Annotated in this window: 46 protein-coding genes (1 of these 46 running past the window's edge); 24 read left to right on the forward strand and 22 right to left on the reverse strand. The window is 61.0% G+C overall.

The annotated features are described in order from the left end of the window. Positions 1-827 precede the first annotated feature (827 nt). The 4 genes from BLP65_RS04800 to BLP65_RS04820 all read right to left on the reverse strand — a co-directional run bounded on the left by BLP65_RS04800 (position 828) and on the right by BLP65_RS04820 (position 7,510). The gene (locus BLP65_RS04800) at positions 828-3,773 is read right to left on the reverse strand and encodes a valine--tRNA ligase (protein ID WP_092993293.1); all 2,946 of its coding nucleotides are present in this window, start codon (positions 3,771-3,773) and stop codon (positions 828-830) included. 1,097 nt (positions 3,774-4,870) lie between these two features. Further along, on the reverse strand, positions 4,871-5,464 hold the full coding sequence (locus tag BLP65_RS04810) for a hypothetical protein (protein ID WP_092993299.1): 594 nt from the start codon (positions 5,462-5,464) through the stop codon (positions 4,871-4,873). Continuing rightward, entirely contained in the window at positions 5,461-5,889 is a 429-nt protein-coding gene (locus BLP65_RS04815) for a DNA polymerase III subunit chi (protein ID WP_092993302.1), read from the reverse strand. The genes BLP65_RS04810 and BLP65_RS04815 overlap by 4 nt, the downstream gene beginning before the upstream one ends. 124 nt (positions 5,890-6,013) lie before the next feature. Further along, complete coding sequence (locus BLP65_RS04820) at positions 6,014-7,510, reverse strand: leucyl aminopeptidase (protein WP_092993305.1); 1,497 nt, start codon at positions 7,508-7,510, stop codon at positions 6,014-6,016. A gap of 233 nt (positions 7,511-7,743) precedes the next feature. Between BLP65_RS04820 and lptF the strand changes: the two genes are divergently transcribed. Then, on the forward strand, positions 7,744-8,838 hold the full coding sequence (lptF, locus tag BLP65_RS04825; RefSeq protein WP_175452444.1) for an LPS export ABC transporter permease LptF: 1,095 nt from the start codon (positions 7,744-7,746) through the stop codon (positions 8,836-8,838). Continuing rightward, a complete protein-coding gene (lptG, locus tag BLP65_RS04830) occupies positions 8,835-9,899 on the forward strand; it encodes an LPS export ABC transporter permease LptG (protein ID WP_175452445.1) in 1,065 nt (354 codons plus the stop codon). Before lptF ends, lptG begins: the two co-directional genes overlap by 4 nt. Positions 9,900-10,037: 138 nt before the next feature. Here lptG and BLP65_RS04835 read toward each other — a convergent pair whose 3' ends face one another. Next, on the reverse strand, positions 10,038-10,469 hold the full coding sequence (locus tag BLP65_RS04835) for an RDD family protein (RefSeq protein ID WP_092993314.1): 432 nt from the start codon (positions 10,467-10,469) through the stop codon (positions 10,038-10,040). 195 nt (positions 10,470-10,664) lie between these two features. Here BLP65_RS04835 and purL point away from each other — a divergent pair, with 195 nt between their 5' ends. Next, positions 10,665-14,567 carry a phosphoribosylformylglycinamidine synthase gene (gene purL / locus BLP65_RS04840; protein ID WP_092993317.1) on the forward strand — a complete coding sequence of 1,301 codons (3,903 nt, stop codon included), beginning with the start codon at positions 10,665-10,667 and terminating at the stop codon, positions 14,565-14,567. Positions 14,568-14,778: 211 nt separating this feature from the next. Here the strand turns inward: purL and BLP65_RS04845 are convergent, their stop codons facing one another. Continuing rightward, entirely contained in the window at positions 14,779-15,198 is a 420-nt protein-coding gene (locus tag BLP65_RS04845) for a hypothetical protein (protein WP_092993320.1), read from the reverse strand. 85 nt (positions 15,199-15,283) lie between these two features. Between BLP65_RS04845 and BLP65_RS04850 the strand changes: the two genes are divergently transcribed. From BLP65_RS04850 to BLP65_RS04870, 5 genes are all read left to right on the forward strand, one after another. After that, positions 15,284-15,673 carry a DUF488 domain-containing protein gene (locus tag BLP65_RS04850; RefSeq protein WP_092993322.1) on the forward strand — a complete coding sequence of 130 codons (390 nt, stop codon included), beginning with the start codon at positions 15,284-15,286 and terminating at the stop codon, positions 15,671-15,673. Further along, on the forward strand, positions 15,657-16,451 hold the full coding sequence (locus BLP65_RS04855) for an inositol monophosphatase family protein (protein WP_092993325.1): 795 nt from the start codon (positions 15,657-15,659) through the stop codon (positions 16,449-16,451). Before BLP65_RS04850 ends, BLP65_RS04855 begins: the two co-directional genes overlap by 17 nt. A gap of 383 nt (positions 16,452-16,834) precedes the next feature. After that, on the forward strand, positions 16,835-17,917 hold the full coding sequence (arsB, locus tag BLP65_RS04860) for an ACR3 family arsenite efflux transporter (protein WP_092993328.1): 1,083 nt from the start codon (positions 16,835-16,837) through the stop codon (positions 17,915-17,917). Then, positions 17,914-18,225: a CC/Se motif family (seleno)protein gene (locus BLP65_RS04865; RefSeq protein ID WP_092993331.1), complete on the forward strand. Its 312-nt coding sequence runs from the start codon at positions 17,914-17,916 to the stop codon at positions 18,223-18,225. The genes arsB and BLP65_RS04865 overlap by 4 nt, the downstream gene beginning before the upstream one ends. After that, a complete protein-coding gene (locus tag BLP65_RS04870; protein ID WP_092993334.1) occupies positions 18,218-19,024 on the forward strand; it encodes a universal stress protein in 807 nt (268 codons plus the stop codon). Before BLP65_RS04865 ends, BLP65_RS04870 begins: the two co-directional genes overlap by 8 nt. A 217-nt stretch (positions 19,025-19,241) precedes the next feature. Here the strand turns inward: BLP65_RS04870 and BLP65_RS04875 are convergent, their stop codons facing one another. Genes BLP65_RS04875 through BLP65_RS04885 form a run of 3 tightly spaced genes read right to left on the reverse strand, consistent with a single transcriptional unit; the run spans position 19,242 to position 22,859 of the window. Beyond that, positions 19,242-20,564 carry a sigma-54-dependent transcriptional regulator gene (locus BLP65_RS04875; RefSeq protein ID WP_092993337.1) on the reverse strand — a complete coding sequence of 441 codons (1,323 nt, stop codon included), beginning with the start codon at positions 20,562-20,564 and terminating at the stop codon, positions 19,242-19,244. Continuing rightward, positions 20,561-22,000: a sensor histidine kinase gene (locus BLP65_RS04880; RefSeq protein WP_092993339.1), complete on the reverse strand. Its 1,440-nt coding sequence runs from the start codon at positions 21,998-22,000 to the stop codon at positions 20,561-20,563. The genes BLP65_RS04875 and BLP65_RS04880 overlap by 4 nt, the downstream gene beginning before the upstream one ends. Continuing rightward, positions 21,990-22,859, reverse strand: coding sequence for a substrate-binding domain-containing protein (locus BLP65_RS04885; RefSeq protein ID WP_092993342.1), 870 nt, complete (start codon positions 22,857-22,859; stop codon positions 21,990-21,992). Before BLP65_RS04885 ends, BLP65_RS04880 begins: the two co-directional genes overlap by 11 nt. A 483-nt stretch (positions 22,860-23,342) precedes the next feature. On the opposite strand from BLP65_RS04885, the gene dsrO reads away from it, so the two are divergent. The 10 genes from dsrO (at position 23,343) to BLP65_RS04935 (ending at position 32,389) form a co-directional block, all read left to right on the forward strand. Continuing rightward, a complete protein-coding gene (dsrO, locus tag BLP65_RS04890; RefSeq protein ID WP_092993345.1) occupies positions 23,343-24,053 on the forward strand; it encodes a sulfate reduction electron transfer complex DsrMKJOP subunit DsrO in 711 nt (236 codons plus the stop codon). Positions 24,054-24,065: 12 nt separating this feature from the next. Further along, positions 24,066-24,923, forward strand: a complete 858-nt coding sequence (gene nrfD, locus BLP65_RS04895; RefSeq protein WP_092993348.1) for an NrfD/PsrC family molybdoenzyme membrane anchor subunit — start codon at positions 24,066-24,068, stop codon at positions 24,921-24,923. A 28-nt stretch (positions 24,924-24,951) separates the two neighbouring features. Beyond that, on the forward strand, positions 24,952-27,585 hold the full coding sequence (locus tag BLP65_RS04900; RefSeq protein WP_092993350.1) for a molybdopterin-dependent oxidoreductase: 2,634 nt from the start codon (positions 24,952-24,954) through the stop codon (positions 27,583-27,585). 52 nt (positions 27,586-27,637) lie between these two features. Beyond that, positions 27,638-28,357 carry a TorD/DmsD family molecular chaperone gene (locus BLP65_RS04905; protein ID WP_092993353.1) on the forward strand — a complete coding sequence of 240 codons (720 nt, stop codon included), beginning with the start codon at positions 27,638-27,640 and terminating at the stop codon, positions 28,355-28,357. Further along, the gene (locus tag BLP65_RS04910) at positions 28,354-28,752 is read left to right on the forward strand and encodes a DUF309 domain-containing protein (RefSeq protein ID WP_092993355.1); all 399 of its coding nucleotides are present in this window, start codon (positions 28,354-28,356) and stop codon (positions 28,750-28,752) included. Before BLP65_RS04905 ends, BLP65_RS04910 begins: the two co-directional genes overlap by 4 nt. Then, positions 28,752-29,447: a hypothetical protein gene (locus tag BLP65_RS04915; protein ID WP_092993358.1), complete on the forward strand. Its 696-nt coding sequence runs from the start codon at positions 28,752-28,754 to the stop codon at positions 29,445-29,447. Before BLP65_RS04910 ends, BLP65_RS04915 begins: the two co-directional genes overlap by 1 nt. Beyond that, positions 29,435-29,878, forward strand: coding sequence for a hypothetical protein (locus BLP65_RS04920; RefSeq protein ID WP_175452446.1), 444 nt, complete (start codon positions 29,435-29,437; stop codon positions 29,876-29,878). Before BLP65_RS04915 ends, BLP65_RS04920 begins: the two co-directional genes overlap by 13 nt. A gap of 5 nt (positions 29,879-29,883) precedes the next feature. Then, positions 29,884-30,957, forward strand: a complete 1,074-nt coding sequence (locus tag BLP65_RS04925) for an NADH-quinone oxidoreductase subunit I (RefSeq protein ID WP_092993364.1) — start codon at positions 29,884-29,886, stop codon at positions 30,955-30,957. A 9-nt stretch (positions 30,958-30,966) separates the two neighbouring features. Next, on the forward strand, positions 30,967-31,368 hold the full coding sequence (locus BLP65_RS04930) for a hypothetical protein (protein WP_092993367.1): 402 nt from the start codon (positions 30,967-30,969) through the stop codon (positions 31,366-31,368). 85 nt (positions 31,369-31,453) lie between these two features. Beyond that, positions 31,454-32,389 (forward strand): glucosaminidase domain-containing protein, encoded by a 936-nt coding sequence (locus tag BLP65_RS04935; RefSeq protein ID WP_175452447.1) that lies wholly within the window; start codon positions 31,454-31,456, stop codon positions 32,387-32,389. Here the strand turns inward: BLP65_RS04935 and BLP65_RS04940 are convergent. Together BLP65_RS04940 and glgP are read right to left on the reverse strand one after the other, a co-directional pair. Then, positions 32,340-33,413 (reverse strand): polysaccharide deacetylase family protein, encoded by a 1,074-nt coding sequence (locus BLP65_RS04940; RefSeq protein WP_092993371.1) that lies wholly within the window; start codon positions 33,411-33,413, stop codon positions 32,340-32,342. The two genes, BLP65_RS04935 and BLP65_RS04940, sit on opposite strands and share 50 nt — an antisense overlap. 123 nt (positions 33,414-33,536) lie before the next feature. Then, entirely contained in the window at positions 33,537-36,089 is a 2,553-nt protein-coding gene (gene glgP / locus BLP65_RS04945) for an alpha-glucan family phosphorylase (RefSeq protein WP_092993374.1), read from the reverse strand. A gap of 262 nt (positions 36,090-36,351) precedes the next feature. On the opposite strand from glgP, the gene BLP65_RS04950 reads away from it, so the two are divergent. The 3 genes from BLP65_RS04950 to BLP65_RS04960 all read left to right on the forward strand — a co-directional run bounded on the left by BLP65_RS04950 (position 36,352) and on the right by BLP65_RS04960 (position 41,600). Further along, the gene (locus BLP65_RS04950) at positions 36,352-38,667 is read left to right on the forward strand and encodes a Tex family protein (RefSeq protein WP_092993377.1); all 2,316 of its coding nucleotides are present in this window, start codon (positions 36,352-36,354) and stop codon (positions 38,665-38,667) included. Between the two features lie 276 nt (positions 38,668-38,943). Beyond that, on the forward strand, positions 38,944-40,104 hold the full coding sequence (gene dinB, locus BLP65_RS04955; RefSeq protein WP_092993380.1) for a DNA polymerase IV: 1,161 nt from the start codon (positions 38,944-38,946) through the stop codon (positions 40,102-40,104). Between the two features lie 128 nt (positions 40,105-40,232). Next, complete coding sequence (locus BLP65_RS04960) at positions 40,233-41,600, forward strand: HDOD domain-containing protein (RefSeq protein ID WP_092993383.1); 1,368 nt, start codon at positions 40,233-40,235, stop codon at positions 41,598-41,600. Positions 41,601-41,783: 183 nt separating this feature from the next. On the opposite strand, the gene BLP65_RS04965 is transcribed toward BLP65_RS04960, so the two are convergent. The 5 genes from BLP65_RS04965 to BLP65_RS04985 all read right to left on the reverse strand — a co-directional run bounded on the left by BLP65_RS04965 (position 41,784) and on the right by BLP65_RS04985 (position 45,260). Next, complete coding sequence (locus tag BLP65_RS04965) at positions 41,784-42,524, reverse strand: pentapeptide repeat-containing protein (RefSeq protein WP_092993386.1); 741 nt, start codon at positions 42,522-42,524, stop codon at positions 41,784-41,786. 49 nt (positions 42,525-42,573) lie between these two features. After that, positions 42,574-43,044: a DUF6231 family protein gene (locus tag BLP65_RS04970; RefSeq protein WP_092993389.1), complete on the reverse strand. Its 471-nt coding sequence runs from the start codon at positions 43,042-43,044 to the stop codon at positions 42,574-42,576. A 95-nt stretch (positions 43,045-43,139) separates the two neighbouring features. Next, positions 43,140-44,375, reverse strand: a complete 1,236-nt coding sequence (locus tag BLP65_RS04975) for a DUF1015 domain-containing protein (protein ID WP_092993392.1) — start codon at positions 44,373-44,375, stop codon at positions 43,140-43,142. Between the two features lie 114 nt (positions 44,376-44,489). Further along, complete coding sequence (locus BLP65_RS04980) at positions 44,490-45,050, reverse strand: Rieske (2Fe-2S) protein (protein WP_092993395.1); 561 nt, start codon at positions 45,048-45,050, stop codon at positions 44,490-44,492. 6 nt (positions 45,051-45,056) lie between these two features. Next, positions 45,057-45,260 (reverse strand): hypothetical protein, encoded by a 204-nt coding sequence (locus BLP65_RS04985; protein ID WP_092993398.1) that lies wholly within the window; start codon positions 45,258-45,260, stop codon positions 45,057-45,059. 191 nt (positions 45,261-45,451) lie between these two features. Here BLP65_RS04985 and soxB point away from each other — a divergent pair, with 191 nt between their 5' ends. Further along, positions 45,452-47,245 carry a thiosulfohydrolase SoxB gene (gene soxB, locus BLP65_RS04990; RefSeq protein ID WP_092993401.1) on the forward strand — a complete coding sequence of 598 codons (1,794 nt, stop codon included), beginning with the start codon at positions 45,452-45,454 and terminating at the stop codon, positions 47,243-47,245. Between the two features lie 47 nt (positions 47,246-47,292). Here soxB and BLP65_RS04995 read toward each other — a convergent pair whose 3' ends face one another. After that, on the reverse strand, positions 47,293-48,579 hold the full coding sequence (locus tag BLP65_RS04995) for an MgtC/SapB family protein (RefSeq protein WP_245688238.1): 1,287 nt from the start codon (positions 48,577-48,579) through the stop codon (positions 47,293-47,295). 195 nt (positions 48,580-48,774) lie between these two features. On the opposite strand from BLP65_RS04995, the gene BLP65_RS05000 reads away from it, so the two are divergent. Continuing rightward, positions 48,775-49,068, forward strand: a complete 294-nt coding sequence (locus tag BLP65_RS05000) for a high-potential iron-sulfur protein (protein WP_092993407.1) — start codon at positions 48,775-48,777, stop codon at positions 49,066-49,068. A 77-nt stretch (positions 49,069-49,145) separates the two neighbouring features. Here the strand turns inward: BLP65_RS05000 and BLP65_RS05005 are convergent, their stop codons facing one another. The 5 genes from BLP65_RS05005 to ettA all read right to left on the reverse strand — a co-directional run bounded on the left by BLP65_RS05005 (position 49,146) and on the right by ettA (position 57,072). After that, a complete protein-coding gene (locus BLP65_RS05005; protein ID WP_245688239.1) occupies positions 49,146-50,099 on the reverse strand; it encodes a YbgA family protein in 954 nt (317 codons plus the stop codon). Positions 50,100-50,252: 153 nt separating this feature from the next. Further along, complete coding sequence (locus BLP65_RS05010; RefSeq protein WP_092993413.1) at positions 50,253-51,017, reverse strand: hypothetical protein; 765 nt, start codon at positions 51,015-51,017, stop codon at positions 50,253-50,255. Beyond that, positions 51,004-53,445 (reverse strand): Lon protease family protein, encoded by a 2,442-nt coding sequence (locus BLP65_RS05015; RefSeq protein WP_092993416.1) that lies wholly within the window; start codon positions 53,443-53,445, stop codon positions 51,004-51,006. Before BLP65_RS05015 ends, BLP65_RS05010 begins: the two co-directional genes overlap by 14 nt. 284 nt (positions 53,446-53,729) lie before the next feature. Continuing rightward, the gene (locus BLP65_RS05020) at positions 53,730-55,082 is read right to left on the reverse strand and encodes a TrpB-like pyridoxal phosphate-dependent enzyme (protein ID WP_092993419.1); all 1,353 of its coding nucleotides are present in this window, start codon (positions 55,080-55,082) and stop codon (positions 53,730-53,732) included. 322 nt (positions 55,083-55,404) lie between these two features. Beyond that, positions 55,405-57,072 (reverse strand): energy-dependent translational throttle protein EttA, encoded by a 1,668-nt coding sequence (ettA, locus tag BLP65_RS05025; protein WP_092993422.1) that lies wholly within the window; start codon positions 57,070-57,072, stop codon positions 55,405-55,407. Between the two features lie 195 nt (positions 57,073-57,267). Here ettA and BLP65_RS05030 point away from each other — a divergent pair, with 195 nt between their 5' ends. After that, on the forward strand, positions 57,268-57,671 hold the 5' end (the start) of the coding sequence (locus BLP65_RS05030) for a PAS domain S-box protein (RefSeq protein WP_092993426.1). 1,459 nt of this gene lie beyond the right edge of the window; only the first 404 of its 1,863 coding nucleotides appear in the window; the start codon lies at positions 57,268-57,270; its stop codon lies beyond the right edge, outside the window.

Genomic DNA, 57,671 nt, shown 5'->3' on the forward strand with positions numbered 1-57,671 from the left:
CTTCTCGTGTGCTTCTTTCTTGTGAACCGCCTAGTGCGGACCCGCATGCTAGGTGGTGTGGGGAGGGCGGGCTAAATACCCGCCCTTACCCGATTAAGAGCCGAAATACGCACGGGCTTTCTGGTTGATGAATAGGTAAGCGATAATTGCGCACGAAGTTATGACACCGAATACGGCTGGCAGTAACTGTTGCCAAATTACGTATGGGGCGACCAGGACGGAAACCATTAACCCTGCATAGAGCTGCCGTGAATACCTCCAGCGCTTTAGAAACAACCCGCCAGCAACCGGCATAGCCAAGCCTATAAATGCCGTCGGCAAACCCAACCCCCTCGTCCAAAGGTCGGATGACTCCATGACCTCACCTTCGAAAGTTATTGGTACGCCAGGAATTACAACCGCCAGAAAAATGAAGATGCAAGCCAAAGCATGGACGGTTAGAAACTTCAGAAACGGTGGCATGTCCTTAAATGCTTGATACATGGCGGAGCTCTTAACAGTTGATTAGGCCGAATCGGCCTTTTCCGTAATATGTGGATTCTTCATAACACTGCGTCTCTGGCCCGGGAGTCAAGGCCAACCTTCCGTTTTTCCGGCAAGAAATCGGATAAAACCGAATTCCATAGACGGTGTTAGAAAGATTCCGTGTTTCTGATGCTATACGGAAACAGCTGAAAGTCCTTTAAGTCTGCCGAACTTGACCCACAATGTCTGTAGGCAAATTCCTACAAGGAATATTGACCATCAGGCAAAGAAAAAGGCGCCCGAAGGCGCCTTCCGCTTGATGACTTTCCTCTCATCCGGGACTCGGGAGGGGGGGAGCAGGTTCAAATCCGCCGAATCTTCTCCAACTGCTCCTCAAGGCTCCTGAGTGAGTTTTCCATGTCGGCCACTTTGTCCTTCTCCTTTTGGACCACGGCTTCGGGGGCCTTGGCGACGAAGCTCTCGTTCTCCAGTTTCTTTTTGCCGCGCTCCATGTCCTTGCCGAGCTTGTCGATCTCCTTGGTGAGGCGGGCCAGTTCCGCATCCTTGTCGATGAGTCCGGCCATGGGGACCAGGAGCTTCATGTTGCCGACCAGGGCGGTGGCGGCCTCGGGGGCCTCTTCGCCCTTGGCCAGCCATGTGACGGATTCGGTGCGTGCGAGGCGTTCGACAAAAGCGCTGTTGCGCTCCATACAGGCCTGGTCCTCGTCACTGTAGCCGTCAAGAATGATCGGTAGTGCCTTGCCCGGGGCGATATTCATGCCGGAACGGATTTTGCGCACACCGATGATGAAGTCCATGACCCAGTGCATTTCCGCTTCGGCATCGGGATCGATATCCCCTTCGTCGAGTTCCGGGAAGGGCTGGCGCATCAAAGTAGCCACGACTGACTGATCCCCCTCAGTCGCTCCCGGCATCCTGCCTCCCGCGACACTAGCACTTCCCTGTGCGTCGCCCACAGCCCCTCTCCCTGAGGGAGAGGGGAGCTTCCCGGCGAGCGGGGCGGCCCGCTGCCAGATCTCTTCGGTGATGAACGGCATGATGGGGTGGGCGAGGCGTAGGAGTGCCTCGAGCACTTGGACCAGGGTTTGGCGGGTGCCGCGTTTTGCGGCTTCGCTGGCCTCGCCGGTGAGAACCGGCTTGGAGAGTTCCAGATACCAGTCGCAGTATTCGTCCCAGGTGAACTCGTAAATCGCCTGGGCTGCGCGATCGAGGCGATAGGTGGCGACGGACTCGTTCACCTCTTTGACCGCCTTCTGGAAACGCGAGCGGATCCAGCGATCGGCGAGGGAGTATTCGATTGGGGCGGTGTTTCCGTCGCCGTTGGTTTTCTGGAATCGCGCCGAGGGCGGCCCTCCTACCCCGCAGTCTTCACCTTCGGTGTTCATGAGTACGTAGCGTGCCGCGTTCCACAGCTTGTTGCAGAAGTTGCGGTAACCCTCGATACGGCCCAGATCGAAGTTGATGTCGCGGCCGGTGGAGGCCAGGGCCGCGAAAGTGAAGCGCAGGGCGTCGGTGCCATAGGCGGGAATGCCATCGGCAAACTCCTTGCGGGTGGCCTTTTCGATCTTCTTCGCCATCTCCGGCTGCATAAGGCCGGCGGTGCGCTTCTGCACCAGTGACTCGAGTTCGATGCCGTCGATAAGGTCGATGGGGTCGAGCACATTGCCCTTGGACTTGGACATCTTCTGGCCGTGGGAATCACGCACCAGGCCGTGGATGTAGACCTCGTGAAAGGGCACGTCATCCATGAACTTCTGGCCCATCATGATCATGCGGGCCACCCAGAAGAAGATGATGTCGAAGCCGGTAACCAGCACCGAGGTCGGGTAGAACGTCTTCAGTTCGGGGGTCTTTTCGGGCCAGCCCAGGGTGGAGAAGGGCCAGAGGGCGGAGGAGAACCAGGTGTCGAGCACGTCCTCGTCCTGTGTGAGCTTCACGTCGAAGCCGAGATTGTGCTTGTCGCGCACCTCCGCCTCGCTGCGGCCGACGTAGACGTTGCCCGTCTCGTCGTACCAGGCGGGGATGCGGTGCCCCCACCAGATCTGGCGGCTGATGCACCAGTCCTGGATGTTCTCCAGCCAGTGGTAGTAGGTGTTGTCCCAGTTGCCCGGGACGAATTTGATCTTGCCCGAGCGTACCGCATCGATGGCCGGGTCGGTGATCGCGGTCTTGCCGCCGGTACGGCCGTCCTCCTGCTTGTCTCGGGTCAGATCCACGAACCACTGGTCGGTGAGGTAGGGCTCGATGACGGTGCCGGAGCGATCGCCGCGGGGGACCATCAGCTTGTGGTCGTCGATCTTCTCCAGCAACTCCATTTCCTTGAGGTCGTGGATGATCTCGTCACGCGCCTCGTAGCGGTCTTTGCCGCGGTACTTTTCCGGTGCGTTGTCGTTGATCCGCGCGTCCACCGTGAGGACGTTGATCATCGGCAGATTGTGCCGCTGACCCATTGCGTAGTCGTTGAAGTCGTGGGCGGGGGTGATCTTCACGCAGCCGGTACCGAACTCCGGGTCGACGTAGTCGTCGGCGATGATGGGGATCTCGCGGCCGACCAGGGGCAGGGTGATCGTCTTGCCGATCAAGTGCTGGTAGCGCTCGTCCTCTGGATGCACTGCCACGGCGGTGTCACCGAGCATGGTCTCGGGGCGGGTGGTGGCGACCACCAGATGGCCGGAGCCGTCGGAGAGGGGGTAGCGCATGTGCCAGAGATAGCCCTGCTCCTCGCCGGAGACCACCTCCAGGTCGGAGACCGCGGTATGTAGTACCGGGTCCCAGTTGACCAGACGTTTTCCGCGGTAGATGAGCCCCTCTTCATGGAGGCGGACAAAAACCTCCTTAACCGCAGCAGAGAGGCCCTCATCCATGGTGAAACGTTCGCGCGACCAGTCCAGGGAGGCGCCCATACGGCGCAGCTGGCGGGTGATATGGCCGCCGGATTGCTTCTTCCACTCCCACACGCGCTCGATGAAATCTTCACGGCCCAGGTCGTGCCGCGACTTGCCCTCGGCGGCGAGTTGCCGCTCGACCACCATCTGGGTGGCAATCCCCGCATGGTCCGAACCCGCCTGCCAGAGGGTGTTGTTGCCCTTCATGCGGTGAAACCGGGTCAGTGCATCCATGATGGTGTCCTGGAAGGCGTGTCCCATGTGCAGCGTACCCGTCACGTTGGGGGGCGGGATCATGATGCAGTAGGGGCTGCCCTCGCCCGAGGGGGCAAAGTGGCCATTGTCTTCCCAGAACTGGTACCAGCGCTGTTCGATAGCGTGCGGGTCGTAGGCTTTTTCCATGGCGTGCGTCGAATTTGGCTCTTTTTTTAGAAAAACGCGACCGGACTTACAGGCGGGCCGGCCGGGGAAATTGAAGCGAATTATACCCGATGAGGGGCGGAGTTTGGTCACTGTGCCCCGACCCGCGGGGCCGGCGAGCGACATCAGTATGCGCTGCCCCGTCTAAAAGGCTGGAGAATCGGCCGGCGGCCCGTGTTCGTAAAGGTTCGGGTTCCTGTAAAACAGAGGAGTTATCGGTCCGATTGGAAAAGGCAGCAAATTCGCTTTCCGCACGGTAGGAGGCGCGCCCCCCGCGGCGATTTTCGTCATGGATGGCATCGCGCCGAGGGCGGCCCTCCTACCCTCGGGGGGGGATATATTCCCGGTAGGAGGCGCGCCCTCGCGGCGATTTTTATCATGGATGGCATCGCGCCGAGGGCGGCCCTCCTACCCTCGGGGTGGGGATATATTCCCGGTAGGAGACGCGCCCTCGCGGCGATTTTTATCATGGATGGCATCGCGCCGGGGGCGGCCCTCCTACCCTTCGGGGTGGGGTATATTCCCGGTAGGAGGCGCGCCCTCGCGGCGATTTTCATTGAATCTGTCGCGCCGGGGGCGGCCCTCCTACCCTTCGGGGTGGGGATATATTCCCGGTAGGAGGCGCGCCCTCGCGGCGATTTTCAGTGAATCTGTCGCGCCGGGGGCGGCCCTCCTACCCTTCGGGTGGGGTATATTCCCGGTAGGAGACGCGCCCTCGCGGCGATTTTCATTGAATCTGTCGCGCCGAGGGCGGCCCTCCTACCTTTCGGGGTGGGATATATCCCGGTAGGAGGCGCGCCCCCGCGGCGATTTTCGTCATGGATGGCATCGCGCCGAGGCGGCCCTCCTACCGGTAAAGGCCCGGGCTTGCGCGTGCGACCTCGGCGTTTGCGATGGGTTACGGCGCGCGTCGTGGGCACGGGCACTCGGAACGGGCGGTGCCTGGCGCCCTTTAACCCATCCTACGGAGATCGGAGGATCCGGCTCCAGGTTGTCCGATCTTTTTCTCCCCGTGCGCCCCGTGTTCCCCGTGGTTCACGTCACAGAGCTGGCCCCATGAAGGAGGGGGTCGACATTGGTTACCGAGTCGGCGGTTCCAGCCCGGTGTGGCGCTCCAACTCACCGAGCAGCTCCTGTTTTAAAATCTCGCGCATATCGCTCAGGCGACGCTCGACCAGGAGATCGACAATGGCCTCCAGCTCTTTCCAGGAGGTGGCGCCCAGGGCATCTGGCGCCTCCAGGCGGATATCCTCCACCGAGACCGTCTCCTCCAGCACCGGGATCTCCATTCCGTCGTGTCCGGCAAGCCCCTGTGGTACAGGGACTTCGGCGTCGTCTCGCTCCTCTTCCACCACCTCTTCGAGGGTGGGGATCGATTCGTCTGCATCGGTTGAGCCCGTGCCCGGGACTTCCGATGTGAATGATGACGGGAAAGACGCTACTCGATCTTTCCGCTCACTGTCGGGGAGGGACTCCTGTGCCACTTCCACCAGATACTCCTCGGGGATGAAATCCTCGAACAGGTCATCCTCGTCCGACCGGTCTTCGGTTTTGCATGCGCTCATCCGCAGGTCATCGATGGCGGCGGAAAAATCGGATTCACCGGCTTCCAGTAGCCCCTTGAGCGAGTCGAGCTCGCTGATCAGCGGATTATTGCGTTTCTTCTCGCTCATAGATTATGGGCCTCGAGGGGATATCCACGGTCTCTATAAAAACGATAGCGCTCCCGGCCGGCGTTGCGGTGCGCCTCGTCGCCGCCGATGACTTCCGCCACCCGCCGGAAGCGGCTGAAGAACAGGGGCACGTCATCGGCCAGATTGATAAGGACATCGTCGTGCGGTCCCGGTTCTTCTCCGAATCCGATATGGATCGGGGTATCGATATCCGCATCGGGGACATCGAGGCGCTCGTGCGGCAGAAAACTGTCGGCACGGAAGGTCCAGAGCAGCTCATCCAGTCGCGCCACGGCTGTTTCATCCGCGACGTGAATATAGATGCTGTGGCCCTGCTCGAAGGCCTTCTCTGTCAGCCGGCAGGCGAACATTTCACGTTCGCCTGCGGATGACGCTTTTAGAATGTAGAAGTCGATGCGGGTCATCTAAGTCAGATATGAGATAGGAGATTCGAGATTCGAGGGCGTTCGCGACCTGCTGTCACTCGCATGGCCGGACACTCGATTGGGAGTATACCGCTCCTCGAATCTCGTATCTCGTCCCTCGCGCCTATTTGGCCGTACGGCTCAGGAGATACTGGACCAGCAACGGTACGGGCCGTCCGGTGGCGCCCTTGTCGGCACCGGAGTTCCAGGCGGTGCCGGCAATGTCCAGATGGGCCCACTTGTACTCCTTGGTATATCGGGAGAGGAAGCAGGCGGCGGTCACCGTGCCCGCCTCGCGGCCGCCGATGTTGGCCATATCGGCGAACGGGCTTTTCAGCTGCTCCTGGTACTCTTCCCAGAGAGGCAACTGCCAGGCGCGGTCGCCGCTATTCTGGCCGGCAGCCAGCAGCTCATCGATCAGTTCGTCGTCATTGCCCAGCAATCCGGTGGCCTGCTTGCCGAGGGCAATGACGCAGGCGCCGGTCAGGGTGGCGACATCAATTACCTGCGCCGGGTCGAATTTTTTGCTGTAGGTAAGGGCATCGCAGAGGATCAGGCGCCCTTCGGCATCGGTGTTCAGGATTTCGATGGTTTGGCCGGACATGGAGGTGACGATGTCTCCCGGCTTGTTCGCCGCCCCGTCGGGGAGGTTCTCTGAACTGGGCACCACCCCCACGACATTGATGGGCAGCTTGAGTTCGGCCAGCGCCTGCATGGTACCGAACACCCCGGCAGCGCCGCACATGTCGTATTTCATCTCATCCATTGCCGCGGCGGGTTTCAGGGAGATGCCCCCGGCGTCGAATGTCAGACCCTTGCCCACCAGCACCACGGGTTTGTCGCCCTTTTTGCCGCCCTGGTACTCCATCGTGATTAGTTTGGCAGGCTGACGACTGCCTCTGGATACGGAGAGCAGGGCACCCATGCCCAGTTTCTCCATGTCCTTCTCCTCGAGCACGGAAACCTGGAGACTCTTGTAGGTCTCACCAAGCTTTTTGGCCTGTTGGGCCAGGTAGGTCGGGGTGCAGACGTTGCCCGGCAGGTTGGCAAGGTCCTTGGCGAGGGCGACACCCAGGACTACGGCGGCGCCCCGTTTGCTGCCGACCTCTGCCGCCCTGATGGCTTCCTTCTCTTCTTCCAGGAAGTGGAATTTCTTGAGGCTGGGGACGGCGTCCTTGTCCTTCTCGCTCTTCATTTGGTCGAACAGGTAAACTGCATTACCTACCGCCTCGGTAATCTGTTGCACCTTCCAGGCCAGGTCACGGCCTTTGACCTCCAGGTCCTGCAGACAGCACAAGGCATCCTTGGCAGCTGAGGGCCGGAGGGCCGTCGAGGCCCCCTGGATCACCTTCCGGTAGGTGGCGTCATCGAGGGTGGTCTTGTCGCCGCAGCCGACCAGAAGGAGCCGTTCGGCGGCCACCCCGGCAGGGGCATGCATCCAAAGCGTCTGTCCGGGCTTGCCTTTGAGATCCCCTCCCTTGAGAAGAGCGGTTATCGCGCCATCGGTGGCCCTGTCTATCGCCTCGGCGGCGGGAGTGAGCTTCTTCTTCTCGAAGGCACCGAGGATAAGGCAGGCGGTTTTCTGGCTCTCGGGGCTGCCTTTCTTGACGCTAAAATCCATAATCGCTCCTGCTGTTTTGTTATTAGGGTGGGCGCAAGGACCATTGTTTTGCCGCGCCTATCTATAGCGTAAACTTTAGCATCCTGTCGAACTTGGGAATAATCTACTGCCTGATGAGAAGAGCGGACCAGGTTTTCTCGCTCTTTCACCCTGCGATCACCTAACTCCGACAGGACTGTCAGGCCGCCATCAATGGCACCCTTCTAACCCTTTATTGCAGCGATTGCCGAGCTTTGATTATCGAACGTTATCTGCTGCGGGAGGCCGCCTACACTTTTTTGGGCGTCGGCCTGCTATTGACGCTCATTCAGATGTCGACGGTGTTTGTGCGGATTCTGGCCGATACCGCCGAGGGGAAGTACCCGGTCGGTATCGTCATGGAGCTGTTTTTTTACCGGGGCGTCGGCAACCTGGTGTTTATTCTTCCACTCTCTTTCTTTCTCGGAATACTGCTTGCGCTCGGCCGGCTCTACAAAGATAGCGAGATGACAGCCCTGGTAGCGTGCGGCGTGGGGCCGAAGCGGGTCTATCGCGCCATAGGCGGATTGTCCGTGGCGGTAGCGATGCTGATGGGCGGTCTGGCACTGTGGTTTGCGCCCTGGGCCGAGGAGCAGGTGCATCTGGTGATCGACGAGGCCGAGGCCAGCTCTCAAATCGAGGGGCTGGAAGCGGGGCGGTTCAATAAATCCGATTCGGGGGAATACCTGATCTACATGGAGGAGATCGGAGACGAGGGGCGAAGACTGGAGAACGTCTTTGGCTATGCGCAGGATCGGGAGCAGCAACGCCCCCATCTGCTGACGTCGGAGAACGGATACCAGACTGTCCGTGGCAGGGGGGGGGATCGCTACCTGGTGTTTGTGGATGGCTATCGCTATGAAGGGGACCCCGCCGGCGATGATTTCCGGCTGATTGAATTCAGGGAGCACGGAGTCCTTGTCCGGGAGCGGCCCGTGGTCGCCTCCGAGCGGCGTCGAAGAGCAGTGTCCTCGGGAGAGCTCTGGGAATCCGAAGATCCCTCTGATATGGCCGAGCTGCAGTGGCGAATATCGGTGCCGATCAGTGCAGTCCTGTTTGGTCTGCTGGCGGTGCCGCTCGCCAGGACCTCGCCGCGGCAGGGGCGCTACGGCAAGCTGTTTTTCGCGATTGTCATCTACATCGCCTATAACAACCTGTTGACCGTCGCCCGGGCCTCCCTCAGGGAGGGGGAGTACGGTCCGGAAGTGGGATTGTGGTGGGTCCACCTCCTGGTGGTGGCGCTGGTGATCGCACTGGTCTGGTGGCAGGGGCGAATGCCGGGGCCGAAGCAGCCGGGAGTGGCGAAGTGAAGCTCCTCGACAGCTATATCGCACGCACTGTCGCCGGCCATATCGGTACCGTCATGCTGGTGCTGCTCGCCATCTACTTCTTCAGCACCTTTGTTTCGGAAATGGGGGATGTGGGCAAGGGTGATTATACGGTCCTGGACGCCCTGCTTTTCACCCTGATGCAGGTCCCGTTGTATACCTATCAGCTTTTCCCTCTGGTGGCCCTTGTCGGGACCATGCTGGGTTTGGGGTCACTCGCCAATACGAGTGAATTGACGGTCATGCGCGCGGCGGGTGTATCGATACGCCGCATCATGGTCGCGGTCATGAAAGTCGGTCTGATGATGGTGGTGGCGGTAACAGTGGTCGGCGAACTGATCGCCCCTCGCCTGGAAGTGCAGGCCCAGATGCAGCGTGCCGAGGCACTGGGTAAAGACATCAGCCTGAACACGAAAGATGGTCTTTGGGCCCGCGATGGCCGCTCATTCATCAATATTGAACGGCTGCTGGTGGATGGCCGCGCCTCCAACGTCCGCATCTACCGTTTCGATGACAACCACAGCCTGAGGGAGACGATCTTCGCCCCCCGGGGAATCTATCAAGATGACGCCTGGCAACTGGAACAGGTGGTTCGCACTCGAGTCACCCCCGAAGGGGTCGATAGCCGCCAGCTGGGGGAACTGCGCTGGGAAAGCAGCCTGGAGCCGGGCGTGATCGATGTGGTGGCGATCAAGCCCGAGAATCTCTCCGCCAGGGATCTCTGGGAATACCTGCGCTATATGCGAGAGAACGGCCTGGAAGACCGGCGCTACGACCTGGCGTTCTGGGTCCGGATCATGATCCCGTTCGCTACCGCCGGCATGGTCCTGCTTGCGGTTCCCTTCGTCTTCGGCTCCATGCGGACAGTGAGTATCGGGCAGCGCGTCATGCTCGGGGCGCTACTGGGTATCGGCTTCTATCTCTTCAATGCCATATTCAATCGTGTCGGCGTCGTCTACGACATCCCGCCATTCCTGGCGGCATCCTTGCCCACGTTCGTGGTCTACATACTGTGGGGGGTGATGATGAGGCGGATTCGGTAGGGCTGGCTAGTTGCTAGTGGCGAGTAGCGAGTGGCTAGTGATGAGGGGTCCAGGCGGGAAATAGTGCAACGTAGCCGAGGGGCCTGTGACCCGCAACTAGCTACTAACCCCTCGTCCCTCGCCACTAGCAACTAGCCACTAGCTACTTTTCGGAAGGACAATCAGTCTGGTTTGCGAGTAGCGGTCGTGCCAGGTGAGTTTTTCCGGATCCACCAGTGACCACAGGAAGCCGGCCCCCAGGGCGCCCCACGACACATAGGCGACCAGGTAGCGCAGGAGTGCCTGCCACAGGGAAATGGGTCCGCCGTCGTAACGAACGACCCGCAACCGCCAAGCGCGCATCCCCAGCGTCTGTCCTCCGTGGATCCAGAACCAGGCAAAGAAAATGAACGCAACCAGGAACAGATAGCTGGTGAAAAGCGGATTGCCGGCACGGACCGCCTCGCCTCCGGTTAGCGGCAGCACTACAGCGGAAGCGATAAAGAGCACCGCCATCAGCAACAGGCCGTCATAGAGAATGGCGGCAAGACGCCGTAGCAGGCTCGCATTGGGGAGATCGGATGGGCTCATGAGGGTCCGGTTTGGAGATGAGCGGGCGATTATAGCAATTTGTACCGCGACTCATCAGCCATGCTTCACTGAAGCCGCGAATCGGCAACCGCGGCTGGTCATCCGACCGGCACTAGCCCGCAGGCCCCGCACCCCTGTAAAATCCGCTTCTCTTTCCACTGATTGTCCCACTACCAGCGAAGAAGGCCCGTATCGATGCTGATCCTCCGCGGAAGCCCCGCCCTCTCTCCTTTTCGGCTTGAAAAGCTGCTCTCCCGGGTGCAGCAGAGCGTGCCGGCCGTGGACCACCTTTATGCCGAGTTCGTCCATTTTGTCGATCTGGAGGAGAAGCTGGACGAAACCCAACGGGGCATTCTGGACCGTATTTTGACCTATGGCCCCGCGATCCCCGGTGAGGAGCCGGAAGGGCAGTCGCTGGTGATCACCCCCCGTGCAGGCACCATCTCGGCCTGGTCCTCGAAGGCGAGCGATATCGCCCGCAATTGCGGACTCAGCCACGTGCGGCGTATCGAACGCGGAGTGGTCTACTACCTCAAGGCGGATGGCCGGGTGCTGGAGGACGATGTCCTCGCGGAGGTGGCGACGCTGCTATACGACCGCATGACCGAAAATGCATTCTACCGGCTGGAGGAGGCCGAAGGGCTGTTCCTCACTACCGAGCCGCGTCCCCTGCAGACGGTGGATATCCTCACCGGCGGAAGCGGTGCGCTGGCGAAGGCCAACCGCGACTGGGGGCTGGCGCTGGCCGAGGATGAAATCGACTATCTGGTCGAAAATTTCCGGAAACTCGGCCGCAATCCCTCCGATGCCGAGTTGATGATGTTTGCCCAGGCGAACTCCGAACACTGCCGACACAAGATCTTCAATGCCGACTGGATTATCGATGGACGGAGACAGGAACGCTCCCTGTTCAAGATGATCCGTAATACCCACGAGCAGCATCCGGCGGGGGTATTGTCGGCATACCACGACAACGCTTCGGTCATCGAGGGCTTTGAAGCGGGTCGCTTCTTTCCCGACCCCGACAGTGGACTGTATGGGGCGTGCAAGGAACCGGTCCACTTCATGATTAAGGTGGAGACCCACAATCATCCCACCGCCATTTCTCCGAGTCCGGGAGCCGCCACCGGTTCCGGCGGCGAAATCCGGGATGAGGGCGCCACCGGCCGCGGCGGCAAACCCAAGGCGGGGTTGACCGGGTTTTCCGTCTCCAATCTCCGCATCCCCGATTTCGAGCAGCCGTGGGAGAGTAATTACGGCAAGCCGAATCGCATCGTTTCGGCGCTGGAGGTGATGCTCGAGGGACCCATTGGTGCCGCCTCGTTCAACAATGAATTCGGCCGCCCGGCCATCAATGGCTACTTCCGGACCTATGAGGAGCGGGTGAACGGCCCTGCGGGCGAGGAAGTGCGCGGCTATCACAAGCCGATCATGCTCGCGGGCGGTATTGGCAACATCCGTGCCGAACACGTCGACAAGAACCGGATCCCCGCCGCTGCGCAGCTGGTGGTGCTGGGTGGTCCGGCAATGCTCATCGGCCTTGGCGGCGGCGCTGCTTCCTCCATGACCTCGGGACAGAGTGCCGAGGATCTGGACTTCGCCTCCGTACAGCGCTCCAATCCCGAGATGGAGCGTCGCTGCCAGGAGGTGATCGACCGCTGCTGGCAGCAGGGGGAGGCCAATCCCATCGTTTCGATCCACGACGTCGGTGCCGGCGGTCTCTCCAACGCCATGCCCGAACTGGTGGATGACGCCGGCAGGGGCGGTCGTTTCGAGCTGCGCACCATTCCCAACGACGACCAGGGCATGTCACCAAAGGAGATCTGGTGCAACGAGGCCCAGGAGCGTTATGTGCTGGCCGTGCAACCGGCGGACATGGAGCGGTTTGCCGCCATCTGCGAGCGGGAGCGTTGCCCCTACGCCGTGATCGGCGAGGCCAGTGAGGATCGGCAACTGACGCTGGGTGATGGTCACTTCGACAACACCCCTATCGATATGCCGATGGAGGTGCTGCTGGGCAAGCCGCCCAAAATGCTGCGTGATGTGCACCACAAGACCTTCAAAAAACCGGAATTCCATTCGGCACGGATCGATCTGAAGGAGGCTGCCTATCGCCTGCTGCGTCTGCCTGCCATTGCCGACAAGCGATTCCTGATCACTATCGGTGACCGCAGTGTCACCGGGCTGGTGGCACGTGACCAGATGGTGGGGCCGTGGCAGGAGCCGGTGGCCGACTGTGGGGTCACCGCCACCAGCTACGACGTCTACACCGGTGAGGCGATGGCCATGGGTGAGCGCACTCCGATAGCGCTTCTCGACCATGCGGCCAGCGCGCGCATGGCAGTGGGTGAGGCGCTCACCAACATCGCTGCCGCACGTATCAGGCAGACCTCGGACATCAAGCTCTCGGCCAACTGGATGGCCCCGGCGGGCCATCCGGGCGAGGATGCGGGGCTCTACGATGCCGTGCGCGCCGTGGGTATGGAGCTGTGTCCGGCACTGGGGCTGGCTATTCCTGTGGGCAAGGACTCCATGTCGATGAAAACCGTCTGGCAAGAGGGGAACGACGAGCGTTCCGTCACCGCGCCGCTCTCGCTCATCGTCACCGCCTTTGCGCCGGTGCTGGATATCCGCAAAACCCGCACCCCCGAGCTGCGTAGCGACAAGGGCGATACCGACCTCATCTTTATCGATCTGGGCAAGGGACGTAACCGTCTCGGCGGCTCCTGCCTGGCCCAGGTCTACAAGGAGCTGGGACACCACACCCCGGATCTCGATGATCCGCTTCAGTTCAAGGCCTTCTTCGATACCATCCAGGAACTTTCGGAGCGCAAGCTGCTTCTGGCCTACCATGACCGATCCGACGGCGGCCTGTTCACCACACTGGCGGAAATGGCCTTTGCCGGTCGGACCGGCATCAACATCGAGCTCGACGGACTCGGCGAAGGCGATGATGCCGCGCTGCTGTTCAGTGAGGAGCTGGGGGCCGTGATCCAGGTGCGCCACAGCGATACCGATGAAGTCTTGCAATGGTTGCGGGAGGCGGGGCTTGGCAAACAGAGCCGCGTTATCGGTGAGTTGAATGATGAAGACCGCATCGTCATCAGCCGCGACCGCATCGAGTTGCTGAACGAGCTTCGGGTAGAGCTGCAGCGGGCATGGTCGGAAACCAGCTATCGCATGCAGGCCCTGCGCGATAATCCGGAGTGTGCGCAGGAGGAGTTCGACCGCCTGCTGGACGTGAATGATCCGGGTCTCTACGTCGACCTCAACTTTGAGCCGGAAGAGGATGTGGCCAAGCCCTACATCGCCACGGGAGTGCGTCCCCGCGTGGCGGTGCTTCGTGAACAGGGCGTCAACGGTCAGGTTGAGATGGCGGCGGCGTTCAGTCGCGCCGGGTTTGACGCGGTGGACGTCCACATGAGTGATATCATTGCCGGGCGAATCGCGCTCGATGGTTTCAAGGGCGTAGTAGCCTGCGGCGGCTTCTCCTATGGAGACGTTCTTGGTGCCGGTGAAGGGTGGGCGAAGTCGATTCTTTTCAATGCGCGGGCACGGGAGCAGTTCGAGGTCTTCTTCAGTCGCAATGACAGTTTCGGTCTGGGGGTCTGCAATGGCTGCCAGATGATGTCCAACCTTCACGAACTGATCCCCGGTGCCGAGTTGTGGCCGCACTTCGTGCGCAACACCTCCGAGCAGTTCGAGGCCCGGGTGTCGATGGTGGAAGTGATGAAGTCGCCATCGCTGTTCCTGGCCGGTATGGAAGGCTCACGGATGCCTATCGCCGTGGCTCATGGCGAAGGTCGGGCGGAGTTCGCCGATGCCGATAACGGACCGGCGGCGGCTCTGCGCGAGAATGCAGTGGCGCTTCGCTATGTGGACAACTACGGTGACCCGACCGAAATCTATCCTGGCAACCCCAACGGTTCACCGCTCGGCATTACCGGACTCACCAACCGCGACGGGCGTTTCACCATCCTGATGCCACACCCCGAGCGGGTATTCAGGGCCGTTCAGCACTCCTGGCATCCCGATGAATGGGGCGCCGACGGCTCCTGGATGCGGATGTTCCGCAACGCCCGCGTCTGGGTGGGATAACAGCGTTAACCACGGGGGACACGGGGAGCACGGGGGGATTCAGGTACCGACGTGTAACCTCCGAATAACGATCACCACGGAGTGCACAGAGGTAAATCGACAATACAGCGATTAACCATCGAGATGCGGGGAATTTATGTAGCCCCGTGTACCCCGTGCTCCCCGTGGTAGCCTCTTTTTTCTCCGTGTTCTCAGTGGTAAAACTTTGCAGTCACTGATGCCGAAGCAGTTCGGCCAGCCGCATGGGGGCATCGGTGTCTTTTCCCAGTTCCCACAGCTCCATGGTCTTTGCGCCCTCTTCGAAGGCCTCGCGGCCGCGGGGTTTGAAACGGGCGTATTCAAAATCCGATAACAGGGACTCCACCTCACCTTTTGTGGCGCCCACCTCCCGCAGTTGTTCCTGCCCGACTTCAATGAAACCGAGTTCATTGAGATGGTGCTGCTTGGCGGCAAAGCGGGCTGCGCCCAGAAAATACTCCAGATAGGCATAGCGGCGGTACATATCGTCCGGAGCAGGGGTGGAGACATCGGTCCGGGAAAAGCTGGCCTCCCGGAAAATGGCCAAGTCACGACGGGCGCGGGAGCGCGGATCATTATCATCGGCTTTCAAAAGGTCGCGAATCCTTCCCATGGCTGCACCCTTTCCTTGACCTGGATACTGAGTACACTCAGCGCAAGAGGCTGGTAATTCTTGAATTTAAAAATAGTTCAATACCATGGATATCCGAACAAAACGGGTTTACGAAACACCTGCCAAGGCTGACGGACTACGCATCCTGGTCGATCGGGTATGGCCGCGAGGCGTCAAAAAGGAACAAGCCGCGGTTCAACACTGGATGAAATCGCTGGCACCCAGCAGCGACCTGCGTAAATGGTTCGGGCATGATCCGAACCGCTGGAGCGAATTTCAGGAACGCTACCGGCGTGAGCTGGACAAGACCCCGGATGCGGTCGCGGAGATCTGCCGGGCCGCCGGTGAGGGGACGATCACCCTGATCTATTCGGCACGAGATGATGTCCACAACAACGCCGTGGCGCTACGTGAGTATCTTTTGAAGCGCTGCGCACATCACAGGAGTACTGCAGGTAATGATGCCGGCCATTGAGGAATTGCAGTCGATTATCGCGGAAGCTGCACGCACGGAGCTGCTGCCGCGTTTTGGTGCGGTGGCCCGAAAAAAGGCCGATGGTAGCCTGGTCACGGAGGCTGACCTTGCCATGCAGCAGCGCCTCGCTACGGCCCTTGCAAAGCGGTGGCCGCAAATCGCGCTGTTGGGTGAGGAGATGCCTGCGGCGCAACAGCAGCAATTGCTGGATGAATCGCGCGAGGGCCTGTGGCTGCTGGACCCGCTGGATGGCACCACCAATTTCTCCATGGGATTGCCGTTTTTTTCCGTATCCCTGGCACTGTTGGTGGACGGCGAGATTGAACGTGGAGTGGTCTATGATCCGATTCGCGACGAATCCTTTTCGGCAGTGAAGGGCGAGGGTGCTGCTCTCGATGGAGCGCCGCTCCGCGATTGCGCGCCGGATTTGCCGCTGGCCAACGGCATCGGTGCCGTGGACTTCAAGCGACTCTCCTCTGAACTGGCCTGCCGCGTAGTCAGTGAGCCCCCCTTTGCCTCGCAGCGAAACTGCGGCTCGTCCGCCCTGGACTGGTGCACCCTGGCGGCCGGGCGCTACCACGTCTACCTGCATGGGCGTCAAAAACTCTGGGACTACGCCGCCGGCAGTCTGATTCTGCAGGAGGCGGGCGGCCGTGCCGCCACCCTTGAGGGGGAGGCAGTATTTACCCCGAGATTGGCGCCCCGCTCCGTGGTGGCCGGCGCCGACCGGGAGTTGTTCGAGCGCTGGTTCGCCTGGGTCGGGGATACTGCGGGCTAACCCACGGTGCCAGGCCAGCATTGTGGTAAGGGCGTAGGGGTCCATGCGGAAAATTGTGGGGCTCCCTTCGGGCCGGCTCACAAGTCTCGTCGGCTGCGTCGGCAATCGTTTGAATTGGCTACGACCAGTCCCCTCTCCTGCGCCCAGGGCAACCACATAATTTAGGGATTCGATTGCAAAACCCCTATTCGATCATCTACTGATCTCTTGCGCCACTAAAACGTTATCGATCCACCCGGTAAACGAATTTGATCTCCTCTGCAGCCTGGTAAGTTCCGGAAACGACTCGCAGCCGAATAATCCGACGAAATGGGACCTGAACTGTCGAACAACCAAAGACGTTTTCAACAGCCCGTAAGAACAAGCAAAGGTATCGCGGATAAATGACCGAACGTGCAAAAAAGGGTGAGGTCCCCGATCCCCGCGAAGGGATGGGGGTGTTCGAGCGCTACCTCTCGGTTTGGGTCGCCCTGGCGATCGTGGTCGGAGTCTCGGTGGGGCAGTGGGCACCGGCACTGCCGACGGCGCTGGCGGCGTGGGAGTACTATCAGGTCTCCATCCCGGTCGCCGTTCTCATCTGGGCGATGATCTTCCCGATGATGGTGCAGATTGATTTTGCCTCCATCCTCGGTGTGCGCCGCCAGCCGAAGGGGCTGACCATCACCACCACGGTCAACTGGCTGATCAAGCCCTTCACCATGTTTGCCATCGCCTGGTTCTTTCTGCTGGTGGTGTTCGCGCCGCTGATCCCCGAACCGTTGGCGCGGGAGTACCTGGCCGGGGCCATCCTGCTCGGGGCCGCCCCCTGCACGGCGATGGTCTTTGTCTGGAGCTATCTGACCCGGGGGGATGCGGCCTATACCCTGGTGCAGGTGGCGGTAAATGACCTCATTATGCTGTTCGCCTTCGCACCGATCGTGGTGCTGCTGCTGGGGATCTCTGACATCCAGGTGCCGTGGGATACCGTGGCGCTTTCGGTGCTGCTCTATATCGTCATACCGCTGGGCGCCGGCTACGCCACCCGTCTGCTTGTGATCCGGCGGCGGGGTAGCGAGTGGTTCGACAACGTCTTCATGAAGCGCATCGCCCCGGTGACGCCGATCGGCCTGATTCTGACCCTGGTGCTGCTGTTCGCCTTTCAGGGTGAGGTGATCCTCGATAATCCGCTGCACATCGCGCTCATCGCGGTGCCCCTGATCATCCAGACCGTCCTCATCTTCTTTATCGCCTACGGCTGGGCGAAGGCGTGGCGGGTCCCGCACAACGTGGCGGCGCCGGGGGCGATGATCGGCGCCAGCAACTTCTTCGAGCTGGCGGTCGCCGCCGCCATTGCTCTGTTCGGACTGCAATCGGGCGCCGCTCTGGCGACCGTGGTGGGTGTACTGGTGGAGGTACCGCTGATGCTGGCCCTGGTGCGTATCGCCAATCGCACCCGGCATCACTTCCTGCCGACGGGAAGTGCATGAACGACCAGCCGCAGGTGAGCATAAGTGAGTCGGCCCGCCGCTGGCTGCTGAGGCACGGCGGCGTGGTGACCGTGCGCTACTCGCCGCGCCACGGCTGTTGCGGCGGGGAGGCGGCGGTGCCGGTGGTCGAGCCACACGCGCCGGACAATCCGGAGGGGTTTACCCGCCTGGCGCTGGACGGGGTGGATTGCTATCTGGCCGCAGGGCTCGAGGTGGAGGACACGGTATCCGTGTCGCTGGAAGGGTTCTGGTACTGGCGCCGGCTTTATGTGGAGGGGATTGGTATGAGGAGTCGGAAGGATGTTTGAACATGCATTGGTGGCCATCGATTTCTCCCCGGCCTCGGAGGTATTGCAGCGTCGGCTGGAGCACCTCGCGGCGTGGGGAACCCGCCGGTTGACACTGGTATATGTGCTCAGTACCCGCTATCCGGCCGCGCCCGCCGAGACCCATCGCAGCCATTATGAGGCACGGCTGGCGGAGATGGCCGAAGCGCTCTCGGCCAAGGGATTTGCGGTTGAGTGGGACGTGCGCTCCGGCGAGCCCGGCGCCGAGTTGGTGGCGGCGGCGGAACAGTTCGGAGCTGACCTGATCCTGGCCGGTAGCCGGGGCCACAGTGTCTTCCGGGAGTTGTTTCTCGGCAGTGTCGTACTGGATGTCGCGCGGCTCACAAACCACCCGCTCTGGTTAGAACCGTTAAACGAGACAGAGAGTACGCCGCCTCCGGAGACGCTACTGCTCGCGACCGACGGTTCCGCCGGGGCTCAGGGTGCCGAAAGGGTATTTGCCGAGCTCGCCACCCGCTGCCGTCGGGCGATGGCAGTTCAGGTGGCAGCCTGTAATGAAGAGACGGGGTTGGCCATCGAAACGGCCGATGCGGAGCGGCATTTGCGGAGCCTTGCCGGCGGCGCCGGCCCGATCGAGACCCGGCTGATCTGCGGCGATCCGCCGACGGCGATCGCCCAGACCGCCCGCGAAATAGCGGCAGGACTCATACTCGTCGGCAAGCGCGGACACAATCCCATGCGGGAACTGCTACTGGGAAGCACTGCCGAGGCGGTCTGCCGCCGGGCAGGACGTGCGGTTCTGCTGGTGCCCTCGACGTAGCCGTCGAGTCCCAGGGAGCGTACGCTCGCCCGCGCTCTTTTGGGCGGATCACCGGTGACCGAAATCGGGGCTGATAAAAGGGAGTGATACGGCACAACCAGCGCTCGCGGCGCAGTATCGGATTCGATTCAACCCTACAGGTATCCACGCTTGATACGCCTTTCTCCGACCTTCGGTGGCTGCCCTCATCCTTCTGCGCATACCACACGATCCACTCTTAACCTTTTTCGATACCAAACTTCTTCATTTTTTCCCAGAGGTTCTTGCGGCTGATTCCCAGTTCGCTGGCGGTTTCGCTCATCTGGAAGCCGTGACGGCGCAGTGATTCGAGGATGATTTGGCGTTCATAGAGGGAGATGCGTTCGCGTAAATCGGGGTCATCGAGAGTAGGAGGGTTATGATCCGTCTCAGCGTCGAACGTCGCGGCGCTGATGGCTGGCTCGGCAGAGAGGACGCAGGCCCGCTCGATGCTGTGCCGAAGCTCACGCAAATTGCCGGGCCAGGGCTGCTGCAGCAGCCTCTGCTCGGCAGAGGGGAGTAGATGGCGCTCGTTTTCGGGATCAATCTCATTCAAAAAGAGGCGTGTAAACCAGAGGATATCCTCGCGTCGTTCGCGTAAGGGCGGGATCTTTATATGGACCACATTGATGCGGTAGTAGAGATCTTCGCGGAAGGTTCCTTCGCCAACCATCTGCTTGAGGTCACGATGGGTGGCGCAGACGAGCTGCAGATCGAGCGGTAGGGGCGTCTCGCCCCCGACCCGGACCACCTGGCGCTCCTGGATAACGCGCAGTAGCCGCACCTGCATATTGGGTGGCATATCGCCGATCTCATCCAGAAACAGCGTCCCGCCGTCAGCCTGTTCGAATACGCCCCGGCGGGTACGAATCGCGCCGGAAAAGGCGCCCTTTTCGTAGCCGAACAGTTCGGCCTCCATGAGTCCTTCCGGGATGGCGCCGCAATTGACGGCGATGAACGGGCTTTTCCCCGTCCTCGCGGCACAGTGGTGAAGAAAACGCGCCGCGTGCTCCTTCCCGACCCCGGACTCGCCGGTAATCAGGACCGTGGAACCATGTTCCGAGACGCGGCACAGTGTCTGTTCGAGTGAACGCATGGCGGCGGAGATCCCGAGAGTCGGCTCGTCGGTACGCTCCTCCCGTAGCGGGCGCCGACACACAGAGCGGACCTTTTCCACCAGCGTGTCGAGGTCGAAAGGTTTGGTAATATAGTCGGCTGCTCCCCGTTTGAGCAGTTCGACGGCATCGCTGATGCTGCCGAAGCCGGTAATGAATAGAGTCGGCGGGATGGTTCGTCCCTCCTGTTGAAGCTGCGTGTACAATTCGGCACCACTCATGTCCGGTAGTTGAATATCGCTGATTAGCGCGGCGTAGTCGGTATTACCGATATACGGCTGCGCCGCGTGCGCCGTTTTGTACCAGTCGCAACGGAAGCCTTCCAGTTCGAACCGATCGCAGAGCGACTCCCCCATAATGGGATCATCTTCCAGCAGGCAGAGTTTCAGTGGCGCTTCGGTATTCATGGCGGTAACGGAATGTTTGCGGTGAAACGGGTTTGTTGGTGGTCACTGGCGGCATCGATAGTGCCGCCGAGCTGATCGACAATTTGGTAACAAACCCAAAGCCCAAGGCCGTTGCCGTCGGGCCGATAGTGGACGAACGGTTCAAACAGGTGGCGCATCCGGTCACCGGAAATGGGCTGGCCTTCATTGTAAACACTCAACCGCAGCGCTCCTGCCTCAATACGGATATCGCAGCCCACATGCCCGTGTGGGGGAACCGCCTTGATAGCATTAAGCAGCAGGTTTATGAGTATTTGACGGATCAGGGTGGCCGGCAGCGGGATGGTCCCGATATCCGCGTGCCATTCGAGAGAGGCGTGCTGTCGCTGGATATCCGGTGTGATCAGGGTACGGACATCCTCGACGTCTTCAGGGCCAAAATGACGGTTGGTCGGTTTTGCCTCGACCAGTAGCGCGGAGACAGTGTCGCGGATCTGCAATAGACCCCGTTCAAGAAGTGATACCGTCTTTTCCGTCATGGGATCGAGCTGCCCGTAACGACGATAGGTATTGATGGCGTTGAGCATGCCCCCCAGCGGATTGTTGATCTCGTGACCGATGGAGGCTGTTAGTCGCCCAACGGCGGCCAGCCTTTCGGCGGCGATGACCTGTTTCTCCAGCGCCTGTTTGACCTGGAGTTCGCTCACCATCTCGCGAAAGCGGACACCCACCTGACCGATTTCGTCCTTAGACTTGTACAGGTCGCAATGCAATTGCGAGGGATTCTCCTGTCCGACCCGGCCCATACAGCCGGCCAGCTTGACGAGGGGGGCGGCCATGCGGGCTCCCCAATACCAGTTGAGTGGTACCAGGGCGCCGAGTACCAGGATGGTAACGATCCCGGCGCGACTGGCAAAACGTACGAAACGCGGCGTGAACCCCGCCCGTTCATAGCTCATGACCAAAGTGCCGAGCCGGACGTTGTCCGAGATGATTGGGGAGGCAACGTAGAGGCTATCTGTCTCTGCGATATCGATCACCTCCGTCCCCGTGGAGGGCTGGTTTTCGAGATGGCGCTGCAACTGCCCATAGGCCGTTCCTGCCGAGGAAATGGGCGTCAGCATCGGGAAAGCCTCCGGATTGGAAGCGACATAAACCTCGAAGTCGTTGCTCAGCACGACAATCGTCTCCGCGCCCAGCGACTGACGATCGGCGAGATCGGCATTGAACGGCGTACGGATGATCTCATAGCTGTTCCACACGTCGTCCTTGAGCATCGCGGGCACCAGCGTATGGGCCATCACCCGGGCCAATCCCTCGGCATTGGCCATCAGGTCCTGTTTAAGGTCGTCATAGGCGCGGAAAATCAGTGCACCGGTCACCGCGAATGAGGTGATCAGGATGAGTATCGTGCCACGTAGCGGGATCTTGTAGCGGAAGCTCAGATCATGGAACACGCGGTACCTCACCCACCTTTCGGGCCATCACGGCAATGGCGTCATACGCACCGGCTTCAGGTACCGCGAAGCCGTCAAGATTGAGCCGCTGGAGAAGCGGACTGGCATTTTGGTCCTGACTCATTCCGACCAGAACCCGCTGCATCCGTTCATTTAATGCTTTGGAAATCGCCGGGCCGCCAACGATAGGTGGAAAAGCGAAAGCACGCGAACGGGCCACTATGCGGGTACGTCCGGTAATGTCGGAATTAATCTTTGCCAGGGTGTTCCACACATAACCATCGACATAGGCCCCGTCCGCCAGTCCGGTGCTGACCGCCTCGATGGCATTGCGATGACCGGCGGTAAAAAAAGTTTTGCGAAAAAAGTGGTTCGGGTCGGCCCCGTGCTCTTTCACGGTGAAGCGCGGTACCAGAAAGCCGGAATTGGAATCGGGATCGGCATAGGCGAAAACCCCGCCTTTCAGATCGACGATGCTGCGGGTATGGAGGTCCCGGGCCGGCACGATAAAGAAGGCGCGGTAGAGAGGTTCATCCTCATAGAGGGGGGTCGCAGTAAGTGCCAGTTCATTACGGTGCTGGACGTACGGGTATCCGCAGATCCAGGCGAAATCCAATTGTCTGGACAGCAGGTTGCCGACAATTTCGCGATAGGTATCCCGCTGCACGAACAGTACCGGGCGACCGAGGCGTTCGTGAAGGTAGTCGCGCCACTCCCGGAGCAGGGATGTCTGCTCGGTCAAGAAGACCGGAGTAATGCCGATCCGAATCGGATCCTCGGTCGCTCCGACCAGCCGGGTAGCCAACAGGCCGCCTGCACTGCATAAGCCGAGAAACTGGCGTCGATTTAATCGATACATCTTTTGTTGACTCCGATCACTCAATGGATGGAGCAGAGGCCCAGTCAATCTATCGGGCTCGCTGAAGCGGCCCAACAACGTCCTTTGTGTGTAAATGCATTCGGAAGTTCATAGCTTGATCTTGCAGGAAGCGCGCCAGCGCCCATTGGGGAGTCGGGCTGTTACGGGATGGTAACAGCGATTGTTCCATCTCTTGCCCGAACTCTCGCTTCACCGCGCCAGACCAAGGTTTTTAGCGTTACCGTTCGGTAACCGAATCAGCCCCTCGTTGGAGTGTGAGTAGTTACCACTTGGTAACAGTATGCGGGTCCCGCCCTGCCGTCGTCTATCCGTTTCGCCGGAGATAGGGGTAGCCACCGAGCCTCAGAAGGTGTCGCACGGCATTTCCGGATTATCGGTCCGGTTATTGCATCTCCGTAAATGTGATCGCCCGTTCCACTCATGATTTCGGGCGATCCGACCAACAAATCTGGAGGAGAGGGGATGAGTGAAGAGCTACGCCTTTCGGCGCGGGAGACCCGAGGGAAGCCTGGTGTACGGCGCTATGCCATGGTCATCGACCTGCGCCGCTGCATCGGTTGCGATGCCTGTATGGTCGCCTGCAAGGCTGAATACGATGTTCCATTAGGTGTGTTTCGAACCTGGGTGCCCTACCGCGTCGTTGGAAAGTACCCGACGGTGAAGAAGCAGTTTCTGCCGCGCCTGTGCAATCACTGCGACGATCCCCCCTGCGTGCGCGCCTGTCCGGTCGGGGCCACCTACAAGGTCGAGGATGGCGGTTTCGTGCTGCAGAACTATGACCGCTGCATCGGCTGCAAGGCCTGTATGGCCTCCTGTCCCTACAACGCTCGTTTCATGCTTCCCGAACACCGCACGCGCACCAATATTACCAGCGTGGTCGATAAGTGCACCTTCTGTCATCACCGTGTCGTTCAAGGCCTGGTACCCGCCTGCGTACAGACCTGCGTCGGCAGGGCGCGAATATTCGGTGATATGAACGACTCAACCAGCGAAGTTTCACGTCTGGTAGCCCGTCACGCGACCCAGGTGTTGCGGCCGGAGGAGGGGACCAAACCGCACGTTTTCTATATCGGCGCCGATCGTAATCAGACCGAATATGGCCGGGCCGTCTACGATGCCCGCGAGGAGCTCGACGACGAGCGTGTCGTGTTCAATCGCAACCACACCGTTTAGGGAGGGACAACCATGCTCGACTATACCGTTTTTCACACCATCGCCTGGCCCGGTCCCTACGCCTGGTATTTCTTCGTGATTGGTATCTCGGTGGCGCTGTTTTTCTTCTCGGCGCTCTCCTGGTATCGCGAGGAATTCCGGCCCCTGAGGCACTCGGCCTTCTATCTCTCCTTCGGGCTGCTGGTGCTCGGTGGGCTGCTGCTCATCGGCGACCTCTCGCAGCCGATGCGCTTTCTCAATATGGTGAATCCGGCCTATCTGAATTTCGATTCGCCACTCGCATGGGGAAGCCTCAATCTGGTCGCCTTCGGCCTGGTCTCTGTCGTCTATTTCGTATTTCTTCGAAAGGGCGAACAGGTGAACGCAAAACGCCTGGCGGTGGCGGGTGCCCTGCTGGGTCTCGGTCTTCCCATCTACACCGGTTTCGACCTGACGGTCCATCAGCACCGGGCAGTCTGGAATACTCCCCTGATGCCGGTGTTGTTCGTCTCTCTGTCGCTGGTCTCCGGTGCGGCCGTCGCATCCTTTCTGGCCAAGGGACCGGAAAAATTGGTGTCGATGTTGCGCAGCTTCATGTTGTGGGGCGGCGGGGCTACGGCGGCCATGTTGGTTTCGTTGCTCGGCACCACCGCCTATGGTGGATCCGGCTCCGAGGTCACCTTCATGTTCATGACCTCAGGGACTATGGGGCTCATTTTCATCGGTCTTGGGATGGTGGTGGGACTCGCCGCTCCCATCGCCCTGCTGCTCGCTCCGGTGGGGCGCCAACCGATCGGCATCATGGCCGCCGGTGGTCTGCTGCTGGTCGGGGGGATGGCTCTGCGTTACGCCATCCTCATCGGCCCGCAAATCGTACACACCTATTACTGAGCCGTGGTGCAACGGAGGAGTGAGAAACATGCTGGAAATTACACGTAGAAAGTTCATCAAGGTCACCGGCGGCACCACGGCTGCGGCTCTCGCGGCACCGTCGATGCTCAGGGCGATGGAAACCGAACTCGGTGGGCGTGACTACAACCCCGAAAGCTACAAGGAGCGTAAGGCGATCCCCACCAACTGCCACGTTTGCAACATCCAGGACGGGGCCGTCGCCTTCGTCGAGGATGGTCGGGTGGTGAAGCTGGAGGGGAATCCGAACCATGTATCCACCCGCGGACGTCTCTGCGCCAAGGGCAATGCCGGGATGTGGTATAGCTATGACCCGGACCGGATTCTCTATCCGCTAAAACGGGTCGGAAAACGCGGTGAAGGCAAATGGAAGCGCATTAGTTGGGATGAGGCATTGAACGAGGTCGCCGGACGGATCGACGATGTACTGAAAAACGGCGACCCCAACGAGATCATGTTGAAGTTTGGTCGCAACCGGACCGGCGGCGTGCTGGACCGGTTTATGAAGACACTGGGTTCGGCCACGGTCCTCAACCATACCTCGGTCTGTGAGTCGTCGAAGAAGGTCGGCATGGAGCCGACCTGGGGTCCCGATATCGAGACCCCGGACTTCGCCAATACCAAGTATGTGCTGAACTTCGGCTCCAACATCCTGGAGGCGGCCTACTTCCATAACCCGTACTCGCAACGCATCACCGAGGGGCGGGTGGACAGCAACGCCAAGATCGTCACCTTTGATGTGCGTCTGTCCAACACCGCCGGTTTTTCCGACGAATGGATTCCGGTGTTTCCGGGCACCGACGGGGCGGTGGCGTTGGCTATCGGTCACGTCATCCTGCGCGAGGATCTGCAGGATTCCGACTTCATCACTGACTGGACCAACGTCAGCGTCCGTGAACTGAAGGCGCACTACGAACAGTTCACCCCGGAGTGGGCGGCCGAGCTTTCGGGTGTGCCGGCGGAGACTATCGAGCGCATCGCCCGCGAGTTCGCTCACGCCTCGCCCGCCACCACCTACACCTACCGCGGTCCGGCCAAGCATCTCTACGGCGCCTATAACGAGAAGGCCTGCATGATGCTTTCCATCATGACCGGCAATGTCGAGAAGCGCGGGGGGTACTGCCTTCCCCGCGGTATGGGTTACGGCCAGCCGCAACCGGAGCCGCCGGCCCCGAAAAATGATTCGGTGCTGGCGCACCCGCCGGAGTTCCCGTTTGCCTCGCACAAGGTGAGCCACCTGGTGCCGTTCTGGATTGCCGAGGGTCGGCAGAAGGTCAGTGTCTACATCAACTACATGGACAACCCGGTTTACACCAATCCGGGCGCGGAGGCCGTGTGGGGCGAACTGTTCCGTAACGAGGAGCTGATTCCCTTTCGTGTTGTGCTTACCCCCTTCATGGGCGAGGAGGCGCAGACAGCGGACATCATACTGCCGGACGTACCTTACCTCGAGCGCTGGGAACCGGAGTCGATGCCCAATTCCCTGTGGCCCTGGGTCGGACTTCGTCAGCCGGTGATCGCGCCGATGGGCGAGGGTAAGGAGCACCGCGTCTACCTGCAGGAACTCATTCACCGTCTCGATCCGGACGGCTCCCGCGGCATGAAGAAATACTGGAACTTCAAGAGCTCGGAGGACTACGTCCGCCAGCAGTTCGAGAATGTGCCGGGGCTGAAGGAGGCGGGCGGTCTCGATTGGTTGAAGAAAGAGGGCGTCTGGCCCATCTACGGCAAACTCAATCCCGCTACCGGCAAGGTCAGCGACAAGACCGGGCGCGAGATCAGGGCCGAGTATGGCCTGCACAAGAAGGAGCTCTCCCGCGCCGACATGATGGGCGCGACCGTGGACGAGGAGGGCATCATCCACAAAAACGGCAAGGCTATCGGCGTGCAGCGGCACGGCAGGAACTATGTCGGTTTTCCGAGCGGCAGCCGCCTGATCAATGTGCGGGTCGCCGAGTGGGCCGAATACGGCTTCAACCCGATGCCCATCTTCAAGCGCATCCCGTGGCACGAGAATCTCAAGGAGGATGAGATGATCCTCACCACCTACAAGTACAACGTCCACGTGCAGTCGCGCACGGCGTCCATCAAGTGGCTGGCGGAGATCGTGCATCGTAACTGGGCGCCCATCAACACCGAGACCGCCAAGCGCATCGGGGTGAAAACAGGGGACCTGATTCGGGTGGAGAGTCCGGTGGGGCACCTGGTCACCAAGGCCTATGTCACCGAGGGGCAGCATCCCAGGGTGATCGGCATCTCCACCGGCTGCGGCCACTGGGGCTACGGTCGTCTGGCACAGCTCAAGCTCAAGGAGAAGGGCGGAGAGTTCGGTGCTCAGGAGGATCCCGATTTGAAAAACGTTTGGTGGGACGACAAGGGGGTACACCCCAACGCCATCATCCCCGCTGTGGCTGACCCCATCGGTGGTTCCGCCGGTTGGTACGATACGGTCGTGAAAGTAACCCCGGCACGCGAAGGCGACCGCTACGGCGATGTGGAATCTTCCTGGGACAAGCACATGGAGTGGTACAAGAAGACGATGGACTTCACCTATGTGGGTGACCAACACCGCAAGATGCACCCGGAGATGGCCGGCTGGGCCGGACCGGACAGTGTCGAGCCCAAAACACCCTCAGGTCATTAAGTAGGGCATGGCGGCCCCGCCTTCGGGGCCGCGCTTTTGAAAGGAGTAATCCATGACTGAGACAATACAGCGAGCGGATACGGTCGAAGCCCTGCGTAGCCGCGCCCACTGGTACCGGCTACTGGCAGGTGCTTTTGCCGAAGAGCCGCAGAGCGGTTTTTTGCGTGAACTGCGTGGCGAACAGTGTCTGGCGGATCTTGCCGAGCTCGGCGTCGATTTCGATGACGATTTTCTGGGCCACGATGAGGAGATGCTGACGGAAGAGTTGGCCGCTGAATACACCATGCTGTTCATTGCGCCCGGAGGGTTTCCGCCGGTGGAGTCGGTGCGACTGCAGGGCGGTTATCGCCAGAGCGCAGTCAACGAGACCCGCGATGCCTATGCCGCTGAGGGGTTTGCGGTGCAGTCCGGGCGCTTCGCAACTTTCGAGGACCACCTGTCGGTGGAGATGCAGTTCATCGCAGCCCTGCTGGAAGGGCAGGCCGAAGCGCTCGTTGCCGGTAACGAGAACGAGGCGCGTCGTATCGGGAAGGTGGTGAAGCGTTTCTGGGTGAAACACCTGGGACGCTGGAGCAGGGGCTTTGCGCAAATCGTGGAAGGGGCGACCGAACACAGCTTCTACCGCGAAATGGCGCGGTTGCTGGAGGCCTTTACCCTCGCGGAACTCGAGGTGCTGGGACTGGACGTCGCGGATGAGGACGGGGCAAGGCTGAGGGCACCCAAACCCGATGCGGTAACCCGGCCGATGCAGTGCGGGGGAGCGGCTACATGAGTTTGCTTTTGTGGGATGAGCTGGCGGCATTGTGGCAGTCGGGTGATTTCCGCGGCGTGCATGACTGGGTCAATGAGCGCTGGTCGCGGACGGTGCAGGAGTCCCCGGACGGCGACGCCGACCCGTTCGCCCGCTTCTTGCAGGGCCTGGCGTTTGCCGCGCTCGCCTTTCACTTCGCTGAAGAGCAGAACGGCGAGAGTGCGGCCATCTTCGTTGAAGATGGCCTCGAGGTGCTGTCGCGCCTCCCGCCCTCGTATGCCGGCATTGAGATCACCCCCATCGTTGACGCACTGGCTGAGCTTCGCGAGCGTCTGCCGGTGACCGGTCTGGGGCTCCCCATCCCGCCCGTAGTCGCCGGTGTACGGGCGTTGCGCTTTTCCCACGGGAGTATGTAATGAACGGCTACCAATGGGCGGTCTGGAAAGAGACTCTCGGCTTGGAAAGCGGGGAGGTGTGCGGTGAACGGCGTTTCTTGTTCGATGCCGGAGAGCCGGACAGTGAGCTGACCGGGTGCTGTGTGGTATCGCCCCGGGCGGATGCCCGGCGTATCGATGCCTTGTTGGTTGCGGGAGCCGAACAGGTCCTGCTGGGGGAGTCTGCGTTGTACGACAGCGCCCTTTTTACCGAGGCCATCGCACGTCACGGCGGGGAGCGGATCGGCGTGTGGCTGCCGGTGCACCGGGCCAAGTCGAGTTGGGCGCTGGACACCACCAGCAATGCCGATTTCAACGTTGTTGCCGTGTCCAATCCGGTGCCGCGTTGGCTAGTCTTGCAAGCGGATCGCACGCCCACCGATGTCGATGCTCAGTGGTGGGCGGGGCAGATGATCGCCGCGGGCTGCGGGACGCTGCTGGTGTCCGTGGAGGCACCAGAGGATGATGATCTGCTTGCCTGCGCCGAAATGGCCGAGATCGCCGGTGAGCGATTCTGGCTCGATAGCGGTTCCGATGCTGTCGAAGAGCTGCGCTTCTGGACGCGTTACGGTCAGGCGCGCCGCCTGGTGCTACCGGCGGGCTGCGATGTGGATGGGACGACTTCGGCACTCGAAGAGCGGCTGTCCCGGGACGAAGGTGTTACGTGTTCCGGTTGATGGTGGCTCTGCCGTGGATCGCTATGGGCTCGACTGCTGTTGCCGAGGTGGTGGTCGACGCGGAGGCCTTGGCCAAACTGGAGGGCGCCACAGGCTGGCCCGTGGTCGATGTCCGTGGACCGGCCGAACGTAGTCGTGTGCCGATCCCGGATGGACGCGATCTCGGGCCGGAACTTGATGAGGTGACCGGTCGCGTCCTGGTGATAGCCTCCGATGACGAGATCGCACAAGAGGCGGCGCGTGCCGTCGAATCGCGACTTCGCACGGTGGAGGCGTTCGCAGTAAAGGGCGGAATCGATACACTGCGGGTCATACGGCCCGACCTGCTGCCGAGTATCGAAAGCGGTGCGATGCCGGGTACCTATACCATTCCGACGGATACCTGCCAGCCGGGCCCGGCGCTGCATACATTCTCCGACGAGAAGAAATAGCGGTTATGGCCATTGCAATGGAAACCCTTCCCGAGGTCCGCATTCAGCGCTGCGTGCGTTACCGTTTTCGCTACAGCCACTGCAGCCGCTGTGCCGACGGCTGTCCTCCCGGCGCGCTAACACCCGATGAGGAGGGTGTGACGCTTGATGCAGCGCGCTGCAGCGGTTGCGGCCTGTGTGGTACCGCCTGTCCCACAGCGGTGTTCGAACCGGCCCGACTTCCGTTGGCGGCATTGGTGAAGCCGGAGACCCCGTCGCTGAGCATCGTCTGTGCCCCGTCCGGATTGAGAGGGGAGGTGCGGGTGCCCTGTCTGGGCGACCTGGACCTTGCGCTGCTCGCCAGCCTAGCGCAGCGCGAAATCGCGGTAACCTTGCGGGTCGCGGGACACTGTGAGAATTGCGCCAATGCCCCCGTAGGCGGAGAGCGGGTGGAGGGGCTTGCCGGTGCACTTGACGAGTTGGGTAAGGCGGCATCCGATCAGGGACTTCCCTGGAGCGCGCCGCTCGTGGAAACCGAAGATACTGGACGTACGCACCAGGCGGATCGCCGGCAACTGTTTCGCCGCTGGGCCAATCGTGTCGTTCAGAGTTCACATGACCAGGTCGAGTTGGAGGTTCCCGCATTCGCTGTCCGCGCTGCGGCGCACTTCGTTCCAGCGCGGCGCCGACTGGCCGAGGTGGTACTGGGACGGTTTGAGGCCGTTCCCGAATCGACTGGACTCGCTCTTCTATTGGGAGTCGGCAGCATCGATGCTCGAGCGGGGAGATGTACTGGTTGTGAGTCCTGCGCCCGGGTTTGCCCCAGCGGCGCACTGAAGATTTTTGAAGGAGATAGCCGCTGGGAACTGCAATTCAGGATCGGACAGTGCCTGGGGTGCGGTGTCTGTGTTGAGGCGTGTGGGGCCGGTGCGCTGACGCTACATCATCATTGGCAGCCCGCAGCGGATGCGCCGGTAGCATTACACTCCCTGCGGCGGTTCCTTTGCGAGAGTTGCGGGCGCTTTTTTATCGGACTGGAGGAGGATACCTGCCCGGTCTGTTCGGATGACGAAGACAATTTCGAGGCCATTTTCGGCTGAGGAGGGCATATGCAGTGGGAATTCACACCTGAAGAGGTAGCAAAAGGCGCAGTGGATTACGGGCTCGCCGAATTTCGCAAGGGCCTGGAAGCCGAGGTGAAAATGAACCTCGGCGGCGACGACGAGGCGTTTTTACAGCAGAGCTTCGACCTGATCTATGACCTTTGCTACTGGATGGCCACGGGCCGGGAATTCGCCGACTTCGCCGCCACCCTCGACGACGATACCCCGCTCGAGATACATGTTCTGCAGGTCATCAAGGAATACATGCGGGACAACATCACCATGCTAGGCGCCATTTTGCAACGGCTGATCATGGATGGCGTGGAGAACGGGATGCCGACTCACGAGGCGATTGAAAACGCGGCCCGACAGCATGCCGAGACTGTTTCCGGCTCATTACGCCCTTAAGGTCTTGGGAAAGTTCCCATGGCGAAATATCTCCAGAACTCTTAGAATTTGCATCCCCGCCAATTTTCATGTCTGCGTTATACCTATGCTTCAACAAACTCCCGAATCCGATGCCCGGTTGCCGTTGCCCCTGCTGTCTATGGTCGCTGTTGTCCTGCCCCTTCTGGTTGCCGGATTGCTGGATTGGTTCGTGGTCATCCCGGGCGACCGCTCTATCCGTTTCGAGATCCCCTTGGTAGTCGTAACGGCTTCAGACGCCGATACACTCGAATCCATCTTCAGCCGCCACAACTATTTCTGGCCGCCGGAGAACACGGTTCCACCACTGCTGGTGGCCAGGATTCCTTCGGACGTAAGCCGTTTGCATGCGGAGCGTAAAAAGAGCCTGTTCTTCCGGATAATGCTTCCTGTGGTACTGGCGGAGAACGAGCGGGTTCGGAACCTGCGACAGACCGTTCGCAAGGGGTTTGAAAACGGTGCGCCGCCTCCCGACAGCGAGCAATGGCAACAGCTGACAGCACTCGCCAGGGACTACGGCGTCGAGATGGAGGTCGCCGACCCGCTGTTCGAGCGCCGATTATTAAAGCGCATCGATGTGATCCCTCCCGGGCTGATGCTGGCGCAGGCGGCCAATGAGAGTGCCTGGGGTACTTCTCGGTTCGCGCGCGAGGGCAACAATCTGTTCGGGGAGTGGACCTGGAATGCGGATCAGGGGATGGTGCCGTTGCGTCGCACGGCGGGTGCCGACCATTACGTGCGCAAATTTCCGGACCTGCGCAGTTCAGTACGGGCCTATTTGAAGAACCTCAACACGGGCCGCGCCTATAGTGAACTGCGCAGGATCCGTGCCGAGTTGCGAAAGGCTGGTCGGTCTCTGGAGCCGCAGGTATTGGCCGAGGGGTTGCTGCGCTATTCGGAACGCGGTCCCGACTATGTAACCGAGATCCGCGCCATGATCGACTACAACGGGCTTAGTGATTTGGGTCCGCTGCAATTGGCGGAATCACCCAGGGTTGACTGAACCAGTACCAACCCCCGCCCGCTGAGGGCGCCGTGCAGTTGTAGCGTGCCCGGCCCGGTTCGAATGGCTCGGAGGCCTGCATGGAAAACCGGTTCTCGTCCCGCCCTGACAGCTCCAGTGGCAGGCGCCCCTGGGGACCGCCATAGCAGGCCAGCCGTTCCGGATCGATGCTATTCGGAGCCAGCGTGATGCTCAGTCGGGGCGGATTGTTGCTCTCCACCAGGGGGTCCCGGGGGGTAAGTGAAATCACCGGTAGCGGGAGACTGTTTGCCTTGATGGCAAACTCATCCAGGTCCGAGAAGTTCTCGTTGATGGGATAGCGGGGCAGCGCACGAAGGTCCGATAACGGGCCCATGGCCCCCGAGTGCTGGCCAAATCCGACGTAGCCGAGGTCCTCGACGAGGTCGGCGAGGGCCGAACTGTACTCTCCGAACGGGTAGGCGAACAAACGTCCCGGATTGACTGCATCGCCCAACTCCTCCCGCAGCCGTGCCTCGGCTGCGCGAATATCTCCTTTTACCCGTTTGTTCCAGGTGGCCGCGGATTCACCGGATCTGCGAGCGAGCAGATGATCATGGGAGGTGCTGTGGTTGGCGAATCTCACGCCGGTCGCCTGCATCTCGCGCATCTGTTCCCAGTCCATGATGTCGGACAGGCCCTGGTCCACCCCGTGGGTGCTGACGAACACCGTGAACGGCCAGTCCCGCTCCCGTAGCTGTGGCCAGGCGTTTTCGTAGACGCTGTGATAGGCGTCGTCGAAAGTGATCGCTATCGTACGTTCGGGGATCGGCATTCCCGTCTTCAGGTGACGGACGATGCGTTCCAGCGGCCAGATCCGAAACCCCTCTCGCTCGAGGTAGTCCAACTGCGCCCCGAAATCTTCCTGACGGACGTTGGTCGAGGGATAGCGGGAATCATCGACACGATGGTACATGAAGGCGACGGCATGCCCCGGCGATTCGGCGCCGGCATTGCAGGCGGCAAGGATGGTGCCCAGCAGTAGAGCGGAAAGAATTATTCGCATGGCTCCCAGTATACAGGGGCGCGGGGCTGCCTCGAAGGGGAATACACCGGCTTTGCACGCGGCAGAGGTCGGGGCTCGGGGGGTGAAATCTTTTAAACGCACCAATCCGAACCCGCTCTGAACTCACGGTGCGCTCAGGCTGGAGTGCCTCCACAGGATCAGTGGGCTCTCCAGTGGAACCCGGGCGTGTGGATGATGTGGCACCAGCCGTGGGGTGTAGTGTTCTGCCGGCCGATCGGCGGGGACCCGGGCATGGAAGGTGAACCCATTGACGGTGCCGGGCAGCGGCTGGCCACGCTCAAGGGGCCAGACCGACTGTTCGTCCTCGCTCCGCGGCACGGCATAAAGTTGCGCAGCCACAAAATCCGGGTCGATTTCATCGAGAAAGATCTGCAGGCGGAAAAGGTAGTGTTCGCCATCGTTCTCGACGCCGCCGCCGCCAAAGTGAAGGCGAGGCCAGTGCTTTTTGATGGAGTGTCGCCAGGCCTCGAGCTCTTCTGCAAGCGCACCATTGTTATCGACACGGCGACGCCACTCCGCCGCTGCAGGCAGATAGTAGTCTTCGGTATATTGGCGCACCATGCGGTTGGCGGAAAACGTCGGCGTCAGGTGGGCCATGCTCTCTCGCAGCCGCTGCACCCAGGCGGTGGGGATTCCCTGCTCATTCCGGTTATAAAAGGCGGGCACCACCTCGTTCTCCAGCAGGGAGTAGAGCTGCTCTGCCTCATGGGCATCCCATGCCGGGTCGCTATCATGCTCGCGGCCATCGCCGATCGACCAGCCCGCTTCCGGACGATAGGCCTCGGCCCACCAGCCGTCCAGCTCGGAAATGTTGAGCCCGCCATTGACCAGCACCTTCATGCCGCTGGTACCACTCGCCTCCCAGGGGCGCAGTGGGGTGTTGAGCCATAGATCCACCCCCTGCACCAGTTCGGTGGCCAGACCGATGGCGTAGTCTTCCACGAATACCATGCGACCTTGCGCCCGGGAGTGGTGCATGAAATCGCTCCAGCGCCGCACCATCTTTTGACCCAGCCGATCTTTGGGGTGGGCCTTGCCGGCGATTACCAGCTGGACGGGTCTCTCGGAGTCATTCAGCAGTCGCTCCAGCCGTTGCGGATCATGCAACAGCAGGTCGGGCCGTTTGTAGGTAGCGAAACGACGGGCAAAGCCAATGGTCAGGCAGTTGGGATCGAGTCGTTCGATCAATGACTCCGCGAGGGCGGGGCCCTGCCCGCGCGCCCGCAGCTGCCGGACCAGCCGTTGGCGCAGGTGACCGATCAGGTCCTGGCGCTGACGGCCCCGAAAGTCCCAGAGGGTCTCGTCATCGACTGCCCGGAAACCCGCCTCCAGGCCCTCCTGCGCGCCGAGCCAGCGCTCTTTCCCGCAGGCGTTGGTCCACAGTCGGTCGGCATGGGCTGAATCCCACGAGGGCATATGCACCCCGTTGGTGACGTGGCCGATGGGTATCTCGTGCCGGGGACGTCCGGGGAACAGGGGTTGAAAGATGCTGCGGCTGACTTCGCCGTGAAGCTGACTGACGCCGTTTATGCGGGCGCTGCACCGCAAAGCCAGGTAGGCCATGTTGAACGGCTCATGGGCATCGGGTCCATTGATGCGGCCGAGGGCCAGCAGCTCTTCCAGTTCGACTCCCAGCGATCGGGTGAGAGGCTCCAGATACTGTGCGATCAGCTCCTTTGGAAAGCGATCGAAGGCTGCATCCACCGGAGTGTGGCTGGTGAAGATGTTGCCCGCTGCCGTGGCCCGAAGCGCTGTTGAAAAATCGGTGCCGGAGCGGCGCATGAAATCGGCAGCCCGCTCAAGGACCGCAAACGCCGGGTGGCCTTCATTAAGATGGAGTACGTCACACTGGATGGCAAGGGCACGCAGCAGCCGCCAACCGCCGATGCCGAGGACCAGCTCCTGTTGCAGTCGCATCTCTACACTGCCGCCGTAGAGCTCCGCTGTAATGCCGCGGTCAGCCGGTCCATTCAGCGGATGGTTGCTGTCAAGCAGGTAGAGCCGGTTGCGTCCGGCCTGGACCTGCCAGGCCCGCAGGTGAAGTTCGCGACCCGGCAAATCGATGCTGACCCGCAGCCACTCACCCTCGACATCGCGCAGGGGCATGACCGGGAGCAGCGTCGGGTCGTTATAGGGATAGCTGGCGATCTGTTCACCAGTGGCATCCAGGCTTTGGCGGAAGTAGCCCTGCTGGTAAAGCAGTCCCACTCCAATCAGGGGAACACCGAGGTCACTGGCCGTCTTCAGGTGATCGCCGGCAAGGATGCCGAGCCCACCGGAATAGATGGGCAGCGCCTCGCCCAGGCCGAACTCCATGCTCAGGTAAGCGACACCGTTCAGTTCATCACTGGCGTGGGTTTCACTGAACCAGCTTGACGACGCGAGGTACTTCTCTCTGGTCGCCAGCAAACGCTCCAGTTCCGACCGGAAGGTTTCATCTTCGGCAAGCTTCTCCAGCCGACGGTGGGATACACTCTCCAGGATCAGCCAGGCATTGCCCGTGGCGTTCCAGAGTTCCGGGTCGATGCTTTCCCAGAGACGGTCGGCGGCGTGATTCCAGTTCCAGCGCACATCCAGCGCCAGCTCGGCCAGTCCCGCAAGTTGCGGTGGCAGCGGGCGCGGCAGGTAACTCGGGTTGGTATGCAGGTTTGCCATGACGGAGTAAGCAACGGGCTTCGGTACAGTGTAACCGAAGGCCCCGGTGGCGGAAGGTTCGATTCCATCAGGAGTTGGCGGTTTCTGGACGGGAAAAAGGTCGTCTCTGCACGCCGTGATTCCTGTGTCATCCGCAATAGGAGCGACCCGCACTCCGCAAAACCGCAATGTCCTGACGCTTTTGGGGGGCTCTGAAAGTATCGCCAAGCATGCAACAGTACACTAGAATCCGGGGTCTTTGACCTACCGGCGGACGTATTGCATGACTATTTTCCAGCGCATTGCCGATGAGCTCGGCGTCAGGGTTGCCCAGACCGAGGCGACCGTGCAGCTCCTCGACAGCGGGGCTACGGTACCTTTTGTGGCCCGCTACCGGAAAGAGGCGACCGGTGGTCTGGACGACATCCAGTTGCGCCGGCTTGAGGAGCGGCTGGCCTATCTCCGCGAGCTGGAGGATCGGCGGGCGACCGTACTGAAAAGTATCGACGAGCAGGGTCTGCTGACGCCGGAGCTGAAGAAGGCCGTTGTCGAGGCCGATACCAAGACCCGCCTGGAGGATCTTTACCGCCCCTTCATGCCCAAGCGTCGCACCAAGGCGCAGATCGCCCGCGAGGCGGGGCTGGAGGCGTTGGCGATCGGTCTACTGGAAGACCCGATGCTTGAGCCGGAAACCGAGGCGGGGAAATATATCGATGCCGACAAGGGAGTGGCGGACAGTGCGGCGGCCCTGGAGGGGGCGCGGCAGATCCTGATGGAGCAGTTTGCCGAGGATGCCGAACTGGTGGGTAGGCTGCGTGAATACCTTTGGGACAACGCCACCGTGAAGTCGCTCGTGGTGGCCGGCAAGGAGCAGGAGGGGGCCAAGTTCTCGGACTACTTCGACTATTCGGAACCCGTCAAAAACATCCCCTCCCATCGGGCGCTGGCGCTGTTCCGGGGGCGCAAGGAGGGGATACTGAATCTCACTCTGTGCCTGCCGGAAGACGAGGCCGAGGGGCGCAGCCCACTCGAACCCTCCAGCGGTGAACGGCATATCGTCGCCCATTTCGGGATCCGCAACGAGGGGCGCCCGGCCGACCGATGGATGGCGGATACCGTGCGTTGGGCCTGGCGCGTCAAGATACTTACCCATCTGGATACCGATCTGAAGGGGCGCCTTCGCGAGGCGGCGGAGGAGGAGGCCATCAAGGTTTTCGGTCAGAACCTGCACGACCTGTTGCTGGCCGCTCCCGCCGGACCGCGGGCTACCATGGGCCTCGACCCGGGCCTGCGCACCGGCGTCAAGGTGGCGGTGGTGGACAGTACCGGCAAACTGGTGGATACCGCCACCATCTATCCGCACGCCCCGAAGAATCGCTGGGACGAATCGATAGCCGCATTGGCCACGCTGGCCGCCAGGCACCACGTGGATCTGGTATCCATCGGTAATGGCACTGCCTCCCGTGAAACCGATCGGCTGGTGGCGGACCTCAGCAAGCGCCATCCGGAACTGAAACTGAGCAAGGTGATCGTCAGCGAGGCGGGTGCCTCGGTCTACTCGGCGTCCGAGTACGCCTCCAACGAGATGCCCGACGTCGATGTCTCACTACGTGGCGCCGCCTCCATCGCCAGGCGCCTGCAGGACCCGCTGGCGGAGCTGGTGAAGATCGAGCCCAAATCCATCGGTGTAGGCCAGTATCAGCATGACGTATCCCAGGTGAGGCTGGCGCGCGCCCTGGAGGCGGTGGTGGAGGATTGCGTGAACGCCGTGGGGGTGGATGCCAACACCGCCTCCAGCGCGCTGCTGTCCCGGGTAGCGGGCCTCGGTCCGGCACTGGCGGCCAACGTGGTGGCCTTTCGCGATGAGCATGGCGCCTTTGCCACCCGCAAGCAGCTGCTCAAGGTGTCGCGCCTGGGTGACAAGGCCTTTGAACAGGCGGCGGGCTTCCTGCGCATCATGAACGGTGACAATCCGCTGGATGCCTCCGCCGTGCATCCCGAGTCCTACCCCGTGGTCGAGCGCATCCGCGATGCAAGCGGGCGCTCCATCAATGAACTGATTGGCGACAGCCGATATCTGCGTTCCCTGAAACCGGTCGATTTCACGGATGAACGATTTGGCGAGCCCACCGTTCGCGACATCCTCGCCGAACTGGAAAAACCGGGTCGTGACCCGCGTCCGGAGTTCAAGACTGCTGCCTTCAAGGAGGGGGTGGAAGAGATGAAGGACCTGACTGCGGGGATGATCCTGGAAGGCGTGGTGACCAACGTCACCAATTTCGGTGCCTTCGTGGACATCGGCGTTCACCAGGATGGACTGGTACACATCTCCGCCATGTCGGAGAAATTCATCAGGGATCCACGGGAGGTGGTGAAGGCGGGTGACCTGGTGAAGGTGAAGGTCATGGAGGTGGACCTGCCGCGCAAGCGTATCGGATTGACCATGCGCATGAGTGATTCGCTCCAGGGAAAGACGGCCACCGAACGCTCGAAGGGAGAGCGACGCCCCGACGGAGGCAAGCCAAAACAAGGGAAACGTGAACAGCCGGCAGCGGGCAACTCCGCCATGGCCGATGCCCTGGCCAAGCTGAAGCGGTAACGGAAACCTTCGGCGCGTCGACAGGATTGGTGGGTGTAGAGGAAATACAGGCTCTACTGAAGAACTTGTCCTCCCCTGTCGTCATTACGAGGAGCCTTGGCGACGAAGTAATCTCCTGCTCCCAAAACCCCAGATTGCCGCGTCGCTGGGGCTCCTCGCAATGACGGCTTAGAGTTGTCATCGAACAAGATTGGATAACGGTTTTACCCCGTGGTCCCCGTGTCCCCCGTGGTTTATTTTCGGACTATGCGAGCCGCAGACGGGTAAAATAGGCGCATGAGCCGGGCCATTCTTCATGTCGATATGGATGCCTTCTTCGCCTCGGTGGAGGTGCGGGAGCGTCCGGAGTTGCGCGGTCGTCCGGTGATCGTCGGTGGCACTCCGGAGGGGCGGGGCGTGGTCGCGGCGGCCAGTTACGAGGCGCGCCGTTTCGGGGTGCACAGTGCCATGCCGACGGCTACGGCACTGCGGCTGTGTCCGAAGGCCGTGGTACTGCCCCCGCGCCACGGGTTGTATTCGCAGGTCTCACGGCGGATCCACACCGTGTTCGAACGCTACACGCCCCAAATCGAGCCCCTCTCCCTGGACGAGGCGTTTCTTGACGTAACCGGCAGTCTGCGGCTGTTCGGCAGCGCCGCCGCGATCGGGCGCCGAATCAAGGGTGAAATCCTTGAAGAGTTGGGCCTGATCGCCTCGGTCGGGGTCGCGCCCAACAAATTCCTGGCCAAACTGGCCAGCGACATGAACAAGCCGGACGGTTTTTTTCAGTTCGACCCGGAGCGGATTGCCGAGACCCTGGATCCCCTGCCGGTGACGCGACTGTGGGGAGTGGGACCGGCCACGGCGCGCCAACTGGAACGCCTCGGGATCCGCACGGTGGGGCAGCTGCGGCACTATTCGCGGCGGCTCATTGTCCGCCATCTGGGGCGCGGCGGAGAGCATCTCTGGGAATTGGCCCACGGTATCGACGCGCGACCGGTAGTCTCCGAGCAGGAGACCAAATCGGTCTCCAACGAGACCACCTTTGCCCGGGATATCCACGACCCGAACAGCCTGCGGATGTGGCTCTCGGAACTGTCGGAGCAGGTGGCCTGGCGGCTGCGTCGGCAGGAGTTGGCGGGCCGTACCATTACGCTCAAAGTGCGTTTTCAGGACTTCACGACCGTGACGCGTTCTCTCTCTTTGCCGGCAGTGACCGATTTGACTTCGGAGATCCGGGATACGGCCCTCCGACTCTATGAGGAACGACTCGATCACCCCCATCCATCGGTTCGACTGCTGGGGGTCGGGGTAAGCGGTTTCGAAACCCCCGAGGCCCGACAGCAGTCGCTCTTTCACGAGGTTCGTGCCCGCAACAGTCGGGTGGATACCATCGTCGACCAGGTTCGCTCCCGTTTCGGTAGAGACGCCGTACGCCGCGGCGGGAGTCGGCGTTGACGGGGCAATGCCCTGTTCTGTGAACTGGGCCGGAACCCCCTGTGACTCTCTTCCCGGCATTGTCTCCTGATTCCCCGCTAGGCTGCAGTCAAAGGCTGTCAGACGTCCACAGCGAGGGAAGCAGAGCCATGAAAATTCCCAAAAGAATCCTGACCTATCTGGCGGAGAAGCGCGGCCAGTACAAGGTCCGTGTGACGGAGACCACCGGTAGCTTCGATGAAACACTGGCAGCCGCCGGGCTGCCCGGCGAAAGGGTGGCCCGCGCCGTACTCCTGGTCTCCGTGGAAAAAACAGGCAGGTCGGCCGTACTGGCGATCATTCCTGCCGATCGGAAACCGGACCTGGAGCGTCTTTCCCGGATGTTAAAGCGGGAGATGCGCATCGGCACGGATGCCGAGGTTCGGAAACTGTTTCCCGGGTGCGATTCCAGAGCCATCCCTCCGCTGGCTGCGCCCTTCGGCCTGCGTGCGATTCAGGACAGTCGGCTGAACGGCTGTGAGACCGTCTATTTCACTTCGGGCCGTCCAGGGGTCTTTATTCGTGCCGACCGGGACACTTTTGCCCGCCTGCAGGCAGATAGCTGGCGGCGGCATGTGATTAGTCGTTGCGATAGAGCCGATGCAGGAGTTGAAAACTACCGGGAGGCCGTCCGCCGCAGGGTCGAATCGGTGACGGAGCTGCCGGCGATGCCCGGCATCGCATCGGAGATCACACGCCTGCGCAAAAATCCCTACTCTCATGCCAGTGAGTTGGCTGCCGTAATTGAGCAAGACCCCAGTCTTTCGGCTCAGCTCATCCGCTATGCCACGTCGCCCTTGTACGGTTACCAGGGCAAGGTGGAGTCGGTCGAGCAGGCGATCGTGCAGGTGTTGGGAATGGACTTCGTCTATGAATCCGCGTTTGGTCTGGTACTTGGCAAAACCTTTCGCAACGCGAAAGTCGGTCCTGTCGGGCTGAATGCCTTCTGGCGCCACGCCGTTCACACCGGCACCCTTACTCAGGCGCTATCCAACGCCATCGACTACAACCGCCGGCCCTCGCCCGGGGTCGCCTATCTCGCGGGTCTGTTGCACAACTTCGGTTTTCTGCTGCTTGGGCACCTGTTCCCCGAGCAGTTCAAGCGGCTCAATCGGGCCATGCAGGAGAGCTCCGAGCGTCCTTTGAGGGAATTGGAGCGTGAGACAGTGGGCGTAAGCCATACCGAACTGGGGCTATGGCTGATGAATGCCTGGGATATGCCTGTGGAAATCATGGAGGCGGTCCGAGAGCACCACAATGCCAACTATCACAGTCGTTACTCGGTCTACCCCAACCTGGTCTATGTGGCCAATGCCCTGCTGAAGCGTCATGGAATCGGCGAGTCGGCCACCACGGAGGTCAGCGACATGATGCTGGAACGTCTTGGTCTCAATCGTATTCAGGCCGAGGTGGCGCTGGCCACAGTCATGGAGGACAACGAGGGCCTGGATTACATCGCACAGCAAATGGCAGCCTGAACAGGTATATTTTGCGGTGGTGCGCTCTGCGACCCGCGGCTTCGCGGGTTTTTCGAGGTCCCTGCCCACTTGAAACGAATCGCCGCAGAGGCGGGCCTCCGGCCGGGACAGACTACGTCCTTGCTGGCGCGAGGGCCACCCCGGCATGATTATCTCGGCCGGCAAATCGCTTCCCCGGGAGGATCAGCGACAGGTGCCCACGGCGTCGTAATTGCAGCGGCTGCGATCGGCCCACATTGCGCCGGCCAGGTTGGCTCCTTCGAAGCGGGTCTGAAACAGTTCGGCTCCCACCAGCGATGCCCGTTCCAGATTGGCGTAGCTGAAATCTGCAAAAGAGGCCTTCACCCCCTCCAGTCCTGCCTTCTCCAGATTGGCCTCCACCAGAGAGGCATCCTCCAGTATGGCCTCTTCCAGATCGGCACTGACCAGGCGTGCCCGATTGAGATTGGCCCCGGCCAGTCGGGCTTGTCCCAGCTCCGCCTGCTGGAGATCGGTTTCCACCAGCGAGGCGTTCTCCAGGTTTGCCTGGTAGAAGCTGGCGCCTTGGATTTGGGCTCCATCCAGGGTGGCCTCCGAAAGGTTTGCCCGATCAAGACGAGCCCGGTCCATCAACGCCCCGCTAAGATCAGCGCCGGCCATTTCGGTGCTAAGGAAACGGGCATCATCCAGTCGGGAGCGGGACAGATTGGCCTCGTTCAGTATGGCAAAATTGAGGTCGGCACCGGAAAGACGGCTGCCGGACAGGTTGGCACCGGTCAGATCCGTGCGAGTGAGGAGCGCCCCGCGCAAATCCGTGCGTTCCAGCTCTGCACCACGCTTGTCACATCCGCTCCAATTGACACCTGCTGCGGGAGGGTCATCACAGGCGGCAAGAGCCGAAAGCGGAAGAGCACTGAGAAGAAGAAGGAGTCCGAGTCGGTGCATCAAGTTTCCTTGGGGCGTGTTGCAAGAGTCTCCATTGTACACGGCCGGTTCACCACCAGTAGCGATCCCAGAGTTCTGGATGCGCCCAGAACTTCGGGTTCAGCCATTCGGGTGTTGGCTTGTAGGTCCTGATATCGAATCCCCACAGCCGGTCGGGGCTCGAGGGATCATTGCAGCGGGCCAGCAGGACCAAGCCGAACGCCCGCAGCTCATTATCGCTCCAGGCGCTATGCGACTCGGCCGGTAGCTGCACGGCAAAATGGCCGCCGTGCAGGTCCCTCAGGCGGGCCAGGAGCTGTTCGCCGGTACGTTTGGGCAGTCGTTCCAGTGTATCCAGGAGCAACGCGAAATCGAAACGGCCAAGCTTGCCAATTTCAGTTAGGGGCTCCGGGCCGGAGATGACGGTTACCCGGACGTCGGTCATTTTCTGCCAGGCACCACAACCACTTCCGATGCAGAGTAGCGTCTTCGGGCGCAGCTGCGTCAGCAGGGCGCTGGTGGCATTCTGACAGGTGTCCATTAGCTCCTTCTTAGTATAACGACCCTAGTGGTCCATGCGGGAAATAGTGGTCCACTTCCCGCATGGATCACTAGCGCCCCCCCAGCCGGAGCCTGCTAGATAAGGTGGGAAACGAGGCCGTCGGCCAGCTTGGGCTCGAACCAGGTCGATTTGGGCGGCATGACCTCATTGGCATCAGCCACTGCCATCAGCTGTTCGAGAGAGGTGGGATGCAGGGAAAAGGCCGCTGCCATCGCGCCGCTGTCCACCCGCTTCTCCAGTTCACCGAGGCCGCGAATTCCGCCCACAAAGTCGATGCGTTTGTCCCGGCGCGGATCGCTGATATTCAGCACCGGCTCGATGAGATTGTTTTGCAACAGACTGACGTCCAGGCGGCCGACGGGGTCTTCGGGAATGCGTTCGGCCTTGATCCTCAGCCGATACCAGCTGCCCCCGAGATACATGCCGAATTCGCCGCTTGCACGAGGCCTGACCGGTGCGGTGGCGTCCTCGATCGTGAACGCCTCCGCGATCGCTTCCATAAAGGCCTCTTCCGAACGGCCACCCAGGTCGGTTACGACGCGGTTATAGTCCAGGATCTGCATCTGAACGTCGGGAAAGATGACCGAGAGGAAAAAGTTGTAGGGCTCATCGCCGGTATGCTCGGGGTTGGCTTCGCGGCGTTTCGCCGCCACCCGCGAGGCGGCTGCGGAGCGATGGTGGCCATCCGCCACATAGAGGCGCTCCATGGCGTCGAAGGTGTCGGTAATGGTCTGCATGGCGCCCGTATCGCTGACCGCCCAGAGGGTGTGTCGGACGCCGTCGTCGGCGGTAACATCCATATCGGGTTCAGCCGCGGTGAGCCGCTCGACGAGGTCGTCAATGGTTGTGTTGTGCCGGTAGGTGAGGAAAACCGGACCGGTCTGCGCCCCCAGGCTGTCGATCTGGCGGACCCGGTCATCCTCTTTGTCGGGGCGGGTGAATTCGTGCTTGCGGATGCGGCCGGCATCGTAGGCGGCGACCGAGGCGGCGGCTACCAGCCCGGTTTGTACATGTTCGCCCATGATCAGACGGTAGAGGTAATAGCAGGGCTCCCCGTCCTGGACCAGTACCCCTTCGGCGAGCATTCGCTCGAAATTCTCTTTGCCCTTGGCATAGACCTCTGCCGCGAACGGATTGGTGCCTTCCGGCAGATCGATCTCCGGCTTGGAAATGTGCAGGAAACTCCAGGGCCGACCCGCCGCGCGCTCCCGCGCTTCCTCGGTATTGAGAACGTCGTAGGGCGGGGCGACAACGTCATCGGCACGACCGGGTGCCGGGCGCAGGCCCGGAAAAGGGCGAATGAGCGGCATGTGTTTTCTCTGTCTGTTGTTAATGGCAGGGTTCGCTATTGAAAACCAGCGCCGTGGCCGGGTCAAACTTGAGTCGCGAATGAGTCAATAGTCGGCCAGGCCGTCACGGGAGCATCAATCCCGGTTCTCCAATTCGATGTGGCCGGTGCCCGCTTCACGATAAGAGGGGACTACCAGGTTTTTGCTGGCGGGCTGGTTCCGGTAAATGCGACCGGCGGTGTCATAGAGCGACCCGTCGCAACGGTCCCGAAAACCGCCTGACCACCCTTCCATTCCGACGCTCTCCGCCGCTGGCACGAAATCGACCGGGCATCCCGAACTTGTGCCGAAACCATAGGCGACAAAGAGCTCGGGACGCAGTGAACGGCCCGGATTGCGGGCGGCCGGCGGTTGTCGGGAGGCGTTAGAGTCGGGGTCGCGCAGATCTCTGGTATCGGCCAGTGCTGCAAGCATCGCGGGTGTACGCCGCAGGACCACAAGCGGTCGGCCCTGCCAATCGGCTCTGCGGAACTCTCCGGGGAGCATATCGCCTACCGCCAGTTTCAAACCGGGCCGGATATCACCGCCGGGATTGGATGGCAGTGATCCGAACAATGCCAGGCTGAACATGACCACGGCGAAGAGGGCCATGGACTTTACGACCGTGGCGAGGAAACGCCGTCGCGGTTCACTCACAGCGGATCAGTGCTCTTCCCTTTCGTGCAATCGATTGAGCCGCCGACAGCTCTTGTCCAGGCCACTCTTCAACGATTCGAGCTGACGCACAATCTCCGTCAGCTCATGAGCAGAGCTGTCCGTATCGATACTGGCAAGCAGGTCGATCGCCGTGCTCAGGGAGAAGGCAGCATCGGTAAGGTCATACTGAGCGTTTTCTATGCCGGTCATGAGAGGGGAATTACCTTGCATTTTGTGGTGCCTATTTTAGCACGACCGGCTTCGTCGAACCCACACCCGGCCGCTGGATGGTGGGGGCAATATCCAATAGAATCGTTCTCTTGAAAAAAAATGCCGTTCGAATAAAGGGTGCATTCGATACCCGAACGAGCGAAATACCCACCCAGGAGGAAATACAACCCATGTCGATAACTCGCCGCCAGTTTGTACAGCTGATGGGGATCGCCGGTGCCGCGGGTATGCTGCCCGGCTGTCAGCAGGGCGGACAGGCCAACGCGGCCCCGTCCGACCTCTACGAAATCCCCAAATTCGGCAATGTCTCGCTGCTGCACTTCACCGACAGCCATGCACAGCTCAAGCCCGTCTATTTCCGTGAGCCCAACATCAATCTCGGCGTCAATCAGGCGTATGGGCGCGCCCCCCACTTGGTCGGCGACAAGCTGCTGGCGCATTTCGACATCAAGCCGGGAAGTCTGGAGGCCCACGCCTTCAGTTATCTGAATTTCGGTGAGGCTGCGGAGAAGTACGGCAAGGTCGGCGGTTTTGCCCACCTGTCCACCCTGGTGAAGGGTATCCGCGAGTCACGCGGCGACGGCAATAGCCTCCTGCTCGACGGCGGCGATACCTGGCAGGGCTCCGGCACCTCGCTGTGGACCCGCGGCAAGGACATGGTCGGCGCCTGCAACAAGCTGGGGGTGGACATCATGACCGGCCACTGGGAGTTCACCTACCGGGACGAGGAGGTGCTCGACAATATCAAGGACTTCGAAGGTGAGTTCGTGGCACAGAACGTCCGGGTCGATGAGATGGCGATGTTCGATTATCGCTTCGAGGACTTTCCGGATTACAACGAGGACAGTGGCCACGCCTTCAAGCCCTACACCATCCGCAACGTGGGCGGCGCCAAGGTGGCCGTGATCGGTCAGGCCTTCCCCTATACCCCCATCGCCAACCCTTCGCGCTTCATGCCGGACTGGACCTTCGGCATCCGCGACGACGCTATGCAGAGCCTGGTTGACAACATCCGTGCCAACGATAAGCCGGACCTGGTGGTGGTCCTCTCCCACAACGGTATGGATGTGGACCTGAAGATGGCCTCGGTCGTCAGCGGCATCGACGCCATCCTCGGCGGCCACACCCACGACGGCATGCCGGCGCCCTCCATCGTCAAGAACCCGGGTGGCAAGACCCTGGTCACCAATGCCGGTTCCAACGGCAAGTTCCTGGGCGTTCTGGACCTGGACGTGCGCGGCGGCAAGGTGCGCGACTTTCGCTATCGTTTGCTGCCGGTCTTCTCCAACATGCTGGACCCTGACCGCGAGATGGAAGCCTACATCGACGAGGTGCGCGCCCCCTATATGGAGACGCTGAGTGAAGAGCTGGCGGTAGCCGAGGACCTCCTCTATCGGCGCGGCAACTTCAACGGTACCTTCGATCAGATCATCTGTGATGCGCAGCGTGCGGTCGGCGATGCGCAGATTGCCCTGTCGCCCGGTTTCCGCTGGGGGACTACCGTGCTGCCGGGGCAGGCCATCACGATGGAACACATCATGGACCAGACGGGGACCACCTATCCGGAGACCTACGTGCGCGAGATGTCCGGTGCCGACATCAAGTTGATCCTCGAGGACGTGCTCGACAACCTCTTCAACGAGGATCCCTACTACCAGCAGGGCGGGGACATGGTGCGGGTCTCCGGGCTCGATTACACCTGTAACCCGACAGCCACCATCGGTAAGCGCGTCAGTGACATGCAGCTCGATGACGGCACCAAGGTCGAGGCCGACAAGCAGTACAAGGTCGCTGGTTGGGCCACTGTCGGTTCGCAGTCGCCGGGCGCCCCCATCTGGGAGGTGGTGGCGGAGTATCTGCGCGACCAGAAGACGGTCGGTGTGGGTAAGCTCAATACGCCCAAGCTCAAGAACGTGGCCAACAATCCCGGCATCGCCGATTATGCCGGCAAGACTCTGAGTTGATCCTTGTCTGAAGGTCACGGAGGCGCCCCTGCGCCTCCGTGGCCCCATCAGGTGGTTGTGAACAGCACGACCAGACCCACCAGCACCGTAACGCCCAGCATGAGCGCTACCCGCATCGCCATGCGCCCGCCGCAGATCCCCGCCACCAGTCCTACCTTCACGAACGTATTCACCACCGAGGCGATGATGATGCCGCGGACCGCCACCTCCGGAGCGAGGCCGTCCCTGGACAGCCGGGCCAGCGAGAGGGTAATGGCGTCTACATCGGCAATGCCCGAGAGGGCGGCAGTCACATAGATCCCGACATCGCCGAACCAGAGCTGCGCGAATTTTGCCGCCAGCATCACGGCTACCAGCAGTGCCCCGAATTTCAATGCCGGAAGCAGTTCAAATGGATTTTGCAACCGAATCGGCTGCTGCTGGGTTCGACGCTTCTCACTGAACCAGGTCCACAGAACGAAACCGTAGCCGGCGGCGCTCATCGCAGCCAGTGGCGCTACCAGGGCGTCCAGCAGACCCGGGTTCACCACCGCAACCTCGATGAGTACACGCGGGAACATGGTCGTGGCAGCGACCACCACCCCCGCTGCCAGCAGTGCATGGATGCCGCGGTTTCTCTTTCCCAGACGTGAGAGGTCCAGGGTGAGGGCTGTGGAGGAGGCCAGGCCACCGAAAATGCCGGTGAGAAAGATGCCGATGCGCGTACCCGCGATCTTGATGGCGAAGTAGCCGACAAAAGAGATACCGGCAATCAGCACCACCAGCCACCAGATGACATAGGGGTTGAGAGCCCCCGAAGGCCCGTAGCCGCTATTCGGCAGGATGGGCAGCAGCACTACCGAGATCAGCAGTAACTTCAGGGTGGCAAACAACTCGCGCTGTTCGAGTTGGGTAAGCCATCGGTGGAGGATGGGCTTCATGCCGAGCAGGGTCGTCATGACCACGGTAGCCGCCGCCGCGATTGCTGTGTAGCCCTGGATGGCGAGGGCGCCGAGCGCAAAGGTCAGCAGTGCCGCGACCACAGTGGTAATGCCGTAACCCCGATCGCTATGGGCGCCAAGAATGTAGGCACTGGTAACGGCAGCGGCGAACCCGAGATAGGCGATACCCAACACCAGGGCACCATACTGTTCCGCCAGCAGTGCCCACACAGCACCCAACAGGCCGATGAGGCCGAAAGTGCGAATACCGGCGACCCGGTGGCCCTCTTCTTCCTCGCGCCCCTGCCAGCCCCGTTCCAGGCCAACCAGTAGCCCCAGGGCCAATGCGATTGCGAGTCGCTGCCAAACCTCGTCCATCTCTGGACAGTAATCGATTGCGACCAGCCGTGCCACATCTCTGGATCGGCGAGAGCGTCGGTGGTCCCCTGCTTCTGTTTCCCGGAATTTGCGGAATGCAGGGAATGTCGGGAGCCGGGTCTCTGAACGTATGCGTTGCCCCGACAGATTGCCCGGTTTCTTGATTTTTCCTGTTTTCTCGACCAGAAGTTTCTGTCGGCACTTTAAAAATTTAGCCAACAGGAGGAATCCATGACCGACAACAGTAACAACGCCGCCCGCCGCGCGTTTATCAAAACCGTTGCAGTCTTTCCAATTGCTGCTGCGGTGGGTTTTGCTGGACGTGCAGTAGCGGCACCGGTATCCGAGGAGGATCCGACCGCCAGGTCCCTGGAGTACACCAGAGAGAGTGGGGTGGATGGCCAGAGCTGTTCAAACTGCGCCCTCTACCAGGGCGGCGATGCTCCAGAAGGTGACTGCCCGCTTTTCCCGGGGGATCAGGTGGTGGCCAGCGGCTGGTGCAAATCCTGGGCACCGAAATCCTGAACCGTTGACGTCACAAAAAGGTCCGGTCCCGCCAGGCTGCAGGGCCGGACCTTTTTGAGTTCTGGGCGGGATTCCTCTCAGACGCCTCCGCGGCGCAGTAGCATCTCTTCCGGAGGGGGATTCAGGTAGACCTGTTCGGCCACGTAGGGGTGCGGGTAGTGCCGGAAATGGTGTTTCAGGAGTGTGATCGGTACCACGAGGGGGATCTGTTCCTGCCGGTAGGCCTCGATGATCTCCAGCAGCTCCACTTTGTCTTCCCGCTGCAGCGAGTTTTTCAGGTATCCCATCAGGTGGTGAAGCACGTTCGTCTGGCGTTTGGTGGTTGCGGGGTTTCTCAGGGCCCTCATAAAGGCTTCGATGTATTCGTCCGCCAGCTGCGCCAGAGGCCGCTTGCCGGCGGCGGCCATCATGCGCCCCAACTCCCGGTACGCTTCCGCTTCATGGGCCATCAGACTCAGTTTGTGGATGGTATGAAAATGAAGCAGTGCACGTGTGGTGAGCCCGGTCGCCAGCAGGTTCTGCCAGCGCCGGAAGGCAAACACCCGCTCGAGAAAATTGTCGCGCAAGTCCGGATCGCCCAGCCGACCCTCCTCTTCCACAGGCAGTAGGGGATAGGCGGTCATCAATGCCCGGGCGAACAGGCCGGAGCCGTATCGCACCTGGCCGTGTTCACCATACACCTTCACCCGTTCCATGCCGCAGCTTGGTGATCGGTTCTTCAGGATATACCCGGAAAGCTCATCCAGTGTCTGGAGCTGGCGGGCACTGAAGGCGTTCATGGCATCGGTGGCGTCGAGACTCTTGTCATGGACTCCCACCAGGCGCGGGTGCACGGGGTCGCCTTCTAGGCGAATAGCGGGACGCGGGACCCCCAGACCGATGGCAACTTCGGGACAGATCGACACGAAGTCGAAGAACCGACCCAGGGTTCCGGTGATGTAGGCGTCCAGCTTGTGATTGCCATCGAAACGGACCGCCTCGCCCAAAAGACAGCTGCTGACGCCCAATTTCAAGAGCCTGGACCGGTTCACTTCTGTCATTCCGTTATCATAGAAAAGATCGCCAAAGGACGGGTATACCGTACCGCGATTGCGAACGTCCCTTTGCTCGCTGCTCTATCCAGGATCGATTGTCGGACCGGTTAATGGGAGTTCCACGGCACAGCCGCAACCGTGTGGCACTATTCAGTTGGCCAGGATGAGCGGTGTGCCTGTGGCGCTCTGCAGCGCTTTCAGCACGCCCTCATCACAAAATTGCCCGGCATGGCCGAGTACCAGGAGGCTGGCGCCAATTGCCCGGACGTTTGCCGCGATGGTTTCGGGGCTGAGATCCTCGATGGGAATGAAAAGGGCGGCGTGTTGAAGTCGATGCAGAAGTGGCATGGCGCGGGCACGTAACGCATTGCCCTTTTTGCTCATGGGGACCAGGATGCGCAGCGGGACGTGGTCCGACAGGGCGGCTGCGGCTTCGAGGGCGTGTAGCGACTGCGGGGAGCCATCGAGGAGTGTGGTGATGACTCCGGGTATGTGGCGTTGCTGCTCCAGGTAGCCGTTGCGGCGAGGCAGGATGTAGAGGTCGGCCTCGGGGAGGGCCGCCAGGGCGGCCGCGGGCAGCGAGCCTCGTGTTACCGAAAAGCTCCATTGTACCCGGCTGGCTGCGGCCTGACGCCGGAGCAAACGCTGCAGTTCTGTTGCACGGTTTCTCTGATCCCGCTCTAGGCGGGGCAGCTCCATTCGGCGCACAACGGCTGAACCGAAGCCGATTTCGCAGGCAAAAGGGAGCTGGGCGACCCGCCGCAGTTCCTCGTCCTCAACGAAGATGGCATCAAGGCTGGCACGCATCGATTTGGCCAGCAGTGCAGCGGCTTTGAGTGTGACCTGATCCCGGGCGTAATCGAGCGCCAGCAGGATGCGGCGCCTTTCGTGGCGGTCCTGGTCAGGATGGTTCATCGAGTTTTATCCCGCCCTCGTCGTCTTTGGGTTTATCCTTCGCCTGGTCGGCAAAGGTCTGCCGGACCAGCGACATCTCGGTAAGCCGATTTTGCACCAGGGCGTTAAGCGTGTCTTCCGGGTAGTTCCCTTCCTCGTCTCTCTCTCCGGCTGCCTTTCCGGTGAGCAGGGATATGGCCTGATCCACGTTCTCCACCGGATAGACATGGAACTGCCCCTGTCCGGCGGCTTCCACGATATCCGAACGCAGCATCAGGTGTTTGACATTCGAGGCCGGGATCAGCACGCCCTGTTCACCATTCAGACCACGGGCCCGGCAGACATCGAAAAAGCCCTCGATCTTCTCGTTGACACCGCCGATGGGCTGAACTTTTCCATGCTGATCGACCGAACCGGTCATGGCAAACGATTGCTTGATCGGGATTCCCGACAGCGCCGAGATCAAGGCGCACAACTCCGCCAGTGAGGCGCTGTCACCATCAACGCCTCCGTAGGACTGCTCGAACACCAGACTCGCCGAAAGGGACAGCGGATGGTCCTGTGCATACCGGGATGCCAGGAACGAGGAGAGAATGAGCACGCCTTTCGAGTGTATGGGGCCGCCCATCTCCACCTCGCGCTCGATATCGACCACATGCCCCTCGCCGATATGTACCGTCGCGGTGATCCGGGACGGTTGACCAAACGCATATTGTCCCATCGCAAGAACCGACAATCCGTTGATCTGGCCGACCTCGGCACCTTCGGTCTCGATATAGATGGTATTGCGCTGGATGGCCTCCTGAATCTGTTCCCGGACCCGGGAAGAGCGATAGACGTAGTGGTCGATGGCGGTCTGGATGTCTTCCGCGGTGACCGTATCGCGGCCCGCCTCGCCGGCCCAGTAGTCTGCCTCACGCAGGGTATCGGCGATGGAGCGCATGTGGGTGGTCAGTTTTTCCGAATCCTCCACCAGCCTCGCCCCATGCTCGATAACCCGGGCAATCGCCCCACGGTCGAAGGGCCGCATCTGCTCCTTTTTGGCCAGGGTGGCGATAAGCCGGGCGTACAGTGCCTGGCTCTCCCGGGTTCGGTCAATGTGACCTTCGAAATCGGCAGCAACCTTGAACAGCTCGGCAAAGTCCGGGTCGTAGGCATGCAACAGATAGTAGATAAAGCGATCACCGAGGATGACCACCTTGACATCCAGCGGGATGGGCTCGGGCTCCAGTGACACGGTACTGACCAGACTGAGCATCTTCTCCAGCGATTCGATGCGGATTTCATTGGAGTAGAGGGCCCGTTTCAGCCCCTCCCAGGCATAGACCTGGGTGAGGAGCTTGTGAGCGTCGAGGATGAGATAGCCTCCACTCGCCTCGTGGAATGCGCCCGGTTTGAGGAGGGTGAAATCGGTCACCAGGGCGCCGTATTGGGCCAAATGCTCGGCCCGGCCCACCAGGTTCAGATAGGTCGGGTTATCGAGATAGGTGACCGGAGCCCCCTCCGTGGTGCTGTGATCGACCACCACATTGACCTTGTAGCGGTGGAGGACGCGCGGGTCCGATTCCTGCGGCTGGCCGGGGATGTTCTCGCTCTCCTCACCCTTGAGGAAGTCCTTGACGTTGTCCACCACGTCCTGGCGAACCGCATCCAGATAGGCGGTCACGTCGGGCAAATCGGTGTAGCGCTGCTTGAGTTCGTCGATGAGGTGACCCACCACGGACATGGTGACTTCACGATTAAGAGCCTTGATGCGGTCCCGCACCTCACGTCGCCAGACCGGGATCTGCTGGATCACCCGCTGAAGCTTCTCCTGGAGGTTGGCGACAATCTCCTCCGTATGCTGCTGCGCCTCCCTGGGCCACTTGGCGAACTCGTCGGGCCCAACCACCTCCCCGTCGCGCATGGGCGCGAAGGCAAAGCCGCTGGGGGTACGAAATAGCTTGATGTCGTGTTTGGCCGCCTCTTCCGAGAGTTCGTTGAAGGCGTGTTCCTGCCGCTCCTTCAGTTCATCTTCGATGCCCTGGATATGGGTCCGGTATTCGTCGCCTTCGAAAGCCGCCGGAATGGAGCCGGTTAGCTCCTCGATAAAGTGCTCCATATCTTCACGCAGGCGGCGCCCCTGACCGGCAGGAAGACGCAGGGAGCGGGGCTTGTGGGGCTGGTCGAAATTGTTGACGTAGACCCAGTCGGGGGGAGTAGGCCGGGCGGCGGCCTTTTCACCCAGAAAGCGTTCGATGAGGGTGTGTTTGCCCATCCCCGACGGGCCCATCACGTAGAGATTATATCCCTCGCGCCGCATCCCGACCCCGAAATGGACGGCCTCCAGCGCGCGTCGCTGACCGATGATCTCGGTCAGTTCTTCGAGCTCGGCCGTAGTTTCGAATTCGAACTGGCCGGCATCGCAGGGGTGGAAAAGCGCACTGGCAGCAAGCGGTTCGGTAGTCATGGGATTCCTTCGGATGTTTCCGTGGTGCTGGGAGAATTGTAGTTGTTGGGATCGGCCGGTCAGGGAAAACGGAAAAACCGCAAAGGCGCAAAGAGCGCAAAGAAAGAGCGATCAAATGCGGACGGGGCCGACCGGCGATGACAGCCTGGGAGCGGCGCCTCGCCGCGATTCCATTTAGGGAAGCATCGAAGACACCGAATACCCGTGGTATCTATTGGTATTTTCGGTCATTCCCGATTCAGCTGTACCTTTGCGCTCTTGGCGTCTTTGCGGTTAATCGCCGTTCACCTCACTTTCGGCAGGTGGTCGAGTGCCTCATGGATGGCCGCTTCGGGGTACTCGTAGTCTTCCAGATCGCCGCTGAAGTATTTGTCGTACGAGGCCATATCGAAGTGGCCGTGTCCGGAGAGATTGAAGAACAGCGTTTTGGCCTCCCCGCTCTCCTTGCAGCGCAGGGCCTCGTCGATGCAGGCGCGGATGGCATGGTTGGATTCCGGGGCGGGAATAATGCCCTCGGTGCGTGCGAACTGAACACCGGCTTCAAAGGTCGCCAGCTGCGGAACGGCGATCGCATCGATGATGCCTTCGTCGTATAGCTGTGAAACCAGCACATTGTCGCCGTGATAGCGCAGTCCTCCGGCGTGGATGCCCGGGGGCATGAAGTCGTGCCCCAGGGTATACATCTTCATCAGCGGCGTCAGGCCCACCGAATCGCCAAAATCATAGGCGTAGTGGCCGCGGGTCAGGGTGGGACAGGAAGCGGGTTCGACCGCCACCAGGCTGATATCTTTGCCTGCCGCCTTGTCGGCAAGAAACGGGAAGGCGACCCCGGCGAAATTGGATCCGCCGCCGCAAGGGGCAAAGATCATGTCCGGGTAATCACCTGCCTTCTCGAACTGTTTTTTGGCTTCCAGGCCGATGACGGTCTGGTGCAGGATGACGTGGTTTAGCACCGAGCCGAGCGCGTAGTTGGTGTCCTTGCGGGAGGCTGCCTCCTCGACCGCTTCAGAGATGGCAATGCCCAGTGAGCCGGGATTGTCGGGATCAGTGGCCAGGGCTTTGCGGCCCGATTCGGTCATGTCGGTGGGGCTGGGGAAGACCTCGGCACCCCAGGTCTGCATCATGGAACGGCGGAACGGCTTCTGATCGTAACTGACCTTCACCATGTAGATGCGCACTTCCATATTGAACATCTGTCCGGCGAGAGCCAGGGAAGAACCCCACTGCCCGGCACCGGTTTCGGTTACCAGGCGGTTGATTCCCGCTTCCTTGTTGTAGAACGCCTGGGCGATGGCCGAATTCGGTTTGTGGGATCCGGCAGGGCTGACGCCCTCATTCTTGTAATAGATCTTCGCCGGAGTGCCGAGGGCCTCTTCAAGGCGCCGTGCCCGGTAGAGCGGCGAGGGCCGCCACAGGCGATAGATCTCGCGGACCTTCTCGGGGATCGGGATCCAGCGCTCGGTTGATACCTCCTGTTCGACGACGGACATCGGGAAGATCGCCGTCAGCGCGTCCGGTGTAACCGGATTCCCGTCCGGCCCCAGGACTGCTGCCGGCGGGTTGGGCATATCGGCGATGACGTTGTACCAGTGGGTCGGGATTTCGTTTTCGTCGAGCAGGATCTTGGTATCGGACACGGGCCACCTCTGTGGAAGGGTTCTTTGCTTTACGGAGGAGCCTGTTTTATCGGATTCCCCTGTCGGGAGTCAATTTCCGGCGGGGATTAACCACGGGGGCACGCGGGGACACCCGAAGGCAGTTAAAACCACAGAGGGCACAGAGGACACGGAGAATGAAAAGGGAAAGCCCCTCACCTCGTGTCCCCTGTTGAATCGAATAATTCCGCTCTCGGCCACCAAAGGGACATAGGCCACCGGAAAAGGGAACTATTATGGTGCTCTGTGACCTCCGCGCCCTCTGTGGTTAATTCAATAAGTTTCCGTATACCCCGTGGTTCGATCAGACCTTCAGGGGCTTGTATTTGATGCGGTGCGGGTTGGCGGCTTCGTCACCGAGGCGGCGTTTGCGATCGGCCTCATAGTCGGCATAGTTGCCCTCGAACCAGGTTACCTGGGAGTCGCCCTCGAAGGCGAGAATATGGGTGGCGACGCGATCGAGGAACCAGCGGTCGTGCGAAATCACCACGACGCAGCCCGGAAACTCCAGAATCGCCTCTTCCAGGGCCCGCAGGGTCTCCACGTCCAGGTCATTGGTAGGCTCGTCCAGCAGCAGCAGGTTGCCGCCGCTCTGTAGCAGCTTCGCGAGGTGCAGCCGGTTGCGCTCGCCTCCCGAGAGATCCCCGACCCGCTTCTGCTGGTCGGCACCCTTGAAATTGAAGCGACTTGCATAGGCGCGGGAGTTAAGCTCGAAATCGCCCACAGTGATGATGTCGCGGCCATCGGAGATCTCCTCCCACACGCTCTTCTTCGCGTCCAGGGCATCGCGACTCTGATCCACGTAGGCCAGTTTTACTGTATCGCCGATACGCAGTTCACCACCGTCGGGCTTCTCCTCGCCTGTCAGCATGCGGAACAGGGTGGTCTTGCCGGCCCCGTTGGGGCCGATCACACCGACAATGCCGCCGCGGGGCAGGTCGAAAGACATGTCCTCGACCAACAGCCGGTCGCCGAAGCCCTTGCGGATCTTGTCCGCCTCGACCACTACATCCCCCAGACGCGGACCGGGCGGTATGAAGAGCTCGTTGGTCTCGTTGCGCTTCTGATACTCCCTGGAGGCCATTTCGTCGAAGCGCGAGAGACGCGCCTTGGATTTGGACTGGCGGCCCTTGGGGTTGGAGCGCACCCACTCCAGCTCCTGCTTCATCGTTTTTACGCGTGCCTGCTCCTGCTTTTGCTCCATCTCCAGGCGCTTCTCCTTCTGCTCCAGCCAGGAGGAGTAGTTGCCCTCCCAGGGAATACCGTGGCCGCGATCCAGTTCCAGGATCCAGCCGGCGACGTTATCGAGGAAATAGCGGTCATGGGTGACCGCCACCACGGTGCCGCTGTAGTCATGCAGGAAGCGCTCCAGCCAGGCTACTGACTCGGCATCCAGGTGGTTGGTGGGCTCATCCAGCAGCAGCATGTCCGGCTTCTCCAGCAGCAGCTTGCAAAGCGCCACGCGGCGGCGTTCACCGCCCGACAGTTTGGTGACATCGGCATCCCAGGGAGGGAGGCGCAGGGCGTCGGCGGCGATCTCCAGGTGACGTTCGAGGTCGTGGCCGTCGGTGGCCTGAATCAGCGCCTCGAGTTCGCCCTGCTCCTTGGCGAGGGCGTCGAAATCGGCATCAGGGTCGGCATAGGCGGTATAGACCGCATCCAGACGGTCCAGCGCGTCCTTGATCGGCTTGACGGCCTCTTCCACGTTCCCGCGTACATCCTTTTCGGGATCGAGCTGCGGTTCTTGGGGCAGGTAGCCGATCTTGATTCCCGGTTGCGGACGCGCTTCGCCCTCAATCTCGGTATCGATGCCCGCCATGACGCGCAGCAGCGAGGATTTACCGGCACCGTTGAGGCCCAGCACGCCGATTTTGGCGCCCGGGAAAAAAGAGAGGGAGATATTCTCCAGAATGGTCCGCTTTGGCGGTACCACCTTGGAGACACGATTCATGGTATAGATGTACTGGGCCATAGAGTTTAAAGCGCATTAGCAAGGTGGAAATGAAACTGCATTATAACGAGGCGCTGCCGATGGCAGCAAAGCGGCCTTCAAACAGTGACGTAATTCTCGGATCTGAAAAATTATTAAGGCAGAAGCTTGGCATCTGATCTATGTTTCTAACCAATAAAAAGATTTCCTGGGTCCTGGATTGACTCAAAGCGGGGAATGATGGACAAAATTGAAGAAGCCGCGACCGACTACAGCGGACCAGGATTGGCAGGGCCCGCTCCTGCTATCACCGAACCGGTATTCGTGCTCGGCCCGGACGGTTCGATTTTGGATTACAGCCGAGCTACTGCTGCACTGACGGAGTTCACTTCGAAAGACTTCTTCGACCTGCTTCATCCCGACGACCACTCTACGTTTTTGTCCGCTCTCGACATGAGAGGTTCCGAGTCGAGCGTCAAGGCACGCATTGTCACCCCCGGGGGGCACCGCTTGTGCCGCTGGTCGCTCATGGCTACCGGGGCTGGAGTAACCCTCGCTATCGCCAAGCCCCTGAATGACTCCGCGGAGGTCGAAGACCTTCCGGCAGAGGCGGAATTGGCCGACGCGCTGTTTCGCTCTGA

Origin of the sequence: Thiohalomonas denitrificans (assembly GCF_900102855.1) — a bacterium.
GTDB lineage: Bacteria > Pseudomonadota > Gammaproteobacteria > Thiohalomonadales > Thiohalomonadaceae > Thiohalomonas > Thiohalomonas denitrificans.

What these genes read in the sequence shown, in the direction of transcription:
- BLP65_RS04910 (WP_092993355.1), top strand. Translation starts at nt 28,354, where the DNA reads ATGAGTTTGCTTTTGTGGGATGAGCTGGCGGCATTGTGGCAGTCGGGT.
- BLP65_RS04810 (WP_092993299.1), bottom strand. Translation starts at nt 5,464, where the DNA reads ATGAGCGAGAAGAAACGCAATAATCCGCTGATCAGCGAGCTCGACTCG.
- BLP65_RS04960 (WP_092993383.1), top strand. Translation starts at nt 40,233, where the DNA reads ATGAAAATTCCCAAAAGAATCCTGACCTATCTGGCGGAGAAGCGCGGC.
- BLP65_RS04850 (WP_092993322.1), top strand. Translation starts at nt 15,284, where the DNA reads ATGGATATCCGAACAAAACGGGTTTACGAAACACCTGCCAAGGCTGAC.
- BLP65_RS04820 (WP_092993305.1), bottom strand. Translation starts at nt 7,510, where the DNA reads ATGGATTTTAGCGTCAAGAAAGGCAGCCCCGAGAGCCAGAAAACCGCC.
- BLP65_RS04985 (WP_092993398.1), bottom strand. Translation starts at nt 45,260, where the DNA reads ATGACCGGCATAGAAAACGCTCAGTATGACCTTACCGATGCTGCCTTC.
- BLP65_RS05000 (WP_092993407.1), top strand. Translation starts at nt 48,775, where the DNA reads ATGACCGACAACAGTAACAACGCCGCCCGCCGCGCGTTTATCAAAACC.
- purL (WP_092993317.1), top strand. Translation starts at nt 10,665, where the DNA reads ATGCTGATCCTCCGCGGAAGCCCCGCCCTCTCTCCTTTTCGGCTTGAA.
- BLP65_RS04915 (WP_092993358.1), top strand. Translation starts at nt 28,752, where the DNA reads ATGAACGGCTACCAATGGGCGGTCTGGAAAGAGACTCTCGGCTTGGAA.
- glgP (WP_092993374.1), bottom strand. Translation starts at nt 36,089, where the DNA reads ATGGCAAACCTGCATACCAACCCGAGTTACCTGCCGCGCCCGCTGCCA.
- soxB (WP_092993401.1), top strand. Translation starts at nt 45,452, where the DNA reads ATGTCGATAACTCGCCGCCAGTTTGTACAGCTGATGGGGATCGCCGGT.
- BLP65_RS04900 (WP_092993350.1), top strand. Translation starts at nt 24,952, where the DNA reads ATGCTGGAAATTACACGTAGAAAGTTCATCAAGGTCACCGGCGGCACC.
- ettA (WP_092993422.1), bottom strand. Translation starts at nt 57,072, where the DNA reads ATGGCCCAGTACATCTATACCATGAATCGTGTCTCCAAGGTGGTACCG.
- BLP65_RS04865 (WP_092993331.1), top strand. Translation starts at nt 17,914, where the DNA reads ATGAACGACCAGCCGCAGGTGAGCATAAGTGAGTCGGCCCGCCGCTGG.
- BLP65_RS05010 (WP_092993413.1), bottom strand. Translation starts at nt 51,017, where the DNA reads ATGAACCATCCTGACCAGGACCGCCACGAAAGGCGCCGCATCCTGCTG.
- BLP65_RS04885 (WP_092993342.1), bottom strand. Translation starts at nt 22,859, where the DNA reads ATGTATCGATTAAATCGACGCCAGTTTCTCGGCTTATGCAGTGCAGGC.
- BLP65_RS04855 (WP_092993325.1), top strand. Translation starts at nt 15,657, where the DNA reads ATGATGCCGGCCATTGAGGAATTGCAGTCGATTATCGCGGAAGCTGCA.
- BLP65_RS04870 (WP_092993334.1), top strand. Translation starts at nt 18,218, where the DNA reads ATGTTTGAACATGCATTGGTGGCCATCGATTTCTCCCCGGCCTCGGAG.
- BLP65_RS04950 (WP_092993377.1), top strand. Translation starts at nt 36,352, where the DNA reads ATGACTATTTTCCAGCGCATTGCCGATGAGCTCGGCGTCAGGGTTGCC.
- dsrO (WP_092993345.1), top strand. Translation starts at nt 23,343, where the DNA reads ATGAGTGAAGAGCTACGCCTTTCGGCGCGGGAGACCCGAGGGAAGCCT.
- nrfD (WP_092993348.1), top strand. Translation starts at nt 24,066, where the DNA reads ATGCTCGACTATACCGTTTTTCACACCATCGCCTGGCCCGGTCCCTAC.
- arsB (WP_092993328.1), top strand. Translation starts at nt 16,835, where the DNA reads ATGACCGAACGTGCAAAAAAGGGTGAGGTCCCCGATCCCCGCGAAGGG.
- BLP65_RS04970 (WP_092993389.1), bottom strand. Translation starts at nt 43,044, where the DNA reads ATGGACACCTGTCAGAATGCCACCAGCGCCCTGCTGACGCAGCTGCGC.
- BLP65_RS04935 (WP_175452447.1), top strand. Translation starts at nt 31,454, where the DNA reads ATGCTTCAACAAACTCCCGAATCCGATGCCCGGTTGCCGTTGCCCCTG.
- BLP65_RS04965 (WP_092993386.1), bottom strand. Translation starts at nt 42,524, where the DNA reads ATGCACCGACTCGGACTCCTTCTTCTTCTCAGTGCTCTTCCGCTTTCG.
- BLP65_RS04940 (WP_092993371.1), bottom strand. Translation starts at nt 33,413, where the DNA reads ATGCGAATAATTCTTTCCGCTCTACTGCTGGGCACCATCCTTGCCGCC.
- BLP65_RS04930 (WP_092993367.1), top strand. Translation starts at nt 30,967, where the DNA reads ATGCAGTGGGAATTCACACCTGAAGAGGTAGCAAAAGGCGCAGTGGAT.
- BLP65_RS04905 (WP_092993353.1), top strand. Translation starts at nt 27,638, where the DNA reads ATGACTGAGACAATACAGCGAGCGGATACGGTCGAAGCCCTGCGTAGC.
- BLP65_RS04835 (WP_092993314.1), bottom strand. Translation starts at nt 10,469, where the DNA reads ATGAGCCCATCCGATCTCCCCAATGCGAGCCTGCTACGGCGTCTTGCC.
- BLP65_RS05015 (WP_092993416.1), bottom strand. Translation starts at nt 53,445, where the DNA reads ATGACTACCGAACCGCTTGCTGCCAGTGCGCTTTTCCACCCCTGCGAT.
- BLP65_RS04815 (WP_092993302.1), bottom strand. Translation starts at nt 5,889, where the DNA reads ATGACCCGCATCGACTTCTACATTCTAAAAGCGTCATCCGCAGGCGAA.
- BLP65_RS04975 (WP_092993392.1), bottom strand. Translation starts at nt 44,375, where the DNA reads ATGCCGCTCATTCGCCCTTTTCCGGGCCTGCGCCCGGCACCCGGTCGT.
- BLP65_RS04925 (WP_092993364.1), top strand. Translation starts at nt 29,884, where the DNA reads ATGGCCATTGCAATGGAAACCCTTCCCGAGGTCCGCATTCAGCGCTGC.
- BLP65_RS04800 (WP_092993293.1), bottom strand. Translation starts at nt 3,773, where the DNA reads ATGGAAAAAGCCTACGACCCGCACGCTATCGAACAGCGCTGGTACCAG.
- BLP65_RS04875 (WP_092993337.1), bottom strand. Translation starts at nt 20,564, where the DNA reads ATGAATACCGAAGCGCCACTGAAACTCTGCCTGCTGGAAGATGATCCC.
- BLP65_RS04845 (WP_092993320.1), bottom strand. Translation starts at nt 15,198, where the DNA reads ATGGGAAGGATTCGCGACCTTTTGAAAGCCGATGATAATGATCCGCGC.
- dinB (WP_092993380.1), top strand. Translation starts at nt 38,944, where the DNA reads ATGAGCCGGGCCATTCTTCATGTCGATATGGATGCCTTCTTCGCCTCG.